Here is a 56,182-nt window from a genome sequence, read left to right as displayed (position 1 = left end):
ATCGGTGACGGCACTGGGTGACGGAGTCGGGGCCGACCCGTTCGACGGACTGTGCGACTGCGCGCCATGGCCTTCACCGTGTTCCTTCCGCTGGGTCCGCCCCGGCGGCGGCACCTGGCAGGACTGTGCACTCAGCGCACGGCAGCGACGGGAAATCCACTGCCGCCTGTGGAAAAACCCGGCCCTGTGGAAAACGGCGCTCACCCGTTTGCCGAGCTGCGATTCAGCCGACGGCGACCGAGGGCCTGACCTGCCTCAGGATGTCCTCCGCACCGCGGTCCAGCAGCTCCGCCGCCACTCGGCGGCCCAGATGCTCCGGCTGTCCTACCGGGCCCGTCACCGTCGCGGTGATCTGCCGGGAGCCGTCCAGCGTGGTCACCTGCCCGAGCAGCGTCAGCACCCCGGTGCCGGGCGTGGTGGCCCAGGCCCCTACCGGCACCGAGCAGCCACCGTGCAGCTCGGCGAGCATCGCCCGCTCGGCTCGCACCTGCGCCCAGGTGTCAGCGCAGCCGGTGCCGGCCAGCAGGTCCCGGATCTCGGTGTGCTCCTCCCTGATCTGGATGCCGAGCGCGCCTTGCCCAGCGGACGGTGGGAACGCCTCCAGCGGCAGCAACTGGCTGATCGCGTCGTCCAGGTCGAGCCGCCGCAGCCCTGCGGCGGCCAACAGCACCGCGTCCAGGGTGCCGCCCCTGGCCTTGGCCTTGGCCAGGCGCGGCGGCACGTTGCCCCGGATCGGAACGGGCGTCAGGTCTGGTCGCACTGCGAGGAGCTGGGCGATCCTGCGCGCTGCTCCGGTGCCGACCGTCGCCCCCTCGGGTAGGTCGGCGAGTGTGCTGCCGCAGAGCGCGTCGCTGACGTCCTCCCGCGCCGGCGGGGCGAGCAGCACGAGGCCAGGCGGGTTGGCTGTCGGCAGGTCTTTCAGGGAGTGGACGACGAGGTCGACGTCACCGGCCAGTAGCGCCGTCTCCTGGTTGGTGGAGAACGCCGACCCGCCCGACCTCTGCGACACGGACGCCAGCGCCGATCGGCGGTCCTTGTCGCCGCCCTCCAGCAGCGGCCGGTGCACGAACCTCACTTCGGGTTCTTCTCGCGCATCGGTGCCGGGAAGAGCCGGACCTGCTTCACCGCCAGCGCCGACGCCCGCGACCCGACCTTGAACACGACCATCGCCAACTCCGCACCGTGGACAGCAGATAGACAAGGTTACGCCTGGCGTGCACGTCGTTTTCCAGACAAGGTGTCGGCACCAGCAACGGCCAAGGGCGCGCCGGCGACCGGCGGGCCGGACCGGCGGGGTCGGTCACCCTTGCTCGTGGTGCCGCGGGTAGCCGGTGCTCTCGTGCACCACCTCGGGGTCGATACCGAGCGCGTCCGCGACCTGCTGAAGCGGCAAGCCCTGCCGCAGCGCCACCGCCAGCAGCTCGTGGATCGCCTGCCCCGCGACCTGGCTAACCCGGGCCGCAGCTCGCAGCCCCTCCAGGGGAGTTACCTCAGCGAACGGCAGGTTGTGCAGGAAGTCCCCGAACTGACCGAGGAGTTCTCGCCCGATCCGCTCGCTGGCCGGTTCCTCGCCCAGTGCGCACAGAGGCAGCATGTGGTCGGTACGCCAGATCTCCTCAGCCCGGACCTGCCCGTCCGGCAGGGCCGGGCAGTCCACTACTGCACGCCAGCCACAGTTGCACCTCGCGCGGACCGCCACCACGCCGGCGACCGGGAACTGGCCGGTGGCCTCGACCCCGCCGGGTAGCACCCCGACCGCCGAGCCGATGTGCCGGTCCAGCCCGGCCGGGGCACCCTCGACCTTCCACCACATGCTGCTGCCCCGTCCCGGGTATCGTGGCGGCCCGCGAGGAGCACAGCCGCTCACCGAGTCAACGGACAATCGAGGCAGTGGGTCACGGCGCCGTCGCCGACTGCCGGGGACGAGCGCACCGTTGAGCGCCTGCCCAGTGCGCGGCGGTCTGGCCAGAGCAGCGACCGGAGCTGGTGGCCCATCAGCTATCGTGTCGCCATGACGCCGATCGAGCTGGAGCGCATCACCGCCCACTCGTACGCAGGCGCGCCGATCGGGCTGGACGCGCAACCGGTGTTCGTATCGGCCTTGACTGCCATTCAGGCCCGGGAGACCGCCGAGCGAAACCGGACAGCCGAAGAACTCCGCGGGTTGAAGATCGTGTCGACCCGGAACTTGTGGGCTGCGGAAAGGCCGCCGGTACGGGAGATGCCCCCGCGTGGCATCGTCTGGCTCTCGCAGGGCTCCGGCAAGAGCATGACCGTCGCGTGGCTGGCCAGTGCGGTACATCGCATCCACGACCTGGTGATAGCCGATGGGTCTCATCGAGCACTCAGCTTCACCACATTGCTGGACACTGCCCGCGCCCGGCGCGGAGACGGTCGGGCGAACCTGTGGCACGGCCTCCAAGAAGCCGTCCTGGACAACAGTTCTCCGGACGCCGCCGGCTCTCCCGACCCGGAAGCCTGGGGCCTGGCTGCTTGGAAGTATTCCAGCGGTCTGGCGAGACTCCACTCCAGCTTCGAGCTTGCCGCCGAGTTGGCTGCCCGATATTCCTGGCCCCCAGATGCCTCGCCTTCCCGGCCAACGGGAACTGAGGATCTGCCACAGCCGCTGGCCATCGCCTGCGGCATCACCCGACTGCAAGCACCCCTGATCCCCAGAGCACCCGGGCGTCCCGGCGCGGCCGGACGCTTCGGGGTGGGCGTCCACGGGCTGAGTCTCGGCCTGGCTGCCTGATGAACCACACCCTCCCGGTTCTTCAACTGAGAGGTGAGCAATGCGTCATGTCCTGGAATCGCCGTGGTCCGAGGAGGTCACGGTGAAGGCGTTCGGGTTCGGCTTGAGCGTGCTGCTGGAGCTGCTGCTCCAGGTGGTGGTCCAGAAGTCCCGGAAGCGGAAGGCTCCGAAGGGGCGGCCCGCCTCGCGGCGGCAGTTCTCACGGAAGTCGCCGCGCCGCGTGGGCGAGCTGCGCCGGGTGAACGGCCGCCGGGACCGCCGGGCGGTTCCTGCCCAGGCGGGGCCGGTGAGCCGTCAGCGGGCGGGACGTCCGGTGCGCCCCGGTGTGCGCGGTTCGCGTCCGGGGAACCGCGCTTCGTAGGCGGTTGAGGGGGCCGACGCCAACGCGTCGGCCCCATGCCCTTCCACTCCAGGCGGTCGGTGCAGGCCAAGACTTGGCGGTTCTCCAGACGCTTCAATGTGTCTCACGGCCCGCCTCCAGATGCCGCTGCCAAATCCCCCGGTTTCTGCGATCATCTGTCAATGGTCGATAGCAGGGATCGTTCGGCGCTGCGCACACTGGTCGGTGAAGCTGTCGCACGTCTTACCGACCTGACACATCCCGCACTAAACCCGGCGTTCAAGCAACTGGGCATGCCACCGATCCCTGCAGACTCCGGGACCAAGCGCGAACGGGTCAACCTGAGCCTCCATCAGGTGCTCGACGCTGAGCTGCCCCAGGTAACTCGACGCATCTTGGAGCAGCACGACATCTACGTGAGCCCAGAGACTCGCCATCAGCTCGAAGACCTGCTCTGGGAAGATGACACGCCGCCCGAGATACCCAAGAAGGTCCGCCGTGAGCTGGCGCGGGCCCTCGACCTTTCGGAGCTGTCTCAGCACCATGACCGCTTCCTGCAGCTGCTCAACCGCTTCTGGATACTCGCAGAGTCAGGCATCTCATTCGAGCAGCTCGAGGGTCTGCTGCTGAACGGAATGCGGATGGCGACACTCAGAGACCGCATCGAGCAGCACGTCTTCCACCATCCCGAGGATTGGTCAGCGGAGGACCTTTTCGAGAACCTCGGGGCGTTCGAGGCCGGGGACGCCAGGTTTGCCCGTTTCCTGGAGGGACTGGTGTCAGCGGATGTGCTCCTTGACGAGCAGCTCCAGGTAGCGACCGTCAGCACAATCAACGGTCATCTCCGTACTGCCGGGGTCGAGCTGAGACTGACTGGCGATGACGGCGGCTATCCCCTGTTCACCGTCGTGTCGACGCGGCTGCACGGCACCCGGCGACCGAAAAACATCATCTTTGCCTCCCTCACCAAACCGGACATCCGCTTCCGGTCCTCAGTGGACAACGACATCGAGATCGTCGGGGGGCACTCGGACGACACCCTCATCTTTGACCGAGAGATCCCCACTATGGGCCTGCGGTGGGGTGATCTGCATGCCTGGTGGCAGGAGACCCGCGAGATCAGCAGTGAGATCGACACCAGGGGGGACCTCTACCAACGACTCTTCAAGAGCCTGCCGGGCAACTCGGAGGGCCAGAAGAACCTCTTCATTGCTTACCACCAGATTCTCGGACCTTCCATCGACGATCTAGCCCTCCTGCCTGAAGTGTGGCTGCACTGGGACCATAAGACCGTTCGAGAGCGCGGACCTGAGGCGTTGCTGCGTTCCCGTATGGATTTCCTCCTACTGCTGCCTCATGGACAGCGCGTGGTCTTGGAAGTCGATGGATCGCAGCACTACACGCGCGACCATGGCCGCACTCCGGACACGGCCAAGTACTCGGAGATGGTCGCCGCCGACCGAGACCTCAAACTCAGGGGATACGAGGTGTTCCGCTTCGGCCACGACGAGCTGAAGAACCTTGATGCGGCCCAGAACCTTCTGCGGAAATTCATCCCGGACATGTTCCGTCGCTTCAGGGTTAGCAACTGACGCCTCGACCTGACGCAGGATCCTCCGCAACTGAGTTACGGATCGATGAGGCTGACGCTGCTCACACTCGGGGTGGGCCTTCCGTGGCGCGGCCGGGACAGGCTTGGGCCGGCGACTCGAACGAAGCGACCAAGCCACGAACCGCGCCCCCGCCGGCGTTAATTCCCCCGAAAGAGTGGAGAGCGGCCTGTCGGGTTGCGGCCCGCTGTCCTGCTCCGCCAAGGTGTCCACAGGTCTCAGCGGGAGATCCATCCGTCCCCACCGAATCCGACCATCATTCGGTGAACTTGCGGCGGACCAAGCCGGCTCGGCAACCCGCTGCTTCATTCACAAGCAGGTGCGCTGGCACGCTCTTCGAGTTGTCGTGCGCCGAGGTCGGCGGCAGCACTGGAAGGGCTCTGTCATGCCGTCTCGCGCGAACCAGCGTCGCCTTCAGATCTACACGGGCGACTCCCACTGGTACGTCTCAAGGACCGACGCCACACGCACGGCGGGTATCCCCGCGGCTGGCGACGGTCAGGCTCTCATCGAGCACCTCTTCCTCTCCAAGTTCAACGGCGGTTTCGCCTACGCGCCTCACCCTGTCGCGATCCGGTCCTGCCGAGTCGTCGGTGACCACGTCGAAGTCAGGCTCGACGAGAGCGGCTTCATCTCCGAGTATCACTACGACATCGCCGAACACGCGATCTGCGCTCTCCTGCCGTTCCAGGCGGAGGACGGCGAACTCGGTGGCGTCTACGGCTTCCGGCTCAGCCACTTCGATACCCGCGGCCTCCATCTCCGGCTGCTCCAGGCACCCGATGCGCGCCTCACGCTCGTCGGGCCGCCGCCCAGCCGGTGGAGGCGGCTCCTTGCCGAGCGCAAGCACGATCTCGTCACCGCCGGCGCCATCCCGCTGTGGACCCTGTCGGTGTTCGGCAGAGCCGAGCAAGTCCACCAGGCCAGGCACGGGGCCTACGAGGGCGAGGAGGCCGAGATGCGTTGGCTCACCTCCGACGTCCTGCGTCGCATCGGGCTGTGGCACACCACCTCCACCGCCTTCTGCACTCGGTACTGGCAGCACGGTGACCAGACCATGATCTGGGAGCTACGTCACCTCTACGGTGTCCGTCCGGCCCACGACGACTTCGCGGCCCTGCTCAGGGATCCGGTCTGGGGCCCTCCCCTGAGCATCTGGAAGTACCACTGCGACTGCCACCACCGCCGCCCCGACCCAGGAGGCCGCCCGCACCCCGACTATGAGCGCCAGTGCACCTTCCACTTCCATCACTCCGACCAACCCGGCGTCCTCCAGATCCGCTTCCGCACCAACGCTCCCAGCGACGACGAGCCGGAGGTCCGCCAGGAGCTGCAGGCCGCCCAAGCCGATTCGGTCTGGCTGAGTCGAGTGCTGCCGCAGCGCAAGCTCGTCGCCGCCCCGGGCACCAGGTGATCGCTGGGGACCGACGCTGGGCCAATGCACTCCGAGCCGTCCAGACGGGGGGCCCGGTAGAACCGCCGACCCGCTCCTCATGGCGCCTCTTGCTCGCGGGCCCACTCCGGCGGGACGTTCGATCGCAGGTATTGCACTGCGCACGGCGCGAGCGCCCAGTAGTCACGTCTGCCCCACACCGGAGCGATCGCGGCCATCATCAAGGGCAGCAGCCGCAACTCCTGCTTGCTGGCTGCTACTTCGCTGAGGTCTCGGTGGGTTATGAGGAGGATCCCGAGTCCTGTCGGCTGGGCGACGGTGCGGGCCCAGAACAGCGGCCAGGTGTTCTCGTCACGGAGGACCCGGCCATGGTCGAGCGGGACGTCGTTGCGGCGATGAATGTGGGCGGCAATCAGGTGCCGTGCGCGGCGGGCAGAGCGCCGGCCACCGTCCTCGATCACTTCCGCAACGACGTCTCCGCCTGGGTACCGGGCCGTTGCGCCGCGCAGCATGGGACCACCGTATAGCTGGATGGCCAGCTCTTGGCCTCGATTCGAGGGCTTCTCTCCTCCCGGAGCGAGCGGCCACCAGACGGCGGGACGCTGCTGGCGCGGCCCGGTCCCATGGTGGGGGCCGGGCCGTTTGCTCAGAGCAGCGGGTCTTGGTCGTAGCGGGGCCCGCTACTGGGAGTGGGCCCCTGCATGTGGCGGACGCCGTGGACAGCGCGGAGGTGATGGGCGAACCACCAGTTCCGGCAGGTGTTGAAGGCGCGGTCGCCGGCGTTGGGGTCGTCGGGTGGGATGTGCCTGCCATCGAACTCGATGGGTTTGACTCCGTCGAGTTCGACGGCGAGTCCGTGGACCTGGAGTTGCTGGCGGTGGCCGGGGGCCTCGACCAGGGCGAGGTGGGGGTTGTTCTCCCAGCGGTAGGGGGTGGTGACGCCGCACAGGTACCAGGCGATGGCTCGGGAGAACTCGTTGAGGTGGACGTCGGCGTGCTGGGTGTCTGGTTTGACGAGGCGGCTGTATCGGCCATGGAGGGATCGTGCGCAGTGCTGGGAGAGGTCGATTCCTGTGACGTATTTGAGCCACAGGAAGTGGTACCTCTGCTCTCCCACCACCGTGATGGTGATTCTCGGCAACTCGGCTTCCTGTCTTGCTAGTTGAATATCACTCCTAGGTATATTCTATACTCATAGAGGAGTATTCCCTAATCGCTGTCCCGCTGCGCGCACGCCCGCATCAGCGCCTCCACCAGCGGCCTGTGCCGGTTGTGCCGGTACTCGCCGGGGTACTCCATGTTGAACTCGGTCTCCAGGGCCGCGCGGCGCTCCTCCTCCGGCAGTGGCCTCGGCTTGCGGCACACCGCGTAGATGTTCCCGCCGTTCGGGTTGCCCCGGGTCTCGACCTCACCGAAGTACCGTTCCATCAGCGCCCGCAGGGAATCCGGGTCGTGGAACCGCTGCATCGTCCACACGCCCTTGCGGAACGTCGCGGTGAAGCCGTCCTCGTCCAGGAACTCGATGCTGCGCCGGTAGCGGCCGTTGTTGCGGGCCTTCTTCCCACTCATCCGCCGCTCGACCGAGCCGAGGGAACGCGTGCCCGTGTAGAAGGTGCCGCCCTTGGCGAGCAGCGAATTGCAGGCGATCACGACGGCTTGCTCGAACTCCAGGCTGGTGACGGAGTTCAGCACCGAGTCCAGCACGACGACGTCGTACAGGCCGTGCGCCGGCACGTCCCGCTGGAGGTCGCGGATGTGGGAGACGGTCGCCGCGACGTCGAGCGCGTTCTCCTTCCCGCTCGCCTTGACGTGCGGCTCGTACCAGTGCGCGTCCCAACCCTGCGACTTGATCCGCTTGACGTAGGCCAGCTCGCCGGCTCCGAAGTCCATGACCCGCTGGCCGGGGCGCAGCTCGGGCAGCACGTGCTGCTCGTAGGTGGTGGACTTGTTCGAGTCGCCCTCGTCACCGCCGAGCCTATGCATCTGGCACCAGTGCTGCGAGTACGCTTTGATGCCGAGCTGGGTGTAGTCGTAGACGCCGTACTCGCCGTCGAGCCACACCGCGAGTTCATCGGCCTCTTGCACGGACAGGCGGTAGCACAGCAGCGGCAGCTTGAGGTCGGCGACGACCACCGCGTAGTCGTTGTTGAGGATGACCCGGCCGCCGCTGTCGGCGACGACCGAGCCCCACGTGCCGTAGCGGGTGACCAGGCGCCGGATCTCGGCCTGGATGGCCGGGTTGGAGCGGGACACTGCGGTGACGTCCTCGGGCTCGATCCACTCCCAGCCGTGGGCGTCGGGGCCGGACGCGGGCACCCGCACCTTCGACCCGTCGGTCTCCACCGAGTTGTGGAGGAGGTTGAACTGCACCTCGTCCTGGGTGGAGACGTGGCCGTCGAGGAGGATCGCTGGAGCGTGGGTCTGGCCGATGGCCTTCAACGACTTGGTTCGCTGGTGGCCGGCGACGAGGACGTGGTTGCCGTTGACGATGACGGGCTTCACGCAGCCGAACAGGGCCAACGACCGCTGGAGCCGGTCGAACGCGTCCTCGGACAAGCGGCGGGGGTTGTAGGGGGCGGGCTTGAGCTGGGCGATGGGGTAGGACTCGATGAATTCAGGCATCGGCCGGCTCCTGCTGCGCCTCGTGCTGGTCGAGGAGGTAGTGCGCGAAGCCGGTGTCCGTGCCGCGGGCGTCGTAGAACGCTCCGTGGACGTTGTTCAGCCGCTCGACTTCGTCCTTGGTGATCTGCACGCGGGTGGTTCCCCACTGCACGAAACCCCACTGCAGGTGCTCGTCGGCGGTCTTGTCGCCCTCGCGGTCGGTCGTCTCGGCAGCAAGCTGGGACGGCAGCTCGATCGAGTCCAGGAGATCGTCTACGGCGTCCTGGTCATAGCCGGTGCCGTCCAGGTCCGGCAGACCGGACAGGATGTCGGCCAGCAGCTCGCTGTCGTATCCGGCGAGGTCCGAGGTGCGGTTGTCGACGACGACGATGCGGGCAGCATCGTCGTCGTCCACGTCGACCCAGGAGACGGCGATCTGGTCCCAGCCGCGCTGGACCGCGGCGTCCCAGGTGTGGTTGCCGGCCAGGATCTCGTGGGGGCGGCCGGTCAGCGTGCCCCGGTTGACGACGACGGGCTTGAACTGGCCGTTCCACTTCAAGGACTCGGCGACAGCGTTCACGTCACCGCGACGCGGGTTGCGGTGGTACCGGTTCAGGTCGCCGATCGGGACGGCGAGGGGCAGCAGGGAGTCAACGATCCGGTCGATCGGTTCACGGGTGCGCACGGAGCAGGTCCTTCGTAGGCCGATTCCCCGCGCCCCACGCGGAAGACAGCCTAGTCGATCAGGCGTTCAGGACTGCCTGGCGAGGCGGCACGGTGCTCACCGCCTGCGTGGGGCCGGTCGTTGCCCGTCGGCTGCCAGGTGTTAGTGGTGCGGAGCGCCTTGATGATCTGGGCTCGGTGGCGCGCCTCGGTGCCCCGCAGTGCGAGCCAGAGCATGACGGCGTCGCTCGCGGATCGGCAGAGCCGAAGGAGCAGCAGGGTAAGGGCCGGATCGGCGAGGTAGCGAAGCACGCGGTCTCTCCTGGCAGTTGTGCGGATCTACGCCTCAAGAGGACCGCGTCCGGGGCCTGTCCGGACAGCCACGTGAACACGCTCCGGTCTCTGCCCGGACGGTGCCGGACAACGCCGGACAGCTAGGTGCCAGTTCCGTAGGCTGTCCTGCCTACCGCGCTCGTTCTGGAGGCTCGATGTCCCTGGCGGATCTCACCGCGCACCTGTCCTCGCTCAGGACTGCATCCGGCTCTCCGACGTTCCGGCAGATGCAGTCACTGACGAACCTCGGCAAGACGACGATTCATGAAGCGTTCGCCGGGAAGCGGCTGCCGACCTGGCCTGTGACACGGGACATTGTCAGGGCTCTCGGCGGGGACGAGAAAGACACACAACGCGTTTGGGCCATTGCCGCTGCGCCGCCTCGTGCTCGAACTGATATCCCGCCGTGGCTGACTGACGTCTTCCACGACGTCCCGGCGCTCGCCGGTCAGCGTGGCTTGGAGCACGCGTGCGCGGTGGCCTCGACGGACCCTCGGGCTGCGGTGGCCGCCGGCTGGGAGGTGGTGCGGCTGTCCGCGCTGCAGCTCTCCCATCGGTTCTACAACGTTCTGCCGGGGAACTGGTCGTCCAACATCGTGGCCACGTTCGAGCGGGCCGAGGCGGATGGGCTGCTGCCGGGCGGGTCCGCGTCGACGGCGCAGTCCTTGCACCGGGTTCACGTCGAGCAGGGCATCAGGCCGGATGACCCGGTGCCGGTCGCTGTTGCTCTGCAGATGGTCGTCTTGGCGCACAGGCTGGCTTGGGTGGCCAGGGACGTGGTCGCCCAGCCGGCGGAGCTGGGCGACCGCCCAGATGCTGCTGACGGCGTGGAAAGCAGCCTCGGGTAGCTCGGACGCTTCAGCGAACGGGGTCTGGGGCGGGCAGCCCCGCCGGACGGCGGGTCCGGTCGGGCGGCTACGTGGTCATGGGGCGCCGGGCGGGGTGAGCGGCCGGGGGGCAACCTGGCGGTCGGCGCGCTGGGACAGCGCCCGGGTCAAGGAGTTCCGCAGGCACGGCCCGCCCCACACGGTCGCCGGCCCGGGTCAGCCTGCGGAGCCGGAAGGTCGTGCCCAGTGATGTGATCGACGGTCAGGGCCCGTTCGTTGGCGTGCGTGTCCCGCAGGCTGGTCAGGTCGGCGCCGTGCTGTGCGCCGAGGTTGATGCCGACTGCGAGGAGCGCCGCGTCGCGGGTGTCGTACGTACCGGGCAGCCAGGTCGTGCGGTCGCTGGTGGAGATACACCAGCCGATGGTGGGCTCGTGGTCGGCGGGCGGGTGAAGGGTGTAGGGGCCGATCGTCTCGGGGTCGTTCATGCAGGTCACCTGTCAGGTCAGGGGCGGCGCCGGGGCGCCGCGGGTATGGATGTGCCCGGCCGGATGACGGGTCCGGCCGGGCACGTTCGGGGGCGGTTCTACTCGCCGCGGTCTTCGTCTCGGGCCTGCTGCGGGGTGATGTCGCCCGCGCACAGGCGGGCGGCGAGCTGCGCGCGGGTGTGGAGGTCGCTGTAGCCGGAGGCGAGGAGTTGGGCGGCGGCGGTGAGTCGCGCTTCGGCGTTCTCGGCCCGTTCCCACAATCGGTCGAGTTCGGGGTCGGTGATGTTGCTGGCGGTCGGCCGTGGTGGCGCTGCCTGGTCGTTCACATGGGGCTCCGTTCCGCGAAGGTCGAGTAGACGGTATCCGGCGCGGCGGGGGCGGCCGATTGCCGTGGTCGCGGTCGGGTGGAGCGAGGTCAGGAGTACGTCGCGGCGCCGGGCCGGGCCTGGGCCAAGGGTTTCAACGCTCGCCCGGTTGCCGGTGACGGACAGCACCCGGATGCGGCGCTGCCTGTCGCCGGGGGGGCACGCCTCGTAGACCTGTCGGGCTCGAACGTGGCCGGTCACCGGTTGTTGCAGCGGCACAGGCCGGAGGACGGGTAGCACCAGGAGTCGCACGCCTTGCACCAGACGGCACCGGGGACGGGTGGGGTGCGGTCGGGCTCGGTGGTGGGGTTCACGTGGTGGTCCTCTGGCGGTGGATGTTGAGCGCGAGAAGGAGCTGCGCTCGGTGTTTGGCGGCGTCCGGGTCTGGCCTGCTCGCGCTGTGGCGGCGGTGGCGTGGCGCGGGTGGCTTGAGTGGGGCGGGGCGGTTCTGTTCGGCGAAGATCGCGCGCAGTGGCCCGTACCGCTCGTGCATGAGGCGGTCGTACAGGTCGGGGTCGGCTGTGGCCGGGGCCTGGTACTCGCTGATGGTGTTTCTCCCTGGGGGTGTGCGCAGGCCCGCCCAGCTCGGAAGGGGTGGGCGGGCCTTGTCGTGGGCTTGGCTCCTGGCCTGCTCATGGGAGTGGCCCGGTCCTGGCGGGTAGGGCGCGGGGGAGGTGCCGCCCGTCAGGACCGTGGAGGTGGGGCTGTCACGGCGCTGCCGCTGGCGGAGGTGACCTATGGGGAGGGGGAACCTCCGCCAGCAACAAGCAGACCGTATCACTTATCTATCCCCATACAAGTGGTGGTTCGAGGTCACCGAACAACTCCTCACTGGTGCATCCCTCGAAGGGGGTGGTGCCGAAGGCGTCCTCGTCCGGGTCGGCACCGGGCGGGTCGAACAGGGAGTCCTGGCGGCCGTTGCCTTGTCCGTACCAGGCGCTGGCGGGCATGTGCCGCCAGTCGGGCCGGGGCATGTCTTCTCCTCGTCGGGCTTGCCTGGCAGCCCCGGACTGGGGCTGCCGGCGGCGGGTCAGGCTGCGGCGAGCTCGGCGAGCTCAGGGGTCTCAGTGTCCTCCTGCTGCGCAGCACCCTCGGCTGTGGCCTGGGTGTCGCCATCCTGGGCGGAGGTGATGATCTCGGCGAGCTCGGCGTCGATCGGGTCCCGCTCGTCGTCCTCGTCGTCGAGGCTGGGCTGCACGGCCGTGTTCGCGACCACGATCTCCTTCGCGTCAGCGAACGCCTTGGCCTGCCGCACCTGGAACTTGGCGTCCTGGATGGCCTTGGCGACGCGCTCCAGCTGGTCGAGGCGGGCGCCGAGCTGGCCACCGAGGGCTGCGGCCAGCTCCTCCACGGGGGTGCGGGCCAGCTCCTCCAGGAGGGCGCGGGTGCGCTCGATCTGGTCGAGGCTGTTGCGGGTCGCCCTCTGGGCGGCGATGCGCTCCTTCTTCTCGTCGTCGCTCAGCTCCTCGATGTCGAACATGGACGGCTGGTTCTGCTGCTCGCGGACCTGGTGGGCGAAGTGCAGCAGGTCGTTCTCCGAGAGCCCCTCGGCTGCCCACTTCTTGAGGACGTCGAGCTGGTTCTTCGGCGTCAGCTCCGAGATGCGGTGCGCGGCGCCGGTCCCGATGTTGCCGAGGGTGACGCGCTCCTGGACCTCGGGGATCAGCCGGAGCAGGTCCATGCGCATCTTGACGTAGCGGGGGGACTTGCCGAACGCCTTGGCGACGTCCTCGACGGTGAGCGGGGTGCCGTCCTCGCGGGTGTCCTCGGCGAGGATGCGCCGGTAGCCGCGCCCCTCCTCGAGCGCCGTCATGTCGTGACGGTTGACGTTCTCGGCCATCGCCCGGCGGAACGCAGCGATGTCGCTGGGGAGGTCGACGATCTCGACCTTGATGGTGGTGTGGCCGGCCATCTCGGCGGCGCGGTAGCGGCGCTCGCCCATGACGATCTCGTAGTCGCCGTCGGGGCGCTTGCGGACCTCGATGGCGTTCATCAGGCCGTGCTGGACGATGGAGTCGCGAAGTTCGATGAGCTTCTCGGGGTCGAAGTACTCGCGCGGCTGGTTGGGGTTCGGGTGAACCTTCGCCATCTTCAGGGTCTTGGCCATGATCGGTGCTCCTTGTGGTTTCGGTTTCCGGGGGGCTTCCCCCCTTCCTTATGAGTAAATTCTATACTCGGATGGATGGTGGGTCAACATTGGGGCGTCCTTTTTCCAATGCCTAATCAGGGATTCCGCAGCGTGCACAAGCCGGTGCTTATGCGTCTCTTATGAAGAGAAACACCGGCCCGGCTGCGAACGCGAGAGAAGCCAGCAAGTCACGGTCACCCCACGCCCCTCAGGGGAGGATGGGGCGACAACGAATGTTGACTCCCCACCCTCGGGGTATTCGAAAGCGTTGCAGTCAACACCGTGTGCCGACTATCCGGCGGGGACTGCCGCGCCGTCCGACTCGACCTACGCGGGAAGACTCCCGGTGGACCGGGCATCCGATGGGCACGCCGCCGGCTCCGGCTCAGCCCCTACGCCGAACAGGGCGACAGCGGCGAGAGCGACCACGTCCCCGGAGAGCGGGCTGCCACCACCGGGCTGCCGCTCGACACCGGCGCGCCGCATCTCCGCGAGCGCCCGAAGGACGCCCGCACTGGTGACTGCCATGTCACCGGCCCCCGCGTACAAGGAGCGGCGCCGACACCACGGCCGACCTGCGACGATCCATGGCCGACGGGCAGACCACCGCGGCGGGACAGCTGGCCGGGGCGCTAAAATCGGCCCGCCTGGGCACGGCAGACCCTCGGTGCTGCTCCGCGTACGCCCACTGGGCGCCGGCGCGGTCGATCGTCACGTCAACCCCCTTGGCACTCGCAGTCGTGACCGCCGACCGCACGGGAACCGGCCCCCCGACTGCTTGACCGCAGGGGACCTATGTGACCCCCGGGTAGCTGGCGGCCCGCGCCTAGCTTGCATGTCGATCTTCAAGCTGTCAAAATCTGAATAACCGCGAAGCGGGGTACGCTCCCGTTGGCGTCCGACAACAGAAACTCTCCCGCAGGGCGCCGCGCACCCGCAGGAAAGGATCACTTATGTCGGCCATATCCGGGCCTGCCCCGGGCAGCCTCGCAGCGAAGCTGGATCTCCTGCGCAGGCGCCTCACCATTCGCGGGGGAAGTCCGCCGAGTACACGCGTCCTCGCTTCGAGGACAAATGACGGAACCGGCAATCCGATCATTGACCACACCGTGATTCACGCCACTCTCAGTGGGGTCAAGACCAACCCGCCGTGCCGTACGATTCTCGGACTGGCCCAAGCCTTCGACTGTCCGCCTGCATACCTCCTCCCGGGCTCCCACGACCTGGAGTCGCTGGAGGTGTACTACGCACACGAGAAGGTCAGAGAGGCGCTTCGCATCATCGCCCCCCTCGGCGAATCGGGCGCCGACGGGCTGCTTCAGGCGGCTCGCGCCCTGTGCGAAGTCCGAGGCATGGCCGTCAACGCCACGCCGCCCACCCTCCCCGAAGCCCCCACGCGCCCGGACCCCAGGCGTCGCGGACGGATGTCCCGGGCAGAGTCCGCCGAAGCGAGTCGCCAGTCCATGTACTCCCTGTACGACTAGGAGAGCCGACACCGGCGCGTGTCGGCTCACATGAAGCGAGTGGTGATACGAGACGTGGACGCAGAGATCTTCAGCGTCACCGCCGGAGCGGCACTAATCAGCACCTTGATGTTCGGCCTGGCGACCCTGCGCTCAGCGCGCCGGGCCCCCGCACAGCATCTCCCCTGGAGCCTCGCCATAGGGGCGGCCCTGTGCACGATCGGGAGCCTGTGCGCGGTTCCCGCCATCGACCAGGGCCTTGAACATGCGACCGGCGTTGAGAATGTGAGCCGTCTGAGTTCCCACCTGTGCGGTGTGGGCCTGTGCGCGGGGCTGCGGGCCGCGATGACGGAATGGACCCACTACGAGGGCTGCCGGCGCAGGGCCGCGCTCCTGCGCCTGGCCGTGGCCGCGTTGGTCGCAGCCACGGCCATCACCGTGTTCAGCGCCGCCAACCGGCACGGCCTCGACTTCACCACCTCGTTCGCCGACGACCGCGGCGTCGTCGCCTACCTGCTGATCATCTACCTCTACGGACTATGGGTCGGCTCGAACCTGTTCTGGGACGCGGGCAGAATCGTCATCGACAACGCCCGCGCCGGCCACCGGCCTCTGGCTCTCGGGCAGGCGAGCGTAGCCTTCGGCGGCTTGGCGTGCGTCGTCTACACCGGCAGCGAGGCCTCGTATCTTCTGGCCTACCAGTTCCTCGGCCACGCATGGCAGTTGGGGATCGAGAAGACCCTGAGCACCGTCTGCGCGGGCCTGTTCATGCTGTGCTCGCTCCTGGGGCTGACCCTCAGCTCCGTATCCCGCCCCCGTCCCCTGCTCTCCACGCCGCGGCGGTGACCTCACCGCGCCGGCGTGTCACGGCGCGGTGCTCACTCCGCCAGCACGATCGGCGCCGGAGGGGCCTCGTTGCGCCACCACAGCACGACCCTGCCGGGCTTGATGCTGCGCACTCCCTGACCGCCGGGGTGGATGTCGATGCGGTGGAGCATGAGCAGTGCGAGACCCGAACGGGCTTCGGTGGGCGCGGAGTTCCACCACGCGACCAGTTCCTCGACCTCGCCGGTGATCGGTGCGGCAACGGCCCGCTCCATCCAGCGGATGCGGCGGTTGAGGGTCTTGGTCTCCTCCGCAGCCTCGGCCTTGGCCTTCTTCAGGTCCTTGGCCTGGAGTTCGCGGCGGACCACCATCGCCGCCAGCTCCTGCATCGACTCGGCGATCTCCTTCACGCGGATCCGGTCGGCGTCCAACTGTGCGGCGAGCACCGTGCGGGCCTTCTCCAGGTCGGCACGGGTGGCGGGCAGCATGAGGCGGGCAAGGACCTGCTCGCCGACATGGTCCTCCAAGAGGTCGGCGGCCACCCGCACTCTGCCGCACTTGCCGGGCCGGTCCTGGCGGGGTCCGTCCGGACAGCAGTAGCCGGGCTTGCCCGCCGACGAGCGCAGGCCGACCATCGGAGCGCCGCAGCGGCCGCACACCGTGAGGTCGACAGCGGTGAGCAGGTAGTCGTAGTCCTCGGAGCGTTCAGCCCTGGCGGAGTCGGAGTGCATCGCCAGGATCACCCGGAACAGCTCGGGGGGGATCATCGCGGGATGGCCTGCCGGGACGAGGTCCCCGTTCGCGTCCTTCTTCAACCCGGCGATGGCGGGGTTGGTCAGCAGGCGGGCCACGGTCTGCGAGGTGAACGGGGCACCGAGGGTACCCACGAAGCCGGCGGTGGCCAGGAAAACCGCCCCGCCCGCGTAGACCTCGCCGTCGGCGCGGCGCTTCGCCAGCTCGAAGACGATCGCCGCTTCCTCGTCATGAAGGGCGCTCTTGCTGAAATCGGCGAACCCGAACAGTCTCGGTGGCATCTGTCCCTACCCGTCAGCATCACTACCGGGCACAACGTGATGGAAGCTAATGCAAGAGCTTCCATCACGTTCTCCGGTTCATCGTTGCACGGCAAGCCCGTCCAGCTGGAGGAACTTCCACAAGGCAGCAGTCAGCACCCTCTTGGTGCCGCCCACCGTGATCATGTCCACGGGGAACTCCCCGCTTCGGACCAGCTGGTACGCCTTGTTCGGCCCCATCCCCAGTGCGCGAGCCGCAGTGACGACATTGATGGTCACCGGAAGGTCCAGGACCTCCCGCGCCGTCATGCCGCGCTCCTCGCACACCTCGACCTGGCCGGTCTTGCCACTGTCCATGAGTCGTCGCGTTTCTCCCCCGCGCCAACTACTCCGCCCCGCCTGGCAACAGTGACAGACGACGACGGACAGTTCAGGATAGCGCGTTTCCAGGGGTTCACGTTAACCGCTCACACGTTCGAAATGGTGCGACCGACCCCGCCAACTCCCCAGCTCGACAAGGGTTCTACGTGTACAGCGGGACCGATTCGGGGCATAATTAGAACGCACATTCGAGTAACATAGAGTAGCGATTCGCTAAAAATCGCAACACGAAGTGAAAGGCGACGAACGGGTCACATGTTCGAGGAACGGACGTACAAGAGGTGCATGTGCAAGGGGCCGCTCGTCCACCGGCGCGGCAAGGACAAGGGCAAGCCCGTCCTCGACAAGGACGGCAAGCAGCGGGTCGGCTACCTCGGCACAGGTTGCCCCAACCTGGCCAAGCGCGACCACGGGTCGTGGTCCTTCTACCTTGAGCTGTCCGCAGGCCCCGACGGCGCGCGCAGCCGGATGCGCCCCGGGGGCTTCCGCACCCAGCGCGAGGCGGCGAAGGAGTGCAAGCGGGTCTGGGAAGAGCACGAAGCCGGCCTCGACGTGGGCGTACGAGAGACAGTCGCCGAGTACCTTCAACGCTGGATCGACAGCAAGAGCGATGTGGCGTTCACCACGACCGACAAGTACCGCGAGCACATCGAACTCCACATCGACCCGTACATCGGCCACCTCGACCGCAAGAAGCTGCGCAAGTCCCACATCGTGGAGATGTTCGCCGCGATCAACGACCGCAACACCACCATCCAGGTCCACCGCGAGTACGTCACCCTCCTGACAGCCGACTGCGAGGTGAAGCGGAAAGCGTGGCGCGAGGGAGCCAAGGCCGACCGGGCTGTCCTGCGTGCCTCCTGGCACGAAGCCCGTGAACTCCTCGCCGTCGAGCGCAAGAAGATGCAGCGCATCACCGGACCGACCACGCTGGTCCGGATCCGCGCCACGCTCTCCAGCGCCCTCCAAGACGCTGTCCGTGCCGAAGAGATCAAGAAGAACTGGGCGCACCTCGTGCGCCTCCCCAAGGTCAAAGCTCCCAAGCCGCTGCTGTGGACCCCCGCCCGTGTCGCCCACTGGCGCGCCACCGGCGAGATCCCCAGCAAGGTGATGGTGTGGACCCCGCAGCTACTCGGCCAGTTCCTCGACCACTACATCGACGATGAGTTGGGCGACCTGTGGCACTTCATGGCCATGCGGGGCCCACGCCGCGGCGAGACATGTGCCCTTCCGTGGACCGAAGTTGACCTCGATGAGATGCAGGTGACGATCAGCCAGCAAGTGGTGTACGTGGCCAAGCAGCTCTTCGGCACCACTCCCAAGGCCGACTCGGAGCGCATCATCGACCTGGACTCCGAGAGCGCCCGGCTCTTCGCCGACCGGCGCGAGCGCCAGGCCGCGCAAAGGGAGAAGGCTGGTGCGGCCTGGACCGAGAGCGGCCTCGTCTTCACCCAGGAGAACGGCAAGGGCTACCACCCCGACTACCTGACCAAGCGATTCAAGAAGCTCATCGAGGACGCCGATCTGCCGCCGATCACGCTGCACGGACTGCGCCATGGAGCGGCCTGCCTCGCGCATGCCGGCGGAGCCGAGATGAAGGACATCTCAGACCAGCTCGGCCACTCCGGCATCCAGATCACCATGGACACCTACACGAACGTCCTCGCTGAGGCCAAGCGGGCACAGGCCGAGGCGGCCCTCAACATCGTCCCCCGCGCGGGCCGCCCAGTTCCCACGCCCCCGGCCCCGGAGCAGACCCCAGCCGAAGTCCCCGCCCAGCAGGAGACGCCCACGCCGGTCCCTGTCCCGGCAGGCGGCGCACGGCTGACCGCACTACACCGCGCACGGGAGAAGAAGGCCGCCCAGGCAGCCAAGGCCAAGGACCGGGTAACGATCTGACCTGGGTCAGAACGGGGCGGTGGCTTGACCAGTCACCGCCCCGTTGAATCAGGCTCCTGCACTACGAGGGCGCAGCCGCTGACGCTGGCGGCTCGGGTAGAGAAAGACGCCTGGCGAGGTCCCGGTAGGTGCGCTCGTAATCGCGCGATTCCTCCAGGTAGGCACGCCACACGACGTCGCGCTCCGGGCCCAGGTGGGCAGTCGCCTGGTACAGCGTCTCCAGGTAGCCGGGCATGCGCTTACCCCAACACTCGATGTTGTCCCACCACGCCCGCAGAATCGTCTTCAAGGTGGCCAAGTCCAGGAACGCCGCACAAGGCAGCACCGCCATCTTCGCCACGAACTCGCCGTCGTCGAAGCTACGGACCGCCGTCAGGAGGTCTGCCAGGTGCTGCGTGTAGTAGGCGTCCGGTCGTCGGCTGATCACGTCCGCCCTGTGGGAGTAGTGCAGCCCTGCGAACGCCTTCTCCAGCGCAGTCATGGCCTGCCTCAACTCCGGATGGGTAACGAGGCCCAGAACCTTGATCTCGGCGCCCGAGAGTGATGCTGCGGCTCGCTCCCCCTTGCTGCCGATCTGCTCGATCTGGGACTCGAAGAGCCCTCGCAGACTCTCGGGCACCGCCTTCCAGAAGGCGGGCAGGTCACCCAGCCGCCCGACCGCCGCGAGCTGTACAGCCGGGACTGCGTTGCCCAGCTTCGTCATCTGCTTGGCCATCGCCTGCTCGACCAGCGCGGTGTCCCGCTCAGCGAAGCAGCCCAGGCAGTTGGCCATCCGGTCTGCCAGCTGATCCGCCGGCAGACCGGTGTCGGCGGCGTCGAGCTGAAGGACGGCGAACTTCGCGGCGAACTCGACTACGTGCTTGCGGGCTGCCGGGCGGACCCGGTCGAAGTAGGTGTGGGTGAGGTGGGCGGGGTGCAGGACGAAGCCCGGGGCGGCGACGGCCGCCGCGAAGCTCTCCCTGACCTTGCGGCCCTGGCTCGGGGGATGGATCAGCAGCGCGTCCAATGCGGCCACCAGGTGGGCGCGGGCGTACTCGGAGGTTGGCTGGTACAGCTCGCCCAAGGGGCGCAGGGACGGGTGCGCGCTCTGGTGGCGGTCTTCGCGCAGTCGGTCCAGCTGGACGTGCTGCGAGGAGTCGATCAGCTCCAGCTTGAGCGCGGTGTCGAGGATTTCCCGCTCGACTTCGAGCATCTTCGCCACGCCGGACCGGCGCGTCTTCTCGTCACTGTCGCCGGCGAGAGTCTGTGCCTCCTCCACCTTCTCGGCAAGAGCCCTGGCGTCAGGTTCGCCGTCGTCGTTGAGGGCCTGCACCTTGGCGATCACGTCTGCGCACACCGCGGTCCAGGTGAGGACGATCGCTGCACGCGGGATGCCGGTGGTGTAGCTGCGGTAGGCGTCCTGCGCCAGGGGGCGCACGTCGGGGTTGTGGATCCGGGTGAGGCGTTCTTCAAGGTCGATCACGGGCTTCGTTCGTCCTCCCCTGCGTCGCCGGGCGGGACCTTGATCGTCCTCGCGTACTCGGCCGAGAGGATGCTACGCCGCTTGGGTGCGCGATGGCGCCGGGTTTTGAGCGGCTGCCGACGTGGGAGCCGCTGGCCGGGCTTGGGGGCCGGTCCGATGTCCACTCGTCAGCGCCGTGTCCACTAGAAGTCCACTAGCGGGTGAATCTCAGCGTGTCCATGAGGGGCTGGGCGGCCGGATGCCCTACGATCTGCGCAAGGGACCGGGGCGTTTTCGCAGGTCAGCGCCAGGATTCTTCTGATCATCCATCAGGATCTTGTGTAGGGCGGGTGGGACTCGAACCCACGACCCAGGGATTATGAGTCCCCTGCTCTAACCGGCTGAGCTACCGCCCCGACTCACCGCGTCGGCACCGCCACCACAGTGGCGGTCCTCGCAGCACAGACGGCCCCGCAGGGCCGCCTCGGGCAGCATATCCGGTCGATCAGCCGTGGTGCGCGCCGGGGGCGCACCACGAGTGCGCTCCCGGGCCCGGTCCTGCCGTCCGCCGGCGGCCGGGGCGCCGTAGGGTGCCGGTGACGGTCCGCCGCCGCCCGGGTGAAGCCGGGGCGGCCGCAGAGCGGCACGCAGGCCTCGGAGGGAGTCGCATGACGGCGCGTAAGTTCCTGTGTCTCATCCCGCGTCGGATCGGACCCGGGCCCGGCGCGGGATCGGCCAGGGGCTCCAAGGTGGCGCTCGGCCTGGCGGCCGCGCTGGTGGTCCCGATCGCGGCGACCGGCTGCGGCTCCTCGGGCGAGCCGTCGAACGGGGCGCTCTTCCTCGCCTCCTCCCCCAGCACCGGCGGCCCGAGCGGTGGACACCCCGCCGGCTCCGGCTGGAACCGGCACCGCTTCCTGGGCGCCTTCGACAAGCACAAGGGCACCACCAGGACCGCGGCCCCCACCGCGGTCAACGCCCTGGTCGGCGCGGTCTTCACGAACGACGCCTCGGGCGACCACTTCTGCACCGCCAGCGTGGTCGACAGCGCGGGCCAGAACCTGATCGTCACCGCCGCGCACTGCGTCTACGATCCGGGCGTCGGGCAGCGGGCCGACCTGGTCTTCGTGCCCGGCTACCGCGGCGGGGACGCCCCGAACGGGGTCTGGCCGCTGGCCGCGATCACGGTGGACCAGAGCTGGGCCCAGCACGGCAACCCGGACCTGGACGTCGCCTTCGCGGTCGTCCAGCCGCAGGGCGGCAAGCAGGTGCAACAGGTGCTCGGCGCCAACAAGCTGGGCATCGACCAGGGTTACCAGCTGCCGGTGAAGCTGACCGGCTACCCGAGCAGCGCGGACTCGCCGATCACCTGCATGAACACCACCAGCCGGCAGAGCGCGACCCAGCTGCGGATCGACTGCCCCGACTACACCGGCGGCACCAGCGGCAGCCCGTGGGTGACCGACCTCGACCCGGCGACCAGGACCGGCACGGTGGTCGGCGTGATCGGCGGGTACCAGCAGGGCGGCGACACCCCGGACACCTCCTACAGCAGCTACTTCGGCGACGCCGTGCAGAGCCTGTACGACCGGGCGACCGGCTGACGCCGCACCCGACCTGGCGTCGGGCGGCCACCGCCTGGTAGATCTTGGGTCCGACGTCCGGTGCGACCGCGCTCCGGAGTTGACCTGGAGGTGCGGGGGATGGCCGGGCGGGAGCGGCGGCACTCGGCGGCACTGGGCGCCGCGGTGGCGGCCGCGCTGGTCGCCGCGGGCTGCGCGCCCCTCGGGTCGGCCCAGCGCCCCCGGCCCGTGCTGCTGACCGCCGCCATCGCCACGGCGGACACCCGCGCCGACCGGGTCGGCGTGCTGCTGCTCGACGACGGCGCCGGCCGCGTCTGCACCGCCAGCGTGGTCGACAGCCCCGGGCGCGACCTGCTGGTCACCGCGGCCCACTGCGTCACCGATGCCGACGGCGCACCGTTGACCGGCCTGGCCTTCGCCCCCGGCTACCGCGACGGTGCCGCCCCGCTCGGCAGCTGGCCGGTGGACCGGGTGGTGGTCGACCAGCACTGGAGCACCGGCTCCGACCCCGAGTACGACGTGGCCTTCCTGGTCACCGAGCCGGTCGCCGGGAAGCGGATCGAGGACGCGGTCGGCGGCAACCCGCTCGGCGTGAACCGGGGCTTCGGGCTGCCGGTGACCGTCACCGGCTACCCGAACGACCACGACCAGCCGATCACCTGCTCGGCCCGGACCTCCGCGCAGAGCGCCACCCAGGAGGAGTTCGACTGCGGCGGCTTCTCGGACGGGACCAGCGGCAGCCCCTGGCTCACCCCGGACGGCGCGCTGGTCGGGGTGATCGGCGGCTACCAGCAGGGCGGCGACAGCCCGGACGTCTCCTACAGCGTGAGCTTCGACGACCGGGTCTCGGCGCTGTACCAGGAGGCCACCGCCTGAGGGTCCGACGGCGAACGCGGGAAGCGGACCACGGCCGCCCGGGAACGACGAACGCCCCCCGGCGGACCGGAGGGCGTCGAGCTGGCTCCCCCAATTGGACTCGAACCAATAACCTGCCGATTAACAGTCGGCTGCTCTGCCAATTGAGCTATGGGGGATCGCTGGATCAAGCACCGCACGCCGGTCATCGCCGGTGTGCTGGCTTGAGCTCCCGCAATTGGACTCGAACCAATAACCTGCCGATTAACAGTCGGCTGCTCTGCCAATTGAGCTATGCGGGATTGTCCTGCTCGCGGCACGCGTTGATGAGCGCTTGCTGCGGGACATACATTAGCGCATCCAGGGGGGTGCTCCGCCAATCGCTTTCCCCGCCCCGGGGGCCCGGGGTCGCCCCCGGGGCGCGCTGCCGCCCCGCTCGGCGCGCCCGGCGGGCCGGGCGTGCTCCGGCCGGGGATGCTGGAGGGACGCGCCGGGCGGTTCGCCACGGGGCAGGACGGGTAGGGCAACGCGGCAAGCGCCGCATGAAGAGGGTGGAGGCCGAAGATGTGGAAGCTGTCGTTCGTCGCGGGGGCCGCGGTCGGCTACGTCCTGGGGGCCCGGGCCGGCCGGCAGCGCTATGAGCGGATCGCCGCCACCGCTCGGCGGGTGGCCGAGCACCCGGCGGTGCAGGACGCGACCCGGCGGGCGAAGGACTCGGCCGGTTCGGCCGCGAGCCGCGCGGTTGGGGCGGTCACCGGGAAGGTGGGCGAGAAGCTGCCGGACGCGCTCTCCGACCGCGTGCCCTACCTGGGCCGCCGCCGGGGCGAGGACGACAGCTGGGGGACGGCGCGGCCGTAGTCCGGCAGCACCGCGGTGAGCGCGGGTAGCCGCTACACGGTCGCTCGGTGAGCTGCTCCTCCGCTCAGCGAGCAGCAGCGGTACCGACTGGGCAACACTTGCCGCACACAGCTGAGCGGGCGGCCCCGACTGCGGCATGATCTCTCCCATGGCCATCGTCGCGGGCATCGACAGTTCGACCCTACGCACCCGGATCGTCGCGTGTGACGCCGACACCGGAGCCGTCCTGCGCTCGGGCAAGGCGCCGCACCCGGCCTCGGAGGCCTCGCAGGCCCGGACCACCGAGGCGGACCCGCAGTCCTGGCTGCACTCGCTGGGCGAGGCGGCCACCGGCGGTCTGCTCGAAGGGGTCCGGGCGATCGGGGTCTCCGCCCAGCAGCACAGCATGATCGGGCTGGACGCGGGCGGCGTGCTGGTGCGCCCCGCACTGCTCTGGACCGACCCGCGCTCCTCGGGGGCCGCGGCCGCGCTGGTGGACGCGCTCGGCGGGCCGGCCGCCTGGACCGAGGCGATCGGCGCCGTTCCGGCCGCCACCTACACCATCGCCAAGCTGCGCTGGCTGGCCGAGTTCGAGCCGGCCAACGCCCGCCGGATCGCCGAGGTGCTACTGCCGCACGACTGGCTGGTCTGGCAGTTGCTCGGCCACCCGCAGCGGCGCACCACCGACCGCGGCGACGCCTCCGGGACCGGCTACTGGTCGCCGATCACCGGCGAGTACCGGCAGGACCTGGTCAAGCTGGCGCTCGGCCACGAGCTGCTGCGGCTGCCCGACGTGCTCGGCCCCGCCGAGCCCGCCGGGCACACCCCCGAGGGCCTGCTGATCTCGGCCGGCACCGGCGACAACATGGCCGCCGCGCTGGGCCTGGGCCTGGTGCCGGGTGACGCGGTGGTCTCGCTCGGCTCCTTCGGCACCATCTTCGCGGTGCACGACCAGCCGGTGGTGGACCCGACCGGCACCGTCTCCTCCTTCGCCGACGCGACCGGGCACCACCTGCCGATGGTGGGCACGCTCAACGCCGCGCAGGTGCTGCGCTCGACCGCCAATCTGCTCGGCCGCGACCTGGAGGGCCTCAGCGAGCTGGCGCTGCGCTCCTCCCCCGGGGCCTACGGCATGGTGCTGCTGCCCTACCTGGAGGGCGAACGCACTCCCCGACTGCCCACCGCGGCCGGTACCCTGACGGGCCTTCGGGCCGAGTCGATGACTCCCGAGCACCTGGCCAGGGCGGCCGTGGAGGGGATGCTCTGCAACATCGCCGACGCGCTGGACGCGCTGCGCGCCCGGGGGGTGACGGTGCGTCGGGTGGTGCTGCTGGGCGCGGTCGGCCGACTCGCGGCGGTGCGCGAGATCGCCCCGCTGATCTTCGGCGTCCCGGTGATGATCCCGCCGCCCGGCGACCACGCGGCGCGCGGCGCGGCCCGGCAGGCCGCCTGGGCGCTGGCCGGCACGCCCGAACCGCCGCAGTGGCAGCTGCCGGAGGTGCGGACCGTCGAACCCGACCCTGATCAGCCGTTCGGTGCTGCCGTTCGCCAACAGTACGGCGTGGTTCGTGACCAGACCCATCCGGAGATCGCCGGGATGGCCTAGCGTGGGCGCCGAGGTTCGGCAGGTTCCCCGGCGATAGGAGTCCCAGGCATGGCGCTGCACCGCGGCACGAGCGCGGATCACCGACTGGCCGTCAACGCCCTGCTGGGCGAGGCGGATCCGATAGGAGCCATGCGGATGGCGCCGCCCAAGCACCGGCTGCACCACACGCCGCTGCCGCCGCGGATCGCCTACCAACTGATCCACGACGAGCTGATGCTGGACGGCAACGCCAAGCTCAACCTGGCCACCTTCGTGACCACGCAGATGGAGCCCGAGGCCGACCGGCTGATGGCCGAGTGCGCCGACAAGAACATGATCGACAAGGACGAGTACCCGCAGACCGCCGAGTTGGAGCGGCGCTGCGTGGCGATCCTGGCCGACCTGTGGCACGCGCCCGCCGCCGACCAGGCGGTGGGCTGCTCCACCACCGGCTCCAGCGAGGCCTGCATGCTCGCGGGTCTGGCGCTCAAGCGCCGCTGGATGCGCCGCAACCAGCAGCGCTACGACGCCGGGGCCAGGCCCAACATCGTGATGGGCGCCAACGTGCAGGTCTGCTGGGAGAAGTTCGCCAACTTCTGGGAGGTGGAGTGCCGGCTCGCGCCGATGGAGGGCGAGCGCTTCCACCTGGACGCGGCCTCGGCACTGGCGCTCTGCGACGAGAACACCATCGGCGTGGTGGGCGTGCTGGGCTCGACCTTCGACGGTTCCTACGAGCCGATCGCCGAGATCTGCTCGGCGCTGGACGACCTGCAGCAGCGCACCGGGCTGGACATCCCGGTGCACGTGGACGGCGCCTCCGGCGGCATGGTGGCCCCGTTCCTCGACCCCGAGCTGGTCTGGGACTTCCGGCTGCCCCGGGTGGCCTCGATCAACACCTCGGGCCACAAGTACGGCCTGGTCTACCCAGGGGTCGGCTGGGCGCTGTGGCGCGACCACGAGGCGCTGCCCGAGGAGCTGGTCTTCAAGGTCAACTACCTGGGCGGCGACATGCCGACCTTCGCGCTCAACTTCTCCCGGCCCGGGTCCGAGGTGGTCGCGCAGTACTACACCTTCCTGCGGCTGGGGCGCGAGGGCTACCGGGCGGTGCAACAGTCCTGCCGCCACGTCGCGCAGCACTTGGCCACCGGGATCGAGAAGCTGGGCTCGTTCCGGCTGATCACCCGGGGCGACCAGCTGCCGGTCTTCGCCTTCACGGTGGCCGACCATGTGACGGCCTTCGACGTCTTCGACGTCTCGCGGCGGTTGCGCGAGCGCGGCTGGCAGGTGCCCGCCTACACCTTCCCGGAGAACCGGACCGACCTGTCGGTGCTGCGGGTGGTCTGCCGCAACGGGTTCACCATCGACCTGGCGGAGATGCTGCTGGCCGACCTCTCCAAGCTGCTGCCCGAACTGCTCAGCCAGCCCGGCCCGCTGCAGGACCGCGGCGTGGCGGCGGAGAGCGCCTTCCACCACTAGGGTCCGTCCGGTCCGTCCGGTCCGTCCGGTCTGACGTCGCTGCCGGGGCCGGCTCCCGACCGGCCCCGGCGGCGTCAGTCGAGGTAACCGCGCAGCTGGTCGGCGAAGGCGTGCTCGCGCAGCTTGCCGAGGGTCTTGGACTCGATCTGGCGGATCCGCTCCCTGGTCACCCCGAAGAGCGCGCCGATCTCCTCCAGGGTGCGCGGCCGCCCGTCGATGAGCCCGTAGCGCAGCTCGACCACCTTGCGTTCGCGCTCGCCGAGGGTGGCCAGCACCGCGTCCAGGTGCTCGCGCAGCAGCAGGAAGGCGGCGCTCTCGACCGGGGAGGCCGCGTCGGCGTCCTCGATCAGGTCGCCGAGCGCCACGTCCTCCTCCGCGCCGATCGGGGTGTGCAGCGAGACCGGCTCCTGGGCCAGCCGCAGCACCTCGCGGACCCGCGCCTCGGTCAGCTCCAGGACCAGGCCCAGTTCGGCCGCGGTGGGCGCGCTGCCGCGCTCCTGGAGCAGCCTGCGCTGCACCCGCAGCACCCGGTTGACCAGCTCGACCACGTGCACCGGCATCCGGATGGTGCGGGCCTGGTCGGCCAGCGCGCGGCTCATCGCCTGGCGGATCCACCAGGTCGCGTAGGTGGAGAACTTGTAGCCGCGGGTGTAGTCGAACTTCTCGACCGCCCGGATCAGCCCGAGGTTGCCCTCCTGGACCAGGTCGAGCATCGTGAGCCCGCGGCCCACGAAGCGCTTGGCGACCGAGACCACCAGCCGCAGGTTCGCCTCGATCAGGCGGCGCTTGGCGATCCGGCCGAGCACCACCAGCTGGTCCAGCTCGTCGGCCAGCGGACCCGGCGGCAGGCCGTGCCGGCTCAGCTGCTGCTCGGCGAAGAGGCCCGCCTCGACCTGCCGGGCCAGCTCCACCTCCTCGACGGCGGAGAGCAGCCGGATCCGGCCGATCTCGCGCAGGTACTGGCGGAACAGGTCGGCGGCCGGGCCGGTGGGCTCGTCCAGCAGGACCAGCGGCGTGTCGTCGTCGAGCTCCTCGGGCCGGGGCTCGCGATCGGGCCCGGTGGCCGGGCCGGTGGCCGGGCCGGCGGACGGGCCGGCGGACGGGCCGGCGGCGGCCGGCTCCGCGGCGGGCGCTGCCTCGGGTGCTCTGACGATCTCCAAGAGGCCCACCTCCACGGGCGCGCGCGCCCGAAAACCGACGGACTGAGACCCTTTCAGTGTGGGGTACGCCACACTGAAGGCGCTACAGCCCGGCGGCGCCACGGGTCTTGAGGTTGGAGTCGTACTGCTGCAGCGCCCACAACTCCTGCTGGACCGGGGCGAGCTGCTCGGGGGTGGCCCGGTTGCCCAGGCGCTGGAGCTGGCCGCGGACCTCCTCGACCCGGCGCTGCACGGCCGCGCGGCGCAACTCCACCAGGAACCCGCCCGCGTAGATGGCGTCCGGCTTGCGTCGGGTGCGGATCGGCTCGACCGTCAACTCGGTGACCAGCGAGCGGATCTGCTCGTTCTCGGCGGCGTCCTGGACCAGGTCGAGGAAGTTGGGCACAGCCGCGCCGAAGGTCGTGCCGCCGGCCTTGCCGATGGCCCGGCGGACCGCGGCGTAGGGCGGGGTCGGGAACTCCTCCTCGGCGTACTGGTCGAACGCCGGGCTGACCAGCTCCGGGGTCTGGAGGGCGAGTTTGAGCAGCTCGCGCTCGACGAGCCGGGCCGGGTCGCGCGAGTCGAGGCGCAGCGCCGGGCGCGGGGCGGGGGCCTGCGGCTGCGGCTCGGCCCGGCGCACCGGCTGGCGCTGCTGCGGGGACTCGCGCTGCCAGCGGGCGATCTGGCCGACCCGGCGGACCACGAACTGCTCGTCCAGGATGCCGAGCAGACCGGCCAGCTGGACGGCGTACTCGTGCCGGATGGACGGGTCCTTGATCTTGGCGACGATCGGCGCCGCCTCCTCCAGGGCGGCGGCCCGGCCCTCGGCGGCGTCCACCCGGTGCCGGGCGACGGTGCTGCGCAGCGCGAACTCGAAGAGCGGCACCGGGTTGGCGATCAGCTCGCGCACCGCCTCCTCGCCCTGGGCGAGGCGCAGTTCGCAGGGATCCATGCCGCCGGGGGTGATCGCGATCGAGGTGCGGGCGGCGAACTTCTGGTCGTCCTCGAAGGCGCGCAGCGCCGCCTTCTGCCCGGCCGCGTCGCCGTCGAAGGTGAAGACCGTCTCGCCCCGGTAGGAGGAGGTGTCCATCAGCAGCCGACGGATGATCTTGATGTGGTCCTCGGCGAAGGCGGTGCCGCAGGTGGCCACCGCCGAGGTGACACCGGCCAGGTGACAGGCCATCACATCGGTGTAGCCCTCGACCACCACGGCCCGGCCGCTCTTGACGATCTCCTTCTTGGCCAGGTCGATGCCGTAGAGCACCTGCGACTTCTTGTAGAGCGGCGTCTCGGGGGTGTTGAGGTACTTGGGCCCGTTGTCGTCCTCGCGCAGCCGGCGCGCGCCGAAGCCGACCACCTCGCCTGCCGTGTCCCGGATCGGCCAGACCAGGCGGCCGCGGAACCGGTCGATCAGCCCGCCGCGCTGGCCCTGCGAGGCCAGGCCGCCCAGCAGGATCTCCTTGTCGGTGAAGCCCTTGCCACGCAGGTGGCGGACCAGGTGCTCCCAGCCGGCCGGGGCGTATCCGACGCCGAAGTGGGCGGCGGCCTCGGCGTCGAAACCGCGCTCGCCCAGGAACTTCCGGCCGATCTCGCCCTCGGGGCTCTCCAGCTGCTCGCGATACCAGGCGGCGGCGACCTTGTGCGCCTCGACCAGCCTGGTCCGCTCGCCCTGCTGGCCGCGCGAGGAGTAGCCGCCCTCTTCGTAACGGAGCGTGATGTTGGCCTGGGCGGCCATCCGCTCCACGGCCTCGGCGAAGGAGAAGTGCTCGATCTTCATCAGGAAGGAGATCGTGTCGCCGCTCTCCTGGCAGCCGAAGCAGTGGAAGAGACCCTTGCTCGGACTGACGTAGAAGGAGGCGGACTTCTCGTCGTGGAACGGGCAGACGCCCTTGAGCTGCCCGCCGCCGCCGTTGGCGAGCTGTACGTAGTCGCCCACGACCACGTCGATCGGCAGCGCGCTGCGCACCGCCTGCACGTCTTCGTCCCTGATCCGCCCTGCCACCCCGGAAGTCTACGGCCTCGGCCGGGCGATCAGCCGGTGAGCCTGGCGTGCAGGGCCAGTGCGGAGGCGTCGGTGAGGGTGGCGATCTGGTCGATCACCGCACGCAGCGCCCCGCCGTCGTCGGCAGCCTCGGCGTACTGGGCTGCGAAGACCGGGTCCAGCTCGGCCGGGTCGCCGGCCGCGAGCAGCTCGGCCAGCTCGGCGATCACGATCCGCTGCCGGGCGCGCAGCTGGGCCTGCTCGTCGCGCTGCATCACGTAACGGACAGCGACCGCCTTGAGCACCGCGCACTCCAGCCGCACTCCGGTGGGGACCACCAGTTCGGCCGCGTACCTGGTCAGCGGGCCCGGACCGTAGCGGGCCCGGGTGGCCTGCTCGGCGGCCAGGCAGAACCGGCCGATCAGCTGGCTGGTCAGGTCCTTGAGTCCGGCCCGGCCGCGCGGCGAGCCGTCGTAGCCGCGCGGCCACCACTCCTGGGCCTGCAGCCGCTCCAGCGCCGCGGCGAACTCCTCCGGCTCGGCGCCCGGGGCGTAACGCTCGGCGACCTTGAAGAGCTCGGCGCGCTCGGTGGGGCTGCGCAGCGCGGCGGGGTCGATGTGCCCGGCGTACAGGCCGTCCTCCACGTCGTGGGTGGAGTAGGCGACATCGTCGGACCAGTCCATCACGGTGGCCTCGAAGCACTTGCGGTCCAGCGGGGTGCCCTGCCGCAGCCAGCGGAAGACCGGCAGGTCGTCGCCGTAGACCCCGAACTTGGCCGAGCGCGGGTCGCTCGGGTGGCCGCCGCGCGCCCAGGGGTACTTGGTGGCGGCGTCCAGGGCGGCCCTGGTCAGGTTGAGGCCCACACTGCGGCCCGGCCAGGGGGCCAGCCGGGCCGGCTCCTCGTCGAGCGGCGCGAAGCGCTTGGGCTCCAGGCGGGTCAGGATCCGCAGCGACTGGGCGTTGCCCTCGAAGCCGCCGCAGGACTCGGCGGCCTGGTCCAGCGCCTCCTCACCGGTGTGGCCGAACGGCGGGTGGCCGATGTCGTGGGCCAGGCAGGCGGTCTCCACCAGGTCCGGGTCACAGCCCAGCGCGGCACCCAACTCCCGCCCCACCTGGGCGCATTCGAGCGAGTGGGTGAGGCGGGTGCGGGGGAAGTCGCTGCGCATCGGGGCGACCACCTGGGTGGTGCCGGCCAGCCGGCGCAGCGCGGCGGAGTGCAGCACGCGGGCGCGGTCGCGCTGGAAGGCGGTGCGGCCGGGGCGCTTGTCGGGCTCGGGCACCCAGCGGGTCTGGGCGTGCTCGGTGTAGGGCTGCTCGTCCTTGGCGTACTCGTCGTATCGATCGTCGCTCATATAGCTGCCACGGTACGCCGCCGCTGTGACGGTTCGATCGCAGCGCGCGTCCGAATGGTGCAGAGATTCCTCTGCAGATTCTCCTGTGCAGAGAGTCCTCTGCACGCTAGAGTCCTCCGCATGAGCAACGAGCCACCCCCCATCTCCGCCACCTCCCGGATCGTCGATTCGCGGAGCCTGCGGGCCCTGGCCCACCCGCTGCGGCTGCGGATCCTGGACCTGCTCAGCGACCACGGCGCGAGCACCTCGGCCAAGCTCGCCGAGCGCCTCGGCGAGAACACCGGCACGGTCAGCTGGCACCTGCGCCACCTCGCCGAGCACGGCTACATCGAGGAGGAGGAGGGGCGCGGCACCAAGCGTGAGCGCTGGTGGCGGCGTAAGGACCGCAACCTGGTGCTCAGGACCCGCGAGCTGACGACCGATCCGGAGACCCTGGCCGCCATGTCGGTCTACCGGCACCACTACCTGGAGCGCACCTTCCAGCGGGCCGCCCGGGCCCTGGCGGTGCCGCCCACCGGCGACTGGGTCGGCGCCGGGAACATGTCCGACTGGGGCGACGTCCGGATGACGCCCGACCAGCTCAGGGCACTCGGCAACGAGCTGCTGGAGGTGATCCGGCGCCACACCCCGGACCCCGAGGCACCGGTGCCGGCCGAGGCGCAGCCCGTGCTCATCCAGTTCCAGGTCCTGCCCATGCTGCCCCTGCCCACCGAGGAGTCCGAGTGAAGCTCTCGTCCGCCCCGGCCGCGTCATCCACCGACGATGCCGCCGAGGTCGCCGCCGGGCCGCGCCGCAACCTGCTGCGCCGCAACCGCGACTTCCGGCTGCTCTTCACCGGCGAGGTGGCCGGCAAGTACGGCTCCTCGGTGACCGGCCTCGCGTTACCGCTGATCGCCGTCACCGTGCTGCACACCGGTGCCTTCCGGGTCAGCGCGCTGACCGCCGCCGTCTGGCTGCCCTGGCTGCTCTTCGGCCTGCCGGTCGGTGCCTGGGTGGACCGGCTGCGCCGCCGCACCGTGATGCTGGCCTCGGCCGCCGTCTCGCTGCTGCTCTACCTGACCGTCCCCGTCGCCGCCGCGCTGGGTCTGCTGAGCTACCTCCTGCTCCTCCTGGTGGCCCTGGGCACGGGCACCTCCGCCGTCTTCTTCCAGACCGCCTACACCGCCTACCTGCCCACCCTGGTCGCCGAGTCGGACCGGGCCGAGGGCAACGCCAAGCTGCAGGGCAGCGCCCAGGCCGCGCAGATCGTGGGCCTGGGCACCGGCGGCACGCTCGCCCAGCTCTTCGGCGCGGTGGACAGCCTGCTGGCGAACACCGCGACCTTCGTGATCTCGCTGGTCTGCACCGCCTCGATCAGGCAGCGCGAGACGGTGACCCCCGCTGCCGAGCGCAAGCGGCCGACCCTGCTCAGCGAGGTCGGCGAGGGCCTGCGGCTCCTCCTGCGGGACCGCTGGCTGCGCACCTTCCTGTTCAACGGCGCCGTCGCCAACCTGGCGCTGACGGCCCAGCAGTCGATCCTGGTGCTCTTCCTGCTGAACCGGGTCGGACTGCCGGAGAGCGCGCTCGGCGGCCTGATCGGTGCCGCGAGCGCCGGCGGCATCCTGGGCGCCCTGGTGGCCCGCCGGGTGGGCGCCGCGATCGGCACGGCCCGCGCGGTGCTGCTCTTCCAGGTCGCACTGCCCTCGCTGGTGCTGCTCATCCCGCTGACCGGCCGGGGCGCCGGGGTGCTCTGCTACCTGATCGGCGGAGTCGCGGTGTCGATGGGCGTGGTGGCGGGCAACGTGCTGCGCGCCACCTTCACCCAGAGCTACGTGCCCGCCGAGCTGCTCGGGCGGATCAGCGCCAGCGGCGCCTTCCTCAACTACAGCCTGATGCCGGCCGGCGCCCTGCTCGCCGGTGCGCTGGCCTCCGACCTCGGCGTGCTGACCGCGATGTGGGTGACCTGCGGGGGCCTGCCACTGGCCGCGCTGATCCTCTGGTTCTCCCCGCTGCGCCGCTACCGGGACCTGCCCGCCGGGTCCATCGTGCGGGCCGGCTCGCGCTGATCCGCCGGCCCCGGCTCCACCAGGAAGCAGCCGAGCGCCACCCCGAGCAGCGGCACCGCCCACAGCACCGAGAGCACACCCTGCGGGCCGTGGTGCTCGGCGATCAACCCGAAGACCGGCGCGACCAGGCCGCCGACGCTCACCGCCAGGCCCAGGGTGACCCCGGCGGCGGTGCCCGGGCGGGTCGGCAGGTAGTCCTGGCCCAGCTTCACCAGCACGGCGAACGGCACGTTGAGCGCCGCTCCGGCGAGCAGCGCGAAGAGCAGCGGCGGAAGCTGACCGGGTGTCAGCCGCAGGGCCAGCAGGGCCGGGACGGTCAGCGCGGTGCCCAACTGGACGGTGCGGACCAGGCCGAACCGGTCCGCCAGCCGCCCGCCCCCGAGGGTACCGGCCACCCCGCCGCCCAGGAAGCAGGCCAGCGCCGTGCCGCCGACCAGCTGGGAGGCGTGCAGGTGGCGCAGCCAGTACAGCTCGACGAAGGTGCTCAGACCGGAGAAGACCACCGAGCGGACCACCGAGACGGCGGTCAGCACCGCGAACGGGGCCCAGCGGTCCGTACCGGTGCGCGGGCGGGCCGCTCCGGCCAGGGCGGCCCGGCGGCGGCCGGCCCGCACCAGCACGAAGGCCATCAGCAGCGCGGGCGGCAGGAAGAGCGCGGTGGCACCGACGCCCCAGGCCACCAGCACGGGCGTGGCCAGCACCGGCGCCAGGAAGAATCCGACGCTGCCGCCGGCCGCGAAGACGCTCATCGCCGCCGTGCTGTCGCCGGCCGCCTCCCTGGCCGCCTTGCCCGCCGCCGGGTGGAACATGGCCACCCCGAGCCCGGACAGCAGCACCAGCAGCCAGACCGCCGGATACGGGTGCACCAGCCCGCTGAGCCCCAGCCCCAGGCCCGCCAGCGCCACCCCGGCGGGCGCCAGCCTGGTCAGCGCGAAGCGGTCCACGGCCAGCCCGATGAACGGTTGCGGGACGGAACTGCCCAGCGTGGCGGCCAGGGTGAGCCCACTGGCGGCGACGTAGCCGTAGCCGCGGTCGAGCACGAAGTAGGGGACGACGGCCGGCACCAGGCCCTGGTAGAGGTCGTCGACGGCGTGGGCCAGGCCCCACAGGCGCATCCGGCGCCAGGCTGTGCCTGTGCGGGCGGTGCCTGTGCGGGCGGCACTCGCACTGGCGGGGGCTGTGCCGGCGGTGTCTCTGCTCATGCCCTCCAGCCTGGCCCGGCCGACCGGGTACGGGCTTCCGGTACTCTGCCAAGATATGTCGCCAACCCGCCACGATGACACCGGCCCGACCCGGCGGCCACTGGCGGACGGCGAGCGGATCGAGTGGCACTTCCACACCGTCAACCAACTGGCCTGCCCCGGCCTCGGCGTGCTGCGCGTCTTCACCCCCACGGGCAGCTGGGTGGTCCCGCCGCACCGCGCGGTCTGGCTCCCTGCCGGCGTGGCGCACTCCCACCAGGCCCACGGCCGGAGCGAGTTGCGCTGCCTGACCTTCGCCCCCGAGCGGAACCCGCTGCGCCTGGAGCGCCCCGCCGTGCTCGCGCTCTCCCCGCTGCTGCGCGAGCTGATCGCCACCCTGACCGGCCCCGAGCCGGTGGGCCGCGCCACCCTGGAGCGCGCGACGCTGGAGCAGCTGCGCGAGGCGCCCGAACTGCCGCTGGGCCTGCCCGCCCCGCGCGACCCCCGGCTGCGCGACGTCGCCGCGCTGCTCGCCGCCGACCCGGCCGACCCGCGCACCCTGGCCCAACTGGGCACCGCGGTCGGCGCCGCCGAGCGGACCCTCAGCCGCCTCTTCCGCCGCGAGACCGGTCTGAGCTTCCCCCAGTGGCGGGCCCAACTGCGCCTGCACCACGCCCTCGCGCTGCTCGCCGAGGACCGCTCGGTCACCGCCGTGGCCGCCGCCGCGGGCTACCGCTCGCCGAGCGCCTTCGTCGAAGCCTTCCGCCTCGCCTTCGGCACCACCCCCGGCCGCTACCAGCGGCAGGCGTAGCGCGTACCCGGCCGGCCGTCAGCCGCGGGTGCCGGCCGGCCATGGCAGCCGGATCAACTGCCGAGAGCCGGGCGGGCTCTGGCGCGCCGCCCGTCACCGAGCGGGCAGTGGCGATATACAGAGACGGACAATCGCGCCTCGCACCCACGGATCCCGCAGGGAAGAGCAGCCATGCCACGTCCTCTCGCCGCCGCCGGGGCGGTCACCCTACTCCTGACCTGCGGATCGCCGACGGCCCACGCCGTCGTACCGGACCATGTGGTGGCAACGCAGCAGGTAGGCTTCTTCGCCGCTGCACCGCTGCCGGAATCCGGCGCCCCGCTGGGCTCGCTCCCGGCTGCCGCCCAGCAGCAGTTGGCGCCCGCCTCGCCGCACCCCCGCACTGACACACCGCGGGGCTACAAGCTGCGCCAGGGCGGTGCGGCGACCGACTACATCTACAACTCCGCCGATGTCTGGGCGATCGACGCACACTGCGACGGGTCGTCGTGCAGCCCGGTCCAACAGGTCAAGCTCGGCCTGAAGGAGTACGTCTTCGGTGGGGACTCCCGTCGCTGGCGCCTGACCCTGAACTCCTCGCCCTGGTCGGGCCCCAGCGGCTTCAGCGCTTCCTACGACTACGAGTGCGGGGTCAACATCCCGGATGATGTCGACAAGACCTGCGCCACCTGGAAGGCGGACGGGGCTGACGGGCCCACCTCGGGGACGGCGCCGAACGGCACTGAGGTCAACCACGGTTTCGGTCGGACGACCGGGGTGGTGAAGTTCCCGATGGTCAACCTCAAGGTCCGATTCGCTGACGGTTCGACGGCCCTCGGGGACGACGGCAACGCAGGCGAGAAGTTCCGCGGCTGGGACGTGTGCGTCACCGCGGCCGACAGCAAGCTCTGCCCCACCACCGGCAAGGGCGACTGATCGATGGCGACGGTCGGTCCACCCACCTGCCTGACCGGACGTTACCGAGCGGTCCGGCCTCGTGCCGACCACGGGCCCGGGCACCCGCCGGCCGAACCGGTCGAAACGGTGCTCGACTTCGCGTTCCGACCGCCGTCACATTGGCGGACGGAGAGCGCGGGGCGGGTCAGCGTCTCCGAGGTCAACTTCGGAGCTTGGCAGCCTCTCGGGTTGAGCTTCCCGAGCGGGGAACTGCCCTGGGCCTTCTCCCCTTCCCCCGCGCGGCTGATCGTGCCGGAGTTGGGTCCAACCGACCTGCTGCCGACAGGGGAGGCGACCCGCTGGGAGCAACGGTCCGCCCGAAGAGTCGAGTTGCCGGGCCCTTCGATCGGCGGCGCCTTGCGGCTGGTGGTCGACAGCCAACTGCCCATCGTCCTGTGCGCGGACGTCCCGGGCACTGAGTACCGCGAGGAGCTGACCGGCCTGCTGGTCCACACCGCGCTGCCGGAGAGCCTCTTCGCCCTGCCCGTCGACGACCCGGCCGACCACGGCGAGTTGCGGTGCTACGAGCGGACCCGCGCCCACTACCTCAGCAGTCCGCTTCCCATCCCCGCCGCTTGGCCGGGTGCGCTGAACCGGCCCTCCCCCATCGACGGGGACCCGGAGACCGGCTACCTCGTGCTGGACCTGGACCCGGTGCCCGTCCCCGACGGCTTCACCGGCGCACAGCTGATCCGCCAGCCGCTGACCGATCCGCCCTACCGAACCGGTTGGGCCTCCGATCCCCGCACCTACCTGCACCGCTGGCGTGATGCGAGCTGGCAGTGGACCGTTCTGGTCACCGGCCGACCGCTGACCCCGGCCGAGCTGGGCCGCCTCGCCTGAGGCCGCCGGCACGGGTCGCCCATGACGGCACTGCCCCACGACCGGAACGGCCGTGGGGCAGTGGTGTGGAATCAGGCGGTGCGTCAGACGGTCGGGCGCCCGCTCGCGGTGTCCTGCGGGACCTCTTCGCTCACGTCCCAGTGCTCGGCGATCAGGCCGTCCTCGATCCGGAAGATGTCCACCACCGCCATGCCCAGCGCACCCGGCGCCGGGGTGAAGTGCGAGTGGGCGAAGACCAGGTCACCCTCCCCCGCGATCCGGCGCAGTTCGAAGCGCAGCTGCGGCAGCTGGCCGCGGATCGCGTCCACCAGGCCGGCCAGCGCCGTGCGGCCGTCGGCCAGCTTGGGGTTGTGCTGCTGCAGGTCGGTGGCGATGTAGGTGGCGGCGAGGTCGGTACGGCCCTGGTTCCAGACGGTCTCAAGGTAGTCGGCGACAAGCTGGGTGTTCGTCACAGTGCTTCTCCAATAACGGCGTTACGAGTGGTGCGGACAGTGTGGGAGCGGTTGGACCGCAGGTGGGTCAGTACGCCCAGGAGCATGGGCAGCAGCGCCAGCGCGGTGAGCCCGGTGGCTCCCAGGCGCGGCAGGAAGGAGCTGGCGAGCAGGCTCCCGAGGCTGATGCCGACGTAGAGCATCGAGGCGTTCAGGGCCAGCAGCAGACCGCGCTGCTCGGGGGCCAGGGCGATCAGTCGGGCCTGTTGCGGGGCCTGGTAGAGCTGGCCGAAGAAGGCCCAGACCGCGCAGAGCAGCACCGCGGGAACCGGCCCGGCCGGCGACACCAGCAGCCCCACGAACGAGGCTGCCAGGCCGAGTTGGGTCAGCGCGATGGTCCGTCCGCCGCCCAGCCGGGCGAACACCCGGGCCCCGCAGGCGTTTCCGATGACGCCCACCGCCCCGAAGGCGAAGAGTACCGCCGTCACCGCGCCCGTCGTCAGGCCGAACCGCGCGGCCAGGTAGGCGCCGGCCACACCGTAGACGGTGAACTGCGCGGCCATGAAGAAGAGCGTGGTGGCGACCACCGGCAGCACGCCCGGGGTGCGCAGCGCGGTGCGGTAGGCGGCGAGGGTGGGCGGCGGTCCGGCCGGCAGCGGCGGGACCAGCAGCGCGACCAGCGCGAAGGCGAGCACCGTGGCACCCGCCACGCCTGCCAGTGTCCAGCGCCAGCCGAGCGCGCCGCCGAGGTAGGAGGAGAGCGGGACGCCGAGCACGGCGGCGATCGTCATGCCGGCGAAGACGGTGGCCAGCGCACGGGGCCTTCGCTCCTCGGGGACCAGGAGCGAGCCGGCCGCCGAGGCCGCGGGCCCGAAGATCGCACCGCCCAGCCCCGCCAGCACCCGGGCGGCGATCAGCGCGCCCAGTGAGGGCGCCAGGGCGCTGACCGCGCCGCCGACGGCCATCAGGCCCAGGCCGAGCAGCAGCACCGCGCGGCGGTCCAGGCGGCGCAGCAGGGCGGGAGCCGGCGGCGCGGCGAGCGCGAAGGTCAGCGCGAAGACACTGACCAGCACGCCGACCTCGGACGGCGAGGTGTGCAGGTCATGGCCGATCGGTGCGCCGATGCCGACCACGGCCAACGAGGAGGTGCCCAGGGTGAAGTACCCGAGGGAGAGCGAGAGCAGCGCGGGGAGCGGGCTGCGGGCGGTGCGGGACGGGCGGGAAGTGCCGGACGTTCGCATCGGAGACCCCCATTCACATACGGTCCGTTGCGTATCTCTATTTCAATACGAGACGGACCGTATGTCAAGCGGTAAGGTGACTGTCATGACTGGACGACCCCGTGACCCCGCAGTCGATGACGCCATCCGCCGGGCGGCCGTCGAGCTCGTCGACGAGAACGGCTACCGCGGCCTGAGCATGGAGGGCATCGCCGCTCGCAGCGGTGTCTCCAAGCAGACCGTCTACCGGCGCTACCGCGGCAAGGGCGAGGTGGTGCTGGAGGTGCAGGTCGGTTTCGCCGCCGTCGAGTTGCCGGCCCCCGACACCGGCAGCCTCCGCGGCGACCTGGGCGAGCTGCTGACCGCGACCTTCCGCAGCGCGCAGGGCGTGGCCGGGACGCTGAACCGGGCGCTGGCCGCCGAGGCGCTGCAGGACGAGGAGTTCACCCGCCGGATGTGGGAGGAGCTCATCGCGCCCCGCCGCGCGGTGGTCGGCGAGCTACTGGCCCGCGGCCGGACGCGCGGCGAGGTCGGGCACCCGGACGACGCCTTCCTGATCGATCTGGTCTACGCGCCGCTCTGGTACGGGCTGCTCTTCGGGCCCGGCCGGCTCACCGACGCCTACGCGGCCGAGTTGGCCGAGGCGGTCTGCCGCGCCGCCGCCTGAGCGGACGCGAGCCCCGGCTGAGCGGACGCGAGCCCCGGCTGAGCGCACGCGGCCCCGCCTGAGCGGACGCGGGCTCCGGCGGAGCGGCGCCCGGCCGGCTCAGCCCTCGACGCTGCGCAGCACCGCCGCCGCCATGCCCTGCTGGCCGGCCGCGTTCGGGTGCAGCGGAGCACGGCCGGGGGCCGCGAGCGGCGGCTCGATCCAGCGGTCGGGGCCGCCTGCGCACATGTCGTGCCCGAGCGAGGGCGTGTAGGTGTCCACGAAGCCCGCGCCGGCAGCCGCGGCCCGCTCGCGCAGCACCGCGTTGAGCCGCTGCTCCTGGGTGTCGAGGAAGGCCAGGTCGCCCGCGGTCACCGTGCCGCCCAGCACCGGCGCGCAGGAGGCGGGGTCGGCGGGCAGCAGCGCCGGATAGCCGACCACGTACACCTTGGCCCGCGGCGCGCGCCGCGCGATCTCGCCCAGCACCCCGGCCAGCCGCTGCCCGACGGTGTCCAGCACCCCGGCCAGCTTGTCGCTGCCGTCGGCGGCGGTGTACGCGGCCTGGCAGGGGGCGCTCCTGGCCGCGCGCGGGTCGACCAGCTTGGCCGCCGCGTTCATCAGCCCGTCCTCGGCGCACTTCTTCACCACGCTCATGAAGTCCGCGTCGTTGCCGCCGATCCCGACCGTGACCAGGCGGGTGTCGGCACTCAGTGCGTCCAGCTGCGGCGGATTGGGGCCGCCGGTGACCGACTGGGCGGCCGTCAGATCGGCGGTGGTGGCGCTGGAGCAGCTGACATCGGCGAACTGGCCCGGGGCCAGCTTCAGACCGGCGGCCACCAGCGCGGGATAGTCGACGGCAGAACGCCCGCAGCCCTTGGGCCCGCCGCCGGCCGGGGCGACCTGCAAGCCGGCGGTGTAGGAGTCCCCGAGCGCCACGTACGGCCCGCTCGGGGTGCTGGGCCGGCTAGGAGTGCTGGGCCCGCTCGGAGCGCCGGCCCCGGTCGGCGCGGTCGAGCGGACCGGCTGCCGCTGCCCCGCCGGCCCGGCACCGGAGCCCGAACAGCCGGCCAGCACCAGCAGCGCCACCAGCCCGGCGACGCCGGTCAGTCCACGCATCCACCCCACCCCCCGGTGGACACGCTACTCCGCGCCGCGCTCGTGCTCGGCGAGGAACTCCTCGAAGCGGCGGCCCAACTCCTCGGCGGAGGGGAGCTCGGCGGCCTCGGCGAGCAGGCTCTCGCGGCTCTCGGCACCCGCCACCGCGTCGTACTGGCCCTCCATGCCGCGGATCGCCGAGCGCAGCTCGTCATCGCCCTGGGAAAGTTGCTCCTCGATGTCGGCGTAGACCTCGCCGACCCGCTCGCGTAGCGCCTGCCCGGGCAGCACCAGGCCGGTGGCGGACTGGACGGCCTCCAGGATCAGCACGGCGGCGGCCGGGTAGGCCGAACGCGCCACGTAGTGGGGCACGTGCACCGCGAAGCCGAGCACGTCGTGGCCGGCCTCGGCGAGCCGGTACTCGACCAGCGCCTGGGCGCTGCCCGGCACCTGCGCCTTCTCGAACCACTGCGGGTACCCGGCGGCCAGGTCGAGCCGGTTGCCGTGCGGGGTCAGGCCGACCGGGCGGGTGTGCGGCACGCCCATCGGGATGCCGTGGAAGTCCACCGCCAGGCGCACTCCCAACTCCTCGGCCAGCCGGCCGACGGCGGCCGCGAAGGCCTCCCACTCGACGTCCGGCTCGGGGCCGGTGAGCACCAGGAACGCGGTGCCGGTGGAGTCCTGGACCAGTTGGAGCAGGATCTCCGGCGGCTCGTAGGAGACCCAGCTCTCCCGGTCGAAGGTCATCGCGGGGCGCCGGGCGCGGTAGTCCACCAGGCGGTCGTGGTCGAACCTGGCCACCACCTGCGGGCTGCCCTCGGCCAGCAGGTGCGCCATCACCTGGCCGCCCGCCTCGCCCGCGTCCATGAAGCCCTCAAGGTGGTAGAGCAGGACCAAGCCGCCCTCGGCCACGGAGGTCACGGCCGCGTTCGCAGCCGCCACCGCTGCCACACCCTGCGGTTCAAGCTCGTACAGCGCCTCGGGATCACGCACCGCGCACCCAACCGTTTCTCGTCGTCGGTCCTACCTGTCCGGCCGTACCGGTCCGGCAACAGCACCAGCGTGCCGCGTGGCACTGACATTCCCCGCTGCCGGAACGCACTGGAATCTTCTCACCTCCCACCTCGGCGGCGACTCGAGAACCAGGCCATCGGCGCAGGTCAGCACGGCCGCCCAGGTCACAGGGGCAGACCGAGGGCAGCCGCCGGGGGTAGCATCGGCACACTGGCGCCCCCGACCCGCGTGCCGCGAAGTGACGCACGGGGCCAAGCCGGGTATCGTCCTCTCGCTGCCTCGCATCATCGCGTCGTCGCCACGTCGTCTGTCACGCCGTGGGCCGCGGCCCGACCCATGTGCGGTCAGCCACCTGACTCCCCCCTTGCCTTCACCTGGCCGCCCGCTTCCCTTCGCGCTCTCGTTCCTTCTTCGGCCATCTCGCGGACGCACACTGTCCCCCCGCACCTCCCGCCGGACCGGTCCATGCGAACCGTGCCCGCTCCGGCACCGCGCTGCCCGTTCGGGGCCGCCCCTCCCCCGCCGTACCGCCGAGCTCCGGCGTACCCGGGGGGCGGCGGAGCACCCCGGCGGGGCGACTGCCCCTCCCGGACGCCCGCACCCTGGGCGCGAGGGTCCCTCCGATCGCCGAAGGACCGAAGGTTCCGTGCCAGCACCTGTCACCCTCACCGGCCGCACCGTTCGGCTGGAGCCCCTCGGCGAGCAGCACGCCGAAGGGCTGGTCGCGGCCGCCGCCGCGGACCGCGCGTCGTACGCCTTCACCGCCGTTCCCCAGGACCTGGCGGCCACCCGCGAGTTCATCGCCACCGCGCAGGCCGACATGGCGGCCGGCCGATCGCTGGTCTTCGCCACCGTGCGGGCGGCGGACGGCCTGGTGGTCGGGTCCACCCGGTTCCTGGAACTGGACTACTGGCAGGGCCCGGTGGTCTGGCCGCCGCTGCCCTCGGGCCCGGTCGGCGACCCGGCCACCGCCGTCCCCGACGCCGCCGAGATCGGCCGCACCTGGCTCTCCGCGCTCGCCCAGGGCACCGGCATCAACACCGAGGCCAAGCTGCTGATGCTCCGGCACGCCTTCGAGGCCTGGGGCGTGCAGCGGATCTCGCTGCGCGCCGACGCCCGCAACCTGCGCTCGCGCGCGGCGATCGAGCGGCTGGGGGCCACCTCGGAAGGGGTGCGGCGGGCCCACAGCAGGGGGCTGGACGGGGTGGTGCGCAGCACCGCGTTCTACTCGATCCTGGCCGAGGAGTGGCCGGCCGTGCGGGACATCATCGAGCTGCGGATCGCGGCGGCGATCGCGCCCAGCGCGCCGGAGCGGCGGCTCGACCGCGGCATGGGGCGCGAACTCGACCAGGAGTGTGTCAGACACGCCGGCTCGCTGATCCCCGCCTGATCCGCCCGAGCCCGACCCGAGCCGCTCCGAAGCCCTGCTGCGGGGCGGCTCGGGCTCGGCTCGGGCTCGGGCTCGGGTCGGGGGCGGGTCGGGCAGGCCGGAGGGCGCGTCAACGCGCGGGGCGGATGACCCCATGAGGGGGATATTTCGCATACCTACGGTTTCGCTGGGCACCACCCCGCCATGAGTCCCCTCGATTCCGTCCGGCTGCTCGGCGCCGACCAGCAGCACATCGTCACCCGCGCACAGCTGATCGAGCACGGTGTCCCATCCGGGACCATCGCGCATCGGCTGCGCCCCGGCGGCCCCTGGCAGCGGGTGCTGCCCCGGGTGATCTGCCTGCAGAGCGGACGGCTGACCGCGCATCAGCGGCTGCGCGCGGCCCTCAGCTACGCCGCCCCCAAGGGCGAGCGCCCGCGACCGGGCTCCGTCCTGCTCACCGGGCTCGCCGTGCTGGCCGAGGCCGGACTGACCAGCGCGGGACACCCCTCGGACGTCGACGTGGTCGACGTCCTGATCCCGGCGGGGCGGCGGGTGGCCAGCCGGGACTTCGTCCGGGTGCACCGGGCACCGGCCAGAACCAGCGGGCAGCCGGCCGGCTTCGAGCGGGACGACGGCCTGTGGAGCGTCGACGTCGGGCGCGCGCTGGCCGACGCGGCACCGCATCTGACGAGCACCCGGCAGTTCCGGACGCTCTGCGCGGAGGCGGTGCAGGGGCGGCTGTGCGAGCGCGCCGACCTGCTGACCAAGCTGCTGGCGAGCCCCGCCGCGACCCTGGCGCTGCCGCACGTGCAGCAGGTCGCGGACGAGCTGACCTGCGGGATCTACTCGATCGCGGAGAGCGAGGCGCGCGAGTTGCTGCGGCGCGGCGGGCTGCCGGAGCCGCTGTGGAACCCGACGCTGCTGCTGGACGGCCGCTTCCTGGCGATCCCGGACGCGTTCTGGCCGCAGGCCTGCGTGGCGCTGGAGATCGACTCCCGGGCCTGGCACCTGCGCCCCGCGGACTACGAGCGGACCCTGACCCGGGGCAACCGCCTGACGGCGGCCCGGCTCCCGGTGGTCCGGGCCACCCCGCACCAGCTGCGGACCGACGCGGCCACCGTGCTGGGCGAGCTGCGCACCCTGCTGGCCACCGGCCCGCACGGGCCCTACCACCGGCTGACCTGGACCAGGCAGCGGATGGGCTAGGCCGTACGGACGCACGGACGCACGGGCGGACGCAGGGGCGGTTGCGGGAGCGGTTGCGGGAGCCGTACGGGTGCGGAGGCCGCCCCCTGACTTCGAGTCAGGGGCCGCGGCGTCCCGCGAGGCGGCGCCCGCGGCGGTGGCGACCTCGGCCGGCCGGCGCAGGGCGGCCGGTGGTAGAGCCCGTGCGGGCCGGCGGTCGGGAAAGAGCGAACTCAGCAGCCGGTGTCGATCCGCTGGAAGGTGCCGTAGTGGTCCGCCGTCCAGTACTCCTCGCCGGCCTGCCCGATGACGATCCGTCGGGCGCCGCGGTCCGCCGAGCCCGGGGTCCGCACGGTGTACTCGTGGTAGTAGCCGCTGGGCTCGCTCGGCAGGCGCCGCTCGCGGTTGTCGAAGACCACGCCGTCGGTGCGGTAGGGGAACGGGCCGCCGCGGCCGATCAGCGCCAGTGTGTCCCGCGCCTGGCCGGGCAGCCGGGTCCGGCAGACGTACCGGGAGGCGGGCTTGTGCCGGTCCATCGCGTAGACGGCGGCGCCCGCCACCGCGCAGACGAGCAGCGCGGCGACGACGAGCAGGCGGAGGCGACTGGTCATGGACTCCAGCTTGCCGTCCCTCCCGGTCGCGGGGCCGCATCCGGGGGCGCGGGACACGGGCCGCGAACGCGTGGGCCGGGGCGGGAGAGGACGCCGTTGTCCTCTCCCGCCCCGGCCCCTGTACGTCCGGCGGTTCTCCTGCGCCGAGCACCGCCGGCCGCCCCTCCCCGCTGGAGGGGGCGCGGTCAGCGAGAGTCGCTGCCCGCAGTCTCAAGGGCGGCGCGGCCTGCCTCCAGGCGCGCCACCGGGATCCGGAACGGCGAGCAGGAGACGTAGTCCAGGCCCGCCTCGTGGAAGAAGTGCACCGACTCCGGGTCGCCGCCGTGCTCGCCGCAGACGCCGAGCTTCAGGTCGGGACGGGTGGCCCGGCCCTCCTTCACGGCGTGCTTGACCAGGGCGCCGACGCCGTCGCGGTCGATCGTCTCGAACGGGGAGACCCCGAAGATGCCCTTCTCCAGGTAGGCCGTGAAGAAGGAGGCCTCCACGTCGTCCCGGGAGAAGCCCCACACCGTCTGGGTGAGGTCGTTGGTCCCGAAGGAGAAGAACTCGGCGGCCTCGGCGATCTGACCTGCCGTCAGGGCGGCGCGGGGGAGCTCGATCATGGTACCGAGCTTGATGTCCAGCTTGACCCCGGTCGAAACGGCGACCTCGGCGAGTACCCGCTCGCACTCGTCGCGGACGATCTCCAGCTCCTGGACGGTGCCGACCAGCGGGATCATCACCTCGGGGCGCGGGTCGCCGCCGGCCAGCCTGCGCTCGGCGGCCGCCTCGGCGATCGCGCGCACCTGCATGCCGAAGAGACCGGGGATGACCAGGCCCAGACGCACGCCGCGCAGACCCAGCATCGGGTTCTGCTCGTGCAGCTTGTGCACCGCCTGGAGCAGGCGCAGGTCGTTCTCGTTCGGGTCCTTGCGGGCCTCGGCGAGCGCGACGCGCACCGACAGCTCGGTGATGTCGGGCAGGAACTCGTGCAGCGGCGGGTCCAGCAGCCGGACCGTCACCGGCAGGCCGTCCATCGACTGGAAGAGCTCGACGAAGTCGCCCTTCTGCAGCGGCATCAGGGTGGAGAGGGCCTGCTCGCGGTCCTTGTCGTTGTCCGCCAGGATCAGGTGCTCGACCTCCTTGCGGCGCTCCTCGCCGAGGAACATGTGCTCGGTGCGGCACAGGCCGATGCCCTGGGCGCCGTAGCGGCGGGCGCGGTTGGCGTCCTCGGCGTTGTCGGCGTTGGCCCGCACGGCCAGCCGGCGGCGCACGTCGGCGTGCGCCATCAGGCGGTGCACGGCCTGCACCAGGCCGCCCTGGACGTCGGCGCCGGCGTGCAGGGTGCCCTCGAAGTACTCGACCACCGGGGACGGCAGCACCGGGACCTCGCCCAGGTAGACCTTGCCGGAGGCGCCGTCGATCGAGACGGTGTCGCCCTCCTCCAGGACCAGGCCGTCGGAGGTGGTCATCCGGCGGCGCTTGGTGTCGACCTCCAGGTCCTCCGCGCCGCAGACGCAGGTCTTGCCCATGCCGCGGGCGACGACGGCGGCGTGCGAGGTCTTGCCGCCGCGCGAGGTGAGGATGCCCTCGGCGGCGATCATGCCGTCCAGGTCGTCCGGGTTGGTCTCACGGCGGACCAGGATGACCTTCTCGCCGGAGCGCGACCACTTGACGGCGGTGTAGGAGTCGAAGACCACCTTGCCGATCGCGGCGCCGGGCGAGGCGGCCAGGCCCCAGGCGATCTGCTTGGAGTCGGCCTGGGGGGCGAAGCGGGGGAACATCAGCTGGGCCAGCTGGCCGCCGGTCACCCGGTGCAGCGCCTCGTCCAGGTCGATCAGGCCCTGGTCGACCAGCTGGACGGCGATCCGGAAGGCGGCCGCGGCGGTGCGCTTGCCGATCCGGGTCTGCAGCATCCAGAGCTTGCCGCGCTCGATGGTGAACTCGATGTCGCACAGGTCGCGGTAGTGCAGTTCGAGCTTGTGCATGATCGCCATCAGCTCGTCGTACGACTTCTTGTCCAACTGCTCCAGGTCCGCGAGCGTCAGGGTGTTGCGGATGCCCGCCACCACGTCCTCGCCCTGGGCGTTGGAGAGGTAGTCGCCGTAGACCCCGACCGCGCCGGTGGAGGGGTCGCGGGTGAAGGCGACGCCGGTGCCGGAGTCCTCGCCGAGGTTGCCGAAGACCATGCTGCAGACGTTGACCGCGGTGCCAAGGTCGTTCGGGATCCGCTCCTGACGGCGGTAGAGCCGCGCCCGGTCGCCGTTCCAGGAGTGGAAGACGGCGTGGATGGCGAGGTCCATCTGCTCGCGCGGGTCCTGCGGGAAGGCCCGGCCGGTCTCGCGCTGCACGATGCCCTTGAAGGTCTCGACCAGGACCTGGAGGTCGGAGGCGTCCAGGTCCAGGTCGTTGACGGTGCCCTTGGCGTGCTTGACCTGCTCCAGCGCCTCCTCGAAGAGCTCGCCGTCCACGCCCAGCACGGTCTTGCCGAACATCTGGACCAGGCGGCGGTAGGAGTCCCAGGCGAACCGCTCGTTGCCGGACTGGGCGGCGAGCCCGGTCACCGAGGCGTCGGAGAGGCCGATGTTCAGGACGGTGTCCATCATGCCGGGCATGGAGAACTTGGCCCCGGAGCGGACCGAGACCAGCAGCGGGTCATCGGCCTGGCCGAGCTTCTTGCCCATCTGCTGCTCCAGGGCAGCCAGGTGGTGGCTGACCTCCTGGTTGAGCGAGGCGGGCTCGGCGCCGGTCTCCAGGAAGACCTTGCAGGCCTCGGTGGTGAGGGTGAACCCGGGGGGGACCGGGAGACCGAGGTTGGTCATCTCGGCGAGGTTCGCGCCCTTGCCGCCCAGCAGGTCCTTGAGGTCCTTGTTTCCTTCAGTGAAGGAGTAAACAAACTTCTGCGTCGCCGCCACGGGTCGGTCTCCTCGCACGGGGTTGCCCTGACGCCGGAGAACATACCCATTTCGAAGGCTGTTGCGCGCCGTCGATAGGCCGTCCGATCCCGGGAGCCGCTGACGACCCATGAGATCAAAAGCTTGTGAAGGCGTTCACCTCTGTTGCTGAAATCGTCCGGCTGACGCTAGCGAGTGTTCAAGTATTGAACACATGGATACGTGAAGATCACCCAGACCGGACGGAGGGTAGCGGCGGGTGGTCCGCCATGTTTCCCCGGCTTGATTTCCTGCAGCCAAGGGGCGGATCGGCTCGGATGCCCGTTCGGGAAGCGATTTGGCGCCCAGTTGGACAACACGGCACGTTCCGGACCCCTGACGCGCCGTCAGCCGCCCTTCGGTGTGGCAAGCGTCACGGACGCGACTCGCTCATCGTACGTATCGGAACTGGTCAATCCGTCGCCCAACGCGCCGTTCCGTGCGCGGAGCGTAGGGACGATCTGCCAAAAAGGAGCCCTCTTGGCCAGATCGGCCAAGAGGGCTCCGCCAGCGCGTCCCAGAGCTCCGCGAGGGCGTTTTTGACGTTTCGGCTAGATCATCCGCCGGAGCTGTCCGATTCGGCGTCAACGCTCGGCACGGCGCAGTCGTACGGATCGTCCAACCAGCCCTCCGGCAGGACCACCCGGCCGTTGCCGCTGGTGCGCCCGCGCGGGCCGTCCGCGCCGGCCGGCCAGCGCTGCTCCTGGTCCACCTCGGCGAGCAGCTCTGACAGCTCGCCGAGCGAGGATGCCGTGGCCAGCTTGACCCGCAGCTGAGAGCCGACCGAGAAGCCCTTGGTGTACCAGGCCACGTGCTTGCGGAAGTCGACCACGCCGCGCTGCTCGTCCTTCATCCACTGCCCCAGCAGCTCGGCGTGACGCAGCATGGCGGCCGCGACCTCGGCGAAGCTCGGGCGGACGGGGTCGGTGACACCCTCGAAGACCGCGACCAGGTCCTTGAAGAGCCACGGCCGGCCCAGGCAGCCGCGGCCGACCACCACGCCGTCGCAGCCGGTCTCGCGCATCATCCGCAGCGCGTCCGGTGCCGACCAGATGTCGCCGTTGCCGAGCACCGGGACGTGCCCCGGGACCGCCTCGCGCAGCCGGGCGATCGCCGACCAGTCGGCGGTGCCGCCGTAGTGCTGGGAGGCGGTGCGCCCGTGCAGGGCGATCGCCGAGACACCCTCCTCGGCGCCGATCCGGCCGGCGTCCAGGTAGGTCAGGTGGTCGTCGTCGATGCCCTTGCGCATCTTCATGGTGACCGGCAGCCCGCCCGCGCCGGCCACCGCCTCGCGCAGCAGCTCGCGCAGCAGGTTGCGCTTGTACGGCAGCGCCGAGCCACCGCCCTTGCGGGTCACCTTGGGCACCGGGCAGCCGAAGTTGAGGTCGATGTGGTCGGCCAGGCCCTCGTCCGCGATCATGCGGGCGGCCTTGCCGACGGTGGCCGGGTCCACCCCGTAGAGCTGGATCGAGCGCGGCTGCTCGCTCGGGTCGAAGTGGATCAGCTGCATGGTCTTGGCGTTGCGCTCGACCAGGGCCCGGGTGGTGATCATCTCGCTGACGAACAGGCCCTTGCCGCCGGACTGCTCGCGACAGAGGGTGCGGAACGGGGCGTTGGTGATCCCCGCCATCGGCGCGAGCACCACCGGCGGCCAGACCTGGAGCGGGCCGATCGACAGCGGCGCGAACTCGCCGGCGGGGGCTTCGGGGGCGGCTGCGGGGGCTTCGGGCGTGGCGGTCATGCGCGGGCGGTCCTCGGCGGGAGCGGGTGGACGGGACTCTCCATTGTCCCCCACCGCCGCGCGGGCCCCGCCGGGCCGCCCTCAGCCGGTGGCGTACCCGAGGCTGGTGTGCCCGGAGCCGCTGACCGCGGTGATCGAGTTCGAGGAGGCCGGGTCGATCAGCGCGGGGTCGGTGTCCGCCGACCCCGAGGTGTTGAGGCGGTAGGTGCTGCCCGGCGGCAGGCCCACGTTGATCGAGCCCGAGGTGCAGGCCAGCGCCAGGGTGCGCGGCGCCGCGGCGAACCCCAGGTCCATCGAGCCCGAGGTGACCGCGGCCTGCACCTCGGCCGAGGCCAGCCGCTGGCCGTTGATCGAGCCGCTGGTCAGCTGGGCGTCGACCCGTCCCGAGATCCCGTCCAGCTCGATCGAGCCGGAGTTGGTGCGCAGGCTCAGAGCGCCGCTCAGGCCGCGGATCCGGGTGGCGCCGGAGTTGCTCCGGATCGCGACGGCGGTGCCGGGCGGGGCCGCGATGTCCAGGTCCACCGAGCAGGCGGGCTCGCTGACGCCGAGCAGTTGCGGGCAGCGGGCCGAGATCCGCAGGGTGTGGTCGGTGATGGTGCGGGTGACCTGCGGGCGGCTGACCGTCCAGTGCTCGGTCTCGCGGACCGCGACATGGCCCTGGGTGGTCGCGTCGATGTTGGCGGTCGAGTCCTGAAGGTCCAGCTCCAGCGCGGTGATCGAGCTCGGGTACGGGTCGGGACGCACCGCGGCCTGCCGCACCAGGCTGGTCCAGGTCTGCCCGGCGCCGAGCAGCACCACGACCGCCCCGGCCAGCGTCCCCACCTGCCGCCAGACCTGGCGCTCGCGCGGGCCCGGCCCGGCGGACTCCCGCCGGATCACTAGCCCTCCCCGAGGAAGCGCAGCACCGCCAGCACCCGCCGATGGGTGGCGTCGGCGGCCGGCAGGTCGAGCTTGCTGAAGATGCTGCTGATGTGCTTGGCCACCGCGCTGTCGCTGACCACCAGCGACTCGGCTATCGCGGCGTTGGAGTGGCCCTCCGCCATCAGCGCCAGCACGTCGCGCTCGCGCGGGGTCAGCCGCTCCAGCGGGTCGCGGTGCCGGCGCACCAGCAGCTGGGCGACCACCTCCGGGTCCAGCGCGGTGCCCCCGGCGGCCACCCGCTGCAGCGCGTCCACGAAGTCGTCGACGTTGGCCACCCGCTCCTTGAGCAGGTAGCCGACCCCGCTGGTGTTGGTGGCGAGCAGGTCGGCGGCGTACCGCTCCTCGACGTACTGGGAGAGCAGCAGCACCGCGACCTCGGGCCACTGCCGCCGGATCAGCAGCGCGGCCCGCACGCCCTCGTCGGTGAAGCCCGGTGGCATCCGCACGTCGGTCACCACCACCCTCGGCCGGTGCTCCTCGACGGCGGCGAGCAGCGCCTGCGCGTCGCCGACCGCCGCCACCACCTCGAACCCCACCGCCTCCAGTACCTTGACCAGGCCCACTCGCAGCAGGACCGAGTCCTCGGCGATCACAGCTCGCACGGCAACTCCACAGTGATGACGGTCGGGCCCCCGATGGGGCTGCTGATGGCGAGGGTGCCGTCCACCGAGGCGGCGCGCTTGCGCAGCCCCGTCAGACCGGTCCCCCGGGCGGCGTCGGCGCCGCCCACGCCGTTGTCGGCGATCACGATCCGCAGCAGCGGACCCAGTCGGCGCACCGACAGATCGGCCCGGGAGGCCCGGGCGTGCTTGGCCACGTTGGCCAGCGCCTCGGAGACCACGAAGTAGGCCACCGCCTCGACCGTGGGCGCCACCCGGCCCGGCAGGCTGACGTCCAACCGCACCGGCAGCGGGGCGCGGGCGGCGATCCCGGAGAGCGCCGCGTCCAGGCCGCGGTCCTCCAGCACCACCGGGTGCAGGCCGCGGACCAGGTCGCGCAGCTCGGCGATGGCCGCCTGGGCCTCCTCGTGCGCCTCGACGATCACCCGCATCGCCTCCGGGGAGACGTCCTTGAGCGTCTTGCGGGCCAGCCCCAGGTTCATCGCGAGCGAGACCAGCCGCTGCTGGGCGCCGTCGTGCAGGTCGCGCTCGATCCGGCGGCGCTCGGCGTCGGCGGCGTCCACCACCCCGGCGCGGCTCTCGGCGAGGTCCTCGACCCGGCGCTGCAACTCCCGGGCCCGGCTGGGGCCGAGCAGCCCCCAGGCGGCCCGGCGATCGATCCGGGCCACCCGGACGGCCAGCCAGGGCCCGGCGAAGAGCAGTGTCACGCCCGCCGCGGTGATCAGCACGTCGAGCACCGAGGTACCGGCGCTGCCCCGGATCAGGCTGCCGCGGGGCATCAGCGCGTGCCAGGCGAAGACGGTGGACATCACACCGCCGGCGCCGAAGGCCAGCAGCGAGAAGAGGCCGAAGAGCGCCAGGGTCGGGCCGATCAGCACGTGGTAGCCGACCTGGCGCCAGGTGGACTCCGCGCCGAGCCAGGCCAGCAGACGGCTCGGGGCCGGGGTGCCGGGCGGCGTCAGCGGCGGGTGCGCGGGGATCTCCAGCTCGCCGAGCGAGCGGAAGCGGCTGCGCTGGGCCTGGGTCAGCGCGGAGACGGAGAGCAGCAGCAGGACGATGACCGTCGCCGTCAGCTTGGTGAGGGTGACCAGGATCAGCAACGGCAGCAGGAACGGCAGGCCCGCCGCGACCAGGCGCACTTCGCGCACGGCCACGGAGGACCAGGGTGCGGCGTGCGGGCGGCGGGAGTGGTGGTGATCGGTGGGGTGAACGGTGCGGTGATCGGTGGGGTGATCGGTGGGGTGATCGGCGGGGTGATCGGCGGCACCGGAGCCGCCGCCGGGTATGCCGCCGGTGCTCCGCCCGGCGCTGCGGCCTTCGGCGTGGTCGCCGCTGCGGTCGCCGGCGTCGCCCCCGACGTGGTCACGGCTGTCGTCACGGCTCCGGTCACGGCTCTGGTCACGGCTCTGGTCACGGCTGTCGTCACGGCTCTGGTCACGGCTGTGGCCCTCGTCGGGATGCTCCGGGCCGTGCCCGCCCAGGTGGCCGCCCAGGTGCTCGGCGTCGTGGTCGGAGAGCCAGGAAAGGCTGGGGTGCGCCCGCCCCCGGCGGATCCCCTCCCGCACGCGGCGCAGCCCGCTGGTCCCGATCACGTCGGACAGCTTAGGGGGCTGCCCGCCGACCGGTCTGTGCGGCTGGGTGCCGTCTTGGGGGTGTACCTGGCTACACCCCCAAGACGGGACCTCACGCCAAAGACGGGAGCGTGCCGGAACGGCAGGCTGGAGTCTGTCGGAAGTCGGACGGTGGCGAGCCAGGCGGTGGGCGTGATGAACGGGGTGGCACGGATGGACTCGGCACGTGAGGCCCTGGAGCCGGCAGGGGAGACGCCGGTCGGCGCGGTCTGGCCGGCCGACGGCCCGTGGTCGATCCGGCTGACGGTCAGCCATGGCGGGCGCCCGGCGCTGGAGGTCTACGAGCACGGCCTGCTGATCGACGTCCTGGTGGCCAGCACGCTCAGCGGCGAACTGCTGCGCGGCACCCGGCGCAGCACCGCCGGGCTGCCGCCGGGCGGCCTGGCCTGGGGCCGGGTGGCCGAGGGCGGCGAGGTCCCCGTCGTCGACTTCACCAGCGGCTGGCTGCGCCCATCGCGGCGGGCCGCGGAGGTGCTGAAGGTGGACGGCGGCTTCTGGCTGGCCTGGGCGCCAGGACCGATCGCCGAGGCGGTGGTCCACCGGGCGGACGGCCGGACCGAGCGGCTGCGCCCGGGCCGGCCGAACTGACGTGACGAGCCGGCGTGGCACGCTGACGGGCTGACGGGCTGACGGGCTGAGGGGCTGAGGGGCTGACGCGGTGTGTCATGCGTGGCTCAGGGACGGTTCCGGTTCGTGCTGCGGTGTCTGTTCGCGCCGGGGAAGCAGGAGCGGGGTGGCCAGGATGAGCAGTCCCGCGGCCGTGAGAGCGGTGCGTGGGCTGGTCACGTCGGCGAGCAGCCCGCCGAGCGCGGTGCAGAGGGCGATGGACGCCTGCTGGCCGATCGACCAGGCCGTCAGGGTGCGGGCGACGAGGTGCCCGGGCGTGCGTTCGAGCCGGTAGGTGGCGAGCACCGGGGTGTACAGGCTCATGTTGATGATGATCGCCAGCTCGACGGCCATCACGGTGACCAGGCCGACGACGCCAGGGCGGACGAGGACCAGGCCGATCAGCCAGACGGCGCGCAGGGTCCCGACGATCCGGAAGACCCGGTGCCGTCCGTGGCGGGCCACGACGCGGTGGGCCAGCCGGGAGCCGATGAGCCCGCCGAAACAGGGGGCGGCGAAGGCGAGGGCGTACTGCCAGGGCGGGAAGCCGAGCTGGCGCAGGAGGAGCACGGCGAGCAGCGGCTCGGTGGCCATGATCAGGCCGGCGACGAGCATGTTGTTGAGGTAGAGCGCCCGCAGACCGGGATCGCCCGTGATGTGCCGCCAGCCCTCGATCAGTGCGCCCGCCCGGATCGGGCTCTTGTCGCTCGCTGGCGGCGGTTCCTCCTGGCCGCGGATCGCGGTGATGCCCAGCGCGGAGAGCAGGTAGCTGAGCGCGTCGGCCACCACGGTGGTGACCGGCCCGAACAGGCCGATCGCCGCCCCGCCCAGCGGCGGCCCGACCGCGATGGAGCTCCAGTTCGTGGACTCGAAGCGCGTGTTGGCCACGAGCAGGTCCTCCGGCCGGACGAGGGCCTTGAGGTAGGCGCCACTGGCCGCGTTGAACGCGATCTTGGCCGCGGCGACCACGGCCGAGACCACGAGCAGTTGGACGAGACCGAGCCGGCCGAAGGCGTAGGCGACCGGGATCGTCGCCATGGCCGCGAACCGGGTCAGGTCCATCGCGATCATGACCGGGCGCTTGCGCCGGAACTCCACCCACGGCGCGAGTGGCAGCGCGATCAGCGCGCCCACCGCCGGCCCCACCGCGGAGAGCGCGGACACCTCGGCGGGGCCGGCGTGCAGCGCCAGCACGGCGATCAGCGGCAGTGCCCCGAACCCCAGTCCGGAGCCGTACGCGCTCACCGCGTACGCCGCCCACAACCAGCCGAACCGCCGGCCCAGCGCTCTCCTGCCCATCATGCTCAGCGCACCCCTTGACGTCCCACTCGAACAAGCCGACGTTGACCGGTGAAAGCTAAGCGAGCAGCACAATCGCAGGTCAAACAACCGCCCTGCCGTCTCATCACAACCATCCGTTGTTCACTAAGGTGGGCCGGCATGGACCTCGAAGCCGTACGCACCTTCGCCGCCGTCGCGGAAGCGGGCCAGTTCCAGAAAGCCGCCACCGACCTGTCGATCACCCAGCAGGCCGTCTCCAAGCGCGTCGCCACGCTGGAGAGCGACCTCGGCGTACAGCTGTTCGCCCGCACGCCGCGCGGCGCCGAGCTCACCATCGACGGGCAGGCGTTCCTGCCCCACGCGCGCGAACTGCTGCGTGCCGCCGAGCGCGCGGTCACCTCCGTGCGCCCCGGCAGCCGTCCGCTGCGCGTCGACGTGATCGCCTCGCGTGGCGCGCAGTCCGGCCTGATGCGCGGCTTCCACCGCGTCCACCCGGAGATCGACCTCGACGTGCTGATGCTGCTCGACATCGAGACGGCCGTCACCGCCATCCGCTCCGGTGCGATCGACGCGTCCTTCCGCGCAGTCGCCGCGCCCGGTCGACCCCTGCCCGAGGAGATCGAGTCCGTCCGGGTGCTCGACGAGCCGCTCCAGCTCCTCACCGGTCCCGCCCACGTGTTGGCGGGAGCCCGGTCGGTGACCCTCGCCCAGCTCGCCGGGCACCGGATCTGGATGCCCGGCATCGTCCCCGGCAGCGAGTGGGGCGCCTACTACGACGACCTCGTCGCCGAGTTCTGCCTCACCATCGAGGTGACCGGCCCCAACTTCGGCTCCGACGCGCTCCTGGACACCATCGCCGACACTCCGGCCCTGGCCACCTTCATGGGCGAGCACACCCGCCTCATCTGGCCCGCCGACCACGGCCTGCGCCGCATTCCGGTGACCGACCCGACACCCCTCTACCCGCACTCGCTCCTGTGGCACCGCGACAACCCCCACCCGGCACTGGCCACCCTGCGCGCCCACCTCGCCGCCACGGCGCCCGGCCACGACGCCGGGACCTGGGTGCCGGGCTGGGCGATTCCGCGCTGAAGGCCGCTGCGCCTTCGACCGTCCCGGCCGGATCGACAGACGGCGACCCGGAGGAAGACGGGGCCTCGGCCACGATCGGGCGGTGGCGCCGGTCCGACTCGGTGCAATGTTACTGAATGGTCATCCGATCGCCTGCCGTAGTTGTTCCGCTCACGACACCGGCCCGCCATCATGGGCCGACGGCATCGCCGTCCTTGGACCGACCGCACGCGGCCTCGCTCCCACCACTCCTGGACCGGTGATGAAGAGAATCACGATCCGCGCGATCGCGGCCGGCGCCGCCCTGCTCTCCCTGCTGACCTGCTCGGCCGGCACCGGCGCGGCCACCGCGCCGTCCGCCGCCACCGCCCCGGCCGCGGCCACCCGGCCGCGCGTGCTGACGGGCACCCAGCTCGCGGCCTCCTGGACCGGGCCGCTCAGCACGCGCGGCCGGTACGTGGTGGACGCGACCGGGCAGCGGTTCAAGCTGGAATCCGGCAACTGGGAGGGTGCACAGGGCACTTGGACCGGCAGCGGAGATCCGGCCGACCCGGCGCAGAACGCGCACGGGGAGCCCTCGAACGACATGCCGCTGGGGCTGGACCGGGCGCCGATCGGCAGCATCCTGGCCGGGTTCCACAGCCTGGGGATCAACAGCATCCGGCTGCCGTTCTCCAACGCGCTG

Annotated in this window: 52 protein-coding genes and 3 tRNA genes (1 of these 55 only partly in view); 22 read left to right on the top strand and 33 right to left on the bottom strand. The window is 71.3% G+C overall.

Going from position 1 to position 56,182, the window contains the following annotated elements:
* Positions 1 to 223 precede the first annotated feature (223 nt).
* Together hemC and OG455_RS27210 are read right to left on the bottom strand one after the other, a co-directional pair.
* Positions 224 to 1,075 (bottom strand): hydroxymethylbilane synthase, encoded by an 852-nt coding sequence (gene hemC, locus OG455_RS27215; RefSeq protein ID WP_266298062.1) that lies wholly within the window; start codon positions 1,073 to 1,075, stop codon positions 224 to 226.
* Positions 1,076 to 1,300: 225 nt separating this feature from the next.
* A complete protein-coding gene (locus tag OG455_RS27210) occupies positions 1,301 to 1,813 on the bottom strand; it encodes a hypothetical protein (RefSeq protein ID WP_266298060.1) in 513 nt (170 codons plus the stop codon).
* 198 nt (positions 1,814 to 2,011) lie between these two features.
* Between OG455_RS27210 and OG455_RS27205 the strand changes: the two genes are divergently transcribed.
* Positions 2,012 to 2,752, top strand: coding sequence for a hypothetical protein (locus tag OG455_RS27205; RefSeq protein ID WP_266298058.1), 741 nt, complete (start codon positions 2,012 to 2,014; stop codon positions 2,750 to 2,752).
* A 522-nt stretch (positions 2,753 to 3,274) separates the two neighbouring features.
* Positions 3,275 to 4,684 carry a hypothetical protein gene (locus tag OG455_RS27200; RefSeq protein WP_266298056.1) on the top strand — a complete coding sequence of 470 codons (1,410 nt, stop codon included), beginning with the start codon at positions 3,275 to 3,277 and terminating at the stop codon, positions 4,682 to 4,684.
* A 466-nt stretch (positions 4,685 to 5,150) separates the two neighbouring features.
* Here the strand turns inward: OG455_RS27200 and OG455_RS27195 are convergent, their stop codons facing one another.
* Positions 5,151 to 5,621 carry a hypothetical protein gene (locus OG455_RS27195; RefSeq protein WP_266298054.1) on the bottom strand — a complete coding sequence of 157 codons (471 nt, stop codon included), beginning with the start codon at positions 5,619 to 5,621 and terminating at the stop codon, positions 5,151 to 5,153.
* Between the two features lie 39 nt (positions 5,622 to 5,660).
* On the opposite strand from OG455_RS27195, the gene OG455_RS27190 reads away from it, so the two are divergent.
* Entirely contained in the window at positions 5,661 to 6,116 is a 456-nt protein-coding gene (locus tag OG455_RS27190; protein WP_266298052.1) for a hypothetical protein, read from the top strand.
* Between the two features lie 77 nt (positions 6,117 to 6,193).
* Here the strand turns inward: OG455_RS27190 and OG455_RS27185 are convergent, their stop codons facing one another.
* The 5 genes from OG455_RS27185 to OG455_RS27165 all read right to left on the bottom strand — a co-directional run bounded on the left by OG455_RS27185 (position 6,194) and on the right by OG455_RS27165 (position 9,671).
* Positions 6,194 to 6,607 carry a hypothetical protein gene (locus OG455_RS27185; RefSeq protein ID WP_266298050.1) on the bottom strand — a complete coding sequence of 138 codons (414 nt, stop codon included), beginning with the start codon at positions 6,605 to 6,607 and terminating at the stop codon, positions 6,194 to 6,196.
* A gap of 134 nt (positions 6,608 to 6,741) precedes the next feature.
* Positions 6,742 to 7,236: a hypothetical protein gene (locus OG455_RS27180; RefSeq protein WP_266298048.1), complete on the bottom strand. Its 495-nt coding sequence runs from the start codon at positions 7,234 to 7,236 to the stop codon at positions 6,742 to 6,744.
* Positions 7,237 to 7,304: 68 nt separating this feature from the next.
* Positions 7,305 to 8,717, bottom strand: coding sequence for a ParB N-terminal domain-containing protein (locus OG455_RS27175; RefSeq protein ID WP_266298046.1), 1,413 nt, complete (start codon positions 8,715 to 8,717; stop codon positions 7,305 to 7,307).
* Complete coding sequence (locus OG455_RS27170) at positions 8,710 to 9,381, bottom strand: ParB N-terminal domain-containing protein (RefSeq protein ID WP_266298044.1); 672 nt, start codon at positions 9,379 to 9,381, stop codon at positions 8,710 to 8,712. The genes OG455_RS27175 and OG455_RS27170 overlap by 8 nt, the downstream gene beginning before the upstream one ends.
* Positions 9,382 to 9,431: 50 nt before the next feature.
* Positions 9,432 to 9,671 (bottom strand): hypothetical protein, encoded by a 240-nt coding sequence (locus OG455_RS27165; protein ID WP_266298042.1) that lies wholly within the window; start codon positions 9,669 to 9,671, stop codon positions 9,432 to 9,434.
* A 176-nt stretch (positions 9,672 to 9,847) separates the two neighbouring features.
* Here OG455_RS27165 and OG455_RS27160 point away from each other — a divergent pair, with 176 nt between their 5' ends.
* Positions 9,848 to 10,540: a hypothetical protein gene (locus tag OG455_RS27160; RefSeq protein ID WP_266298039.1), complete on the top strand. Its 693-nt coding sequence runs from the start codon at positions 9,848 to 9,850 to the stop codon at positions 10,538 to 10,540.
* Positions 10,541 to 10,686: 146 nt separating this feature from the next.
* Here OG455_RS27160 and OG455_RS27155 read toward each other — a convergent pair whose 3' ends face one another.
* The 4 genes from OG455_RS27155 to OG455_RS27140 all read right to left on the bottom strand — a co-directional run bounded on the left by OG455_RS27155 (position 10,687) and on the right by OG455_RS27140 (position 13,476).
* Positions 10,687 to 11,004 (bottom strand): hypothetical protein, encoded by a 318-nt coding sequence (locus tag OG455_RS27155; protein ID WP_266298037.1) that lies wholly within the window; start codon positions 11,002 to 11,004, stop codon positions 10,687 to 10,689.
* Between the two features lie 98 nt (positions 11,005 to 11,102).
* Positions 11,103 to 11,330 carry a hypothetical protein gene (locus OG455_RS27150; protein ID WP_266298035.1) on the bottom strand — a complete coding sequence of 76 codons (228 nt, stop codon included), beginning with the start codon at positions 11,328 to 11,330 and terminating at the stop codon, positions 11,103 to 11,105.
* An 824-nt stretch (positions 11,331 to 12,154) separates the two neighbouring features.
* Positions 12,155 to 12,343 (bottom strand): hypothetical protein, encoded by a 189-nt coding sequence (locus OG455_RS27145; protein WP_266298033.1) that lies wholly within the window; start codon positions 12,341 to 12,343, stop codon positions 12,155 to 12,157.
* Positions 12,344 to 12,399: 56 nt separating this feature from the next.
* Positions 12,400 to 13,476 (bottom strand): ParB/RepB/Spo0J family partition protein, encoded by a 1,077-nt coding sequence (locus OG455_RS27140; RefSeq protein WP_266298032.1) that lies wholly within the window; start codon positions 13,474 to 13,476, stop codon positions 12,400 to 12,402.
* Positions 13,477 to 15,035: 1,559 nt separating this feature from the next.
* Here OG455_RS27140 and OG455_RS27135 point away from each other — a divergent pair.
* Entirely contained in the window at positions 15,036 to 15,806 is a 771-nt protein-coding gene (locus OG455_RS27135) for a hypothetical protein (RefSeq protein ID WP_266298030.1), read from the top strand.
* Between the two features lie 32 nt (positions 15,807 to 15,838).
* Here OG455_RS27135 and OG455_RS27130 read toward each other — a convergent pair whose 3' ends face one another.
* Together OG455_RS27130 and OG455_RS27125 are read right to left on the bottom strand one after the other, a co-directional pair.
* On the bottom strand, positions 15,839 to 16,819 hold the full coding sequence (locus OG455_RS27130) for a recombinase zinc beta ribbon domain-containing protein (RefSeq protein WP_266298028.1): 981 nt from the start codon (positions 16,817 to 16,819) through the stop codon (positions 15,839 to 15,841).
* A 78-nt stretch (positions 16,820 to 16,897) separates the two neighbouring features.
* On the bottom strand, positions 16,898 to 17,155 hold the full coding sequence (locus OG455_RS27125) for a DNA-binding protein (RefSeq protein ID WP_266298026.1): 258 nt from the start codon (positions 17,153 to 17,155) through the stop codon (positions 16,898 to 16,900).
* 309 nt (positions 17,156 to 17,464) lie between these two features.
* Between OG455_RS27125 and OG455_RS27120 the strand changes: the two genes are divergently transcribed.
* Positions 17,465 to 19,078: a tyrosine-type recombinase/integrase gene (locus OG455_RS27120; protein ID WP_266298024.1), complete on the top strand. Its 1,614-nt coding sequence runs from the start codon at positions 17,465 to 17,467 to the stop codon at positions 19,076 to 19,078.
* 61 nt (positions 19,079 to 19,139) lie between these two features.
* Here the strand turns inward: OG455_RS27120 and OG455_RS27115 are convergent, their stop codons facing one another.
* Both OG455_RS27115 and OG455_RS27110 read right to left on the bottom strand, forming a co-directional pair.
* Positions 19,140 to 20,540 (bottom strand): hypothetical protein, encoded by a 1,401-nt coding sequence (locus OG455_RS27115; RefSeq protein ID WP_266298021.1) that lies wholly within the window; start codon positions 20,538 to 20,540, stop codon positions 19,140 to 19,142.
* Between the two features lie 321 nt (positions 20,541 to 20,861).
* A tRNA-Ile gene (locus OG455_RS27110) sits at positions 20,862 to 20,935 on the bottom strand.
* Positions 20,936 to 21,187: 252 nt separating this feature from the next.
* Here OG455_RS27110 and OG455_RS27105 point away from each other — a divergent pair.
* Positions 21,188 to 22,120, top strand: a complete 933-nt coding sequence (locus OG455_RS27105; RefSeq protein WP_266298019.1) for a serine protease — start codon at positions 21,188 to 21,190, stop codon at positions 22,118 to 22,120.
* Positions 22,121 to 22,219: 99 nt separating this feature from the next.
* Complete coding sequence (locus OG455_RS27100) at positions 22,220 to 22,975, top strand: serine protease (RefSeq protein WP_266298017.1); 756 nt, start codon at positions 22,220 to 22,222, stop codon at positions 22,973 to 22,975.
* Between the two features lie 82 nt (positions 22,976 to 23,057).
* On the opposite strand, the gene OG455_RS27095 is transcribed toward OG455_RS27100, so the two are convergent.
* Positions 23,058 to 23,133: transfer RNA gene (locus tag OG455_RS27095), tRNA-Asn, on the bottom strand.
* Between the two features lie 50 nt (positions 23,134 to 23,183).
* Positions 23,184 to 23,256 (bottom strand) — tRNA-Asn (locus OG455_RS27090).
* Between the two features lie 262 nt (positions 23,257 to 23,518).
* On the opposite strand from OG455_RS27090, the gene OG455_RS27085 reads away from it, so the two are divergent.
* From OG455_RS27085 to OG455_RS27075, 3 genes are all read left to right on the top strand, one after another.
* Positions 23,519 to 23,812, top strand: a complete 294-nt coding sequence (locus OG455_RS27085) for a hypothetical protein (protein ID WP_266298015.1) — start codon at positions 23,519 to 23,521, stop codon at positions 23,810 to 23,812.
* A 148-nt stretch (positions 23,813 to 23,960) separates the two neighbouring features.
* The gene (locus OG455_RS27080) at positions 23,961 to 25,397 is read left to right on the top strand and encodes an FGGY family carbohydrate kinase (RefSeq protein WP_266298013.1); all 1,437 of its coding nucleotides are present in this window, start codon (positions 23,961 to 23,963) and stop codon (positions 25,395 to 25,397) included.
* Positions 25,398 to 25,445: 48 nt separating this feature from the next.
* Complete coding sequence (locus OG455_RS27075; protein WP_266298011.1) at positions 25,446 to 26,852, top strand: glutamate decarboxylase; 1,407 nt, start codon at positions 25,446 to 25,448, stop codon at positions 26,850 to 26,852.
* 74 nt (positions 26,853 to 26,926) lie between these two features.
* Here the strand turns inward: OG455_RS27075 and OG455_RS27070 are convergent, their stop codons facing one another.
* The 3 genes from OG455_RS27070 to OG455_RS27060 all read right to left on the bottom strand — a co-directional run bounded on the left by OG455_RS27070 (position 26,927) and on the right by OG455_RS27060 (position 31,324).
* A complete protein-coding gene (locus tag OG455_RS27070; protein ID WP_266298009.1) occupies positions 26,927 to 28,027 on the bottom strand; it encodes an RNA polymerase sigma factor in 1,101 nt (366 codons plus the stop codon).
* A gap of 67 nt (positions 28,028 to 28,094) precedes the next feature.
* Positions 28,095 to 29,993, bottom strand: a complete 1,899-nt coding sequence (gene dnaG / locus OG455_RS27065; RefSeq protein WP_266298007.1) for a DNA primase — start codon at positions 29,991 to 29,993, stop codon at positions 28,095 to 28,097.
* 29 nt (positions 29,994 to 30,022) lie between these two features.
* A complete protein-coding gene (locus tag OG455_RS27060; protein ID WP_266298005.1) occupies positions 30,023 to 31,324 on the bottom strand; it encodes a deoxyguanosinetriphosphate triphosphohydrolase in 1,302 nt (433 codons plus the stop codon).
* A 120-nt stretch (positions 31,325 to 31,444) separates the two neighbouring features.
* Here OG455_RS27060 and OG455_RS27055 point away from each other — a divergent pair, with 120 nt between their 5' ends.
* Positions 31,445 to 32,050 (top strand): transcriptional regulator, encoded by a 606-nt coding sequence (locus OG455_RS27055; protein ID WP_266298003.1) that lies wholly within the window; start codon positions 31,445 to 31,447, stop codon positions 32,048 to 32,050.
* Positions 32,047 to 33,369 carry an MFS transporter gene (locus OG455_RS27050; RefSeq protein ID WP_266298001.1) on the top strand — a complete coding sequence of 441 codons (1,323 nt, stop codon included), beginning with the start codon at positions 32,047 to 32,049 and terminating at the stop codon, positions 33,367 to 33,369. The genes OG455_RS27055 and OG455_RS27050 overlap by 4 nt, the downstream gene beginning before the upstream one ends.
* Here OG455_RS27050 and OG455_RS27045 read toward each other — a convergent pair.
* Entirely contained in the window at positions 33,321 to 34,571 is a 1,251-nt protein-coding gene (locus OG455_RS27045; RefSeq protein ID WP_323185581.1) for an MFS transporter, read from the bottom strand. The genes OG455_RS27050 and OG455_RS27045 overlap by 49 nt on opposite strands.
* Positions 34,572 to 34,626: 55 nt before the next feature.
* Between OG455_RS27045 and OG455_RS27040 the strand changes: the two genes are divergently transcribed.
* From OG455_RS27040 to OG455_RS27030, 3 genes are all read left to right on the top strand, one after another.
* Entirely contained in the window at positions 34,627 to 35,361 is a 735-nt protein-coding gene (locus tag OG455_RS27040) for a helix-turn-helix domain-containing protein (protein WP_266297999.1), read from the top strand.
* A 171-nt stretch (positions 35,362 to 35,532) separates the two neighbouring features.
* The gene (locus OG455_RS27035) at positions 35,533 to 36,276 is read left to right on the top strand and encodes a hypothetical protein (RefSeq protein ID WP_266297997.1); all 744 of its coding nucleotides are present in this window, start codon (positions 35,533 to 35,535) and stop codon (positions 36,274 to 36,276) included.
* Positions 36,277 to 36,486: 210 nt separating this feature from the next.
* On the top strand, positions 36,487 to 37,140 hold the full coding sequence (locus OG455_RS27030; RefSeq protein ID WP_266297995.1) for a hypothetical protein: 654 nt from the start codon (positions 36,487 to 36,489) through the stop codon (positions 37,138 to 37,140).
* A gap of 83 nt (positions 37,141 to 37,223) precedes the next feature.
* Here OG455_RS27030 and OG455_RS27025 read toward each other — a convergent pair whose 3' ends face one another.
* Both OG455_RS27025 and OG455_RS27020 read right to left on the bottom strand, forming a co-directional pair.
* Positions 37,224 to 37,592, bottom strand: coding sequence for a nuclear transport factor 2 family protein (locus OG455_RS27025; RefSeq protein ID WP_266297993.1), 369 nt, complete (start codon positions 37,590 to 37,592; stop codon positions 37,224 to 37,226).
* Positions 37,589 to 38,812 carry an MFS transporter gene (locus tag OG455_RS27020; protein WP_266297991.1) on the bottom strand — a complete coding sequence of 408 codons (1,224 nt, stop codon included), beginning with the start codon at positions 38,810 to 38,812 and terminating at the stop codon, positions 37,589 to 37,591. The genes OG455_RS27025 and OG455_RS27020 overlap by 4 nt, the downstream gene beginning before the upstream one ends.
* Positions 38,813 to 38,897: 85 nt before the next feature.
* Between OG455_RS27020 and OG455_RS27015 the strand changes: the two genes are divergently transcribed.
* Entirely contained in the window at positions 38,898 to 39,458 is a 561-nt protein-coding gene (locus tag OG455_RS27015; RefSeq protein WP_266297989.1) for a TetR/AcrR family transcriptional regulator, read from the top strand.
* Positions 39,459 to 39,557: 99 nt separating this feature from the next.
* Here OG455_RS27015 and OG455_RS27010 read toward each other — a convergent pair whose 3' ends face one another.
* Both OG455_RS27010 and OG455_RS27005 read right to left on the bottom strand, forming a co-directional pair.
* A complete protein-coding gene (locus OG455_RS27010; protein WP_266297987.1) occupies positions 39,558 to 40,553 on the bottom strand; it encodes an SGNH/GDSL hydrolase family protein in 996 nt (331 codons plus the stop codon).
* A gap of 24 nt (positions 40,554 to 40,577) precedes the next feature.
* The gene (locus OG455_RS27005; RefSeq protein WP_266297985.1) at positions 40,578 to 41,525 is read right to left on the bottom strand and encodes a PAC2 family protein; all 948 of its coding nucleotides are present in this window, start codon (positions 41,523 to 41,525) and stop codon (positions 40,578 to 40,580) included.
* Between the two features lie 667 nt (positions 41,526 to 42,192).
* Here OG455_RS27005 and OG455_RS27000 point away from each other — a divergent pair.
* Positions 42,193 to 42,936, top strand: a complete 744-nt coding sequence (locus OG455_RS27000) for a GNAT family N-acetyltransferase (RefSeq protein ID WP_266297983.1) — start codon at positions 42,193 to 42,195, stop codon at positions 42,934 to 42,936.
* Between the two features lie 183 nt (positions 42,937 to 43,119).
* Complete coding sequence (locus tag OG455_RS26995; protein WP_266297981.1) at positions 43,120 to 44,124, top strand: hypothetical protein; 1,005 nt, start codon at positions 43,120 to 43,122, stop codon at positions 44,122 to 44,124.
* Between the two features lie 212 nt (positions 44,125 to 44,336).
* On the opposite strand, the gene OG455_RS26990 is transcribed toward OG455_RS26995, so the two are convergent.
* The 6 genes from OG455_RS26990 to OG455_RS26965 form a co-directional block, all read right to left on the bottom strand.
* Positions 44,337 to 44,714: a ribonuclease domain-containing protein gene (locus tag OG455_RS26990; RefSeq protein ID WP_266297979.1), complete on the bottom strand. Its 378-nt coding sequence runs from the start codon at positions 44,712 to 44,714 to the stop codon at positions 44,337 to 44,339.
* Positions 44,715 to 44,899: 185 nt separating this feature from the next.
* Positions 44,900 to 47,608 (bottom strand): pyruvate, phosphate dikinase, encoded by a 2,709-nt coding sequence (ppdK, locus tag OG455_RS26985; protein WP_266297977.1) that lies wholly within the window; start codon positions 47,606 to 47,608, stop codon positions 44,900 to 44,902.
* A 574-nt stretch (positions 47,609 to 48,182) separates the two neighbouring features.
* The gene (gene dusB / locus OG455_RS26980) at positions 48,183 to 49,256 is read right to left on the bottom strand and encodes a tRNA dihydrouridine synthase DusB (protein ID WP_266300971.1); all 1,074 of its coding nucleotides are present in this window, start codon (positions 49,254 to 49,256) and stop codon (positions 48,183 to 48,185) included.
* A 192-nt stretch (positions 49,257 to 49,448) separates the two neighbouring features.
* Entirely contained in the window at positions 49,449 to 50,246 is a 798-nt protein-coding gene (locus OG455_RS26975; protein WP_266297975.1) for a DUF4097 family beta strand repeat-containing protein, read from the bottom strand.
* Positions 50,246 to 50,890 carry a response regulator transcription factor gene (locus tag OG455_RS26970; RefSeq protein ID WP_266297973.1) on the bottom strand — a complete coding sequence of 215 codons (645 nt, stop codon included), beginning with the start codon at positions 50,888 to 50,890 and terminating at the stop codon, positions 50,246 to 50,248. Before OG455_RS26970 ends, OG455_RS26975 begins: the two co-directional genes overlap by 1 nt.
* A complete protein-coding gene (locus OG455_RS26965) occupies positions 50,878 to 52,500 on the bottom strand; it encodes a sensor histidine kinase (RefSeq protein WP_266297971.1) in 1,623 nt (540 codons plus the stop codon). Before OG455_RS26965 ends, OG455_RS26970 begins: the two co-directional genes overlap by 13 nt.
* Before the next feature lie 192 nt (positions 52,501 to 52,692).
* Here OG455_RS26965 and OG455_RS26960 point away from each other — a divergent pair, with 192 nt between their 5' ends.
* Positions 52,693 to 53,127 (top strand): hypothetical protein, encoded by a 435-nt coding sequence (locus OG455_RS26960; protein ID WP_266297969.1) that lies wholly within the window; start codon positions 52,693 to 52,695, stop codon positions 53,125 to 53,127.
* 75 nt (positions 53,128 to 53,202) lie between these two features.
* On the opposite strand, the gene OG455_RS26955 is transcribed toward OG455_RS26960, so the two are convergent.
* On the bottom strand, positions 53,203 to 54,447 hold the full coding sequence (locus OG455_RS26955) for an MFS transporter (RefSeq protein ID WP_266297967.1): 1,245 nt from the start codon (positions 54,445 to 54,447) through the stop codon (positions 53,203 to 53,205).
* 138 nt (positions 54,448 to 54,585) lie between these two features.
* On the opposite strand from OG455_RS26955, the gene OG455_RS26950 reads away from it, so the two are divergent.
* Together OG455_RS26950 and OG455_RS26945 are read left to right on the top strand one after the other, a co-directional pair.
* A complete protein-coding gene (locus tag OG455_RS26950) occupies positions 54,586 to 55,518 on the top strand; it encodes a LysR family transcriptional regulator (protein ID WP_266297965.1) in 933 nt (310 codons plus the stop codon).
* 241 nt (positions 55,519 to 55,759) lie between these two features.
* On the top strand, positions 55,760 to 56,182 hold the 5' portion of the coding sequence (locus OG455_RS26945) for a glycoside hydrolase family 5 protein (protein WP_266297963.1). Its footprint extends 1,530 nt past the window's final position; the window shows 423 of its 1,953 coding nt (coding positions 1-423); the start codon lies at positions 55,760 to 55,762; its stop codon lies off the right edge, out of view.

Origin of the sequence: Kitasatospora sp. NBC_01287, from assembly GCF_026340565.1 — a bacterium.
Lineage (GTDB): Bacteria > Actinomycetota > Actinomycetes > Streptomycetales > Streptomycetaceae > Kitasatospora.
Note: the sequence above shows the minus strand (reverse complement) of the source record. Positions and strands in the feature narration are given on the sequence as shown.

Coding starts and splice junctions, on each gene's coding strand:
- OG455_RS26955 (WP_266297967.1), bottom strand. CDS start 54,447: ATGATGGGCAGGAGAGCGCTGGGCCGGCGGTTCGGCTGGTTGTGGGCG.
- OG455_RS27190 (WP_266298052.1), top strand. CDS start 5,661: ATGCGTTGGCTCACCTCCGACGTCCTGCGTCGCATCGGGCTGTGGCAC.
- OG455_RS27055 (WP_266298003.1), top strand. CDS start 31,445: ATGAGCAACGAGCCACCCCCCATCTCCGCCACCTCCCGGATCGTCGAT.
- OG455_RS27145 (WP_266298033.1), bottom strand. CDS start 12,343: ATGCCCCGGCCCGACTGGCGGCACATGCCCGCCAGCGCCTGGTACGGA.
- OG455_RS27160 (WP_266298039.1), top strand. CDS start 9,848: ATGTCCCTGGCGGATCTCACCGCGCACCTGTCCTCGCTCAGGACTGCA.
- OG455_RS27200 (WP_266298056.1), top strand. CDS start 3,275: ATGGTCGATAGCAGGGATCGTTCGGCGCTGCGCACACTGGTCGGTGAA.
- OG455_RS27205 (WP_266298058.1), top strand. CDS start 2,012: ATGACGCCGATCGAGCTGGAGCGCATCACCGCCCACTCGTACGCAGGC.
- OG455_RS27175 (WP_266298046.1), bottom strand. CDS start 8,717: ATGCCTGAATTCATCGAGTCCTACCCCATCGCCCAGCTCAAGCCCGCC.
- OG455_RS27185 (WP_266298050.1), bottom strand. CDS start 6,607: ATGCTGCGCGGCGCAACGGCCCGGTACCCAGGCGGAGACGTCGTTGCG.
- OG455_RS27155 (WP_266298037.1), bottom strand. CDS start 11,004: ATGAACGACCCCGAGACGATCGGCCCCTACACCCTTCACCCGCCCGCC.
- OG455_RS26950 (WP_266297965.1), top strand. CDS start 54,586: ATGGACCTCGAAGCCGTACGCACCTTCGCCGCCGTCGCGGAAGCGGGC.
- OG455_RS27120 (WP_266298024.1), top strand. CDS start 17,465: ATGTGCAAGGGGCCGCTCGTCCACCGGCGCGGCAAGGACAAGGGCAAG.
- OG455_RS27010 (WP_266297987.1), bottom strand. CDS start 40,553: ATGCGTGGACTGACCGGCGTCGCCGGGCTGGTGGCGCTGCTGGTGCTG.
- OG455_RS27035 (WP_266297997.1), top strand. CDS start 35,533: ATGCCACGTCCTCTCGCCGCCGCCGGGGCGGTCACCCTACTCCTGACC.
- OG455_RS27045 (WP_323185581.1), bottom strand. CDS start 34,571: ATGAGCAGAGACACCGCCGGCACAGCCCCCGCCAGTGCGAGTGCCGCC.
- OG455_RS27075 (WP_266298011.1), top strand. CDS start 25,446: ATGGCGCTGCACCGCGGCACGAGCGCGGATCACCGACTGGCCGTCAAC.
- OG455_RS27125 (WP_266298026.1), bottom strand. CDS start 17,155: ATGGACAGTGGCAAGACCGGCCAGGTCGAGGTGTGCGAGGAGCGCGGC.
- OG455_RS27040 (WP_266297999.1), top strand. CDS start 34,627: ATGTCGCCAACCCGCCACGATGACACCGGCCCGACCCGGCGGCCACTG.
- OG455_RS27210 (WP_266298060.1), bottom strand. CDS start 1,813: ATGTGGTGGAAGGTCGAGGGTGCCCCGGCCGGGCTGGACCGGCACATC.
- OG455_RS26995 (WP_266297981.1), top strand. CDS start 43,120: ATGAGTCCCCTCGATTCCGTCCGGCTGCTCGGCGCCGACCAGCAGCAC.
- OG455_RS26990 (WP_266297979.1), bottom strand. CDS start 44,714: ATGACCAGTCGCCTCCGCCTGCTCGTCGTCGCCGCGCTGCTCGTCTGC.
- OG455_RS27130 (WP_266298028.1), bottom strand. CDS start 16,819: ATGCCACCGAGACTGTTCGGGTTCGCCGATTTCAGCAAGAGCGCCCTT.
- dusB (WP_266300971.1), bottom strand. CDS start 49,256: ATGGCGGGGATCACCAACGCCCCGTTCCGCACCCTCTGTCGCGAGCAG.
- OG455_RS26960 (WP_266297969.1), top strand. CDS start 52,693: ATGGACTCGGCACGTGAGGCCCTGGAGCCGGCAGGGGAGACGCCGGTC.
- OG455_RS27100 (WP_266298017.1), top strand. CDS start 22,220: ATGGCCGGGCGGGAGCGGCGGCACTCGGCGGCACTGGGCGCCGCGGTG.
- OG455_RS27015 (WP_266297989.1), top strand. CDS start 38,898: ATGACTGGACGACCCCGTGACCCCGCAGTCGATGACGCCATCCGCCGG.
- OG455_RS27140 (WP_266298032.1), bottom strand. CDS start 13,476: ATGGCCAAGACCCTGAAGATGGCGAAGGTTCACCCGAACCCCAACCAG.
- OG455_RS27020 (WP_266297991.1), bottom strand. CDS start 38,812: ATGCGAACGTCCGGCACTTCCCGCCCGTCCCGCACCGCCCGCAGCCCG.
- OG455_RS27080 (WP_266298013.1), top strand. CDS start 23,961: ATGGCCATCGTCGCGGGCATCGACAGTTCGACCCTACGCACCCGGATC.
- OG455_RS27105 (WP_266298019.1), top strand. CDS start 21,188: ATGACGGCGCGTAAGTTCCTGTGTCTCATCCCGCGTCGGATCGGACCC.
- OG455_RS27060 (WP_266298005.1), bottom strand. CDS start 31,324: ATGAGCGACGATCGATACGACGAGTACGCCAAGGACGAGCAGCCCTAC.
- OG455_RS27085 (WP_266298015.1), top strand. CDS start 23,519: ATGTGGAAGCTGTCGTTCGTCGCGGGGGCCGCGGTCGGCTACGTCCTG.